65 protein-coding genes and 1 pseudogene (1 of these 66 running past the window's edge) are annotated in these 55,901 nt (G+C 50.7%); 62 read left to right on the top strand and 4 right to left on the bottom strand.

Annotated features, from left to right (window positions below):
* The 25 genes from QZQ08_RS01990 to QZQ08_RS01870 form a co-directional block, all read left to right on the top strand.
* Positions 1 to 1,010: the 3' portion of an ABC-three component system protein gene (locus QZQ08_RS01990; RefSeq protein WP_296327078.1), read on the top strand. It extends 4 nt beyond the left edge of the window; 1,010 of the gene's 1,014 nt are visible here — the last part of the coding sequence; the start codon falls outside the window, past its left edge; it ends in the stop codon at positions 1,008 to 1,010.
* Positions 1,003 to 1,506 (top strand): ABC-three component system middle component 2, encoded by a 504-nt coding sequence (locus QZQ08_RS01985; protein ID WP_081464560.1) that lies wholly within the window; start codon positions 1,003 to 1,005, stop codon positions 1,504 to 1,506. The genes QZQ08_RS01990 and QZQ08_RS01985 overlap by 8 nt, the downstream gene beginning before the upstream one ends.
* A gap of 14 nt (positions 1,507 to 1,520) precedes the next feature.
* Positions 1,521 to 3,317 (top strand): hypothetical protein, encoded by a 1,797-nt coding sequence (locus tag QZQ08_RS01980; protein WP_296327075.1) that lies wholly within the window; start codon positions 1,521 to 1,523, stop codon positions 3,315 to 3,317.
* A gap of 357 nt (positions 3,318 to 3,674) precedes the next feature.
* Positions 3,675 to 4,175, top strand: a complete 501-nt coding sequence (locus QZQ08_RS01975; protein ID WP_296327073.1) for a hypothetical protein — start codon at positions 3,675 to 3,677, stop codon at positions 4,173 to 4,175.
* Between the two features lie 127 nt (positions 4,176 to 4,302).
* Positions 4,303 to 4,473 (top strand): hypothetical protein, encoded by a 171-nt coding sequence (locus QZQ08_RS01970; RefSeq protein WP_247239649.1) that lies wholly within the window; start codon positions 4,303 to 4,305, stop codon positions 4,471 to 4,473.
* Complete coding sequence (locus QZQ08_RS01965; protein WP_296327069.1) at positions 4,460 to 4,771, top strand: rRNA biogenesis protein rrp5; 312 nt, start codon at positions 4,460 to 4,462, stop codon at positions 4,769 to 4,771. The genes QZQ08_RS01970 and QZQ08_RS01965 overlap by 14 nt, the downstream gene beginning before the upstream one ends.
* The gene (locus QZQ08_RS01960; RefSeq protein WP_296327066.1) at positions 4,761 to 5,888 is read left to right on the top strand and encodes a DUF2800 domain-containing protein; all 1,128 of its coding nucleotides are present in this window, start codon (positions 4,761 to 4,763) and stop codon (positions 5,886 to 5,888) included. The genes QZQ08_RS01965 and QZQ08_RS01960 overlap by 11 nt, the downstream gene beginning before the upstream one ends.
* A 13-nt stretch (positions 5,889 to 5,901) precedes the next feature.
* Positions 5,902 to 6,468 (top strand): DUF2815 family protein, encoded by a 567-nt coding sequence (locus QZQ08_RS01955; protein ID WP_014128598.1) that lies wholly within the window; start codon positions 5,902 to 5,904, stop codon positions 6,466 to 6,468.
* Positions 6,469 to 6,480: 12 nt separating this feature from the next.
* On the top strand, positions 6,481 to 6,669 hold the full coding sequence (locus QZQ08_RS01950; protein WP_021840390.1) for a hypothetical protein: 189 nt from the start codon (positions 6,481 to 6,483) through the stop codon (positions 6,667 to 6,669).
* A gap of 56 nt (positions 6,670 to 6,725) precedes the next feature.
* Positions 6,726 to 8,714: a DNA polymerase gene (locus QZQ08_RS01945; protein ID WP_296327063.1), complete on the top strand. Its 1,989-nt coding sequence runs from the start codon at positions 6,726 to 6,728 to the stop codon at positions 8,712 to 8,714.
* An 89-nt stretch (positions 8,715 to 8,803) separates the two neighbouring features.
* Positions 8,804 to 9,466 (top strand): Rha family transcriptional regulator, encoded by a 663-nt coding sequence (locus QZQ08_RS01940; protein WP_296327062.1) that lies wholly within the window; start codon positions 8,804 to 8,806, stop codon positions 9,464 to 9,466.
* Positions 9,467 to 9,469: 3 nt separating this feature from the next.
* On the top strand, positions 9,470 to 9,691 hold the full coding sequence (locus QZQ08_RS01935; protein WP_021840393.1) for a hypothetical protein: 222 nt from the start codon (positions 9,470 to 9,472) through the stop codon (positions 9,689 to 9,691).
* Complete coding sequence (locus tag QZQ08_RS01930; protein WP_296327060.1) at positions 9,669 to 10,067, top strand: DUF4406 domain-containing protein; 399 nt, start codon at positions 9,669 to 9,671, stop codon at positions 10,065 to 10,067. The genes QZQ08_RS01935 and QZQ08_RS01930 overlap by 23 nt, the downstream gene beginning before the upstream one ends.
* Position 10,068: 1 nt before the next feature.
* On the top strand, positions 10,069 to 12,312 hold the full coding sequence (locus tag QZQ08_RS01925; protein WP_296327058.1) for a phage/plasmid primase, P4 family: 2,244 nt from the start codon (positions 10,069 to 10,071) through the stop codon (positions 12,310 to 12,312).
* Between the two features lie 70 nt (positions 12,313 to 12,382).
* Entirely contained in the window at positions 12,383 to 12,760 is a 378-nt protein-coding gene (locus tag QZQ08_RS01920; RefSeq protein WP_269146155.1) for a VRR-NUC domain-containing protein, read from the top strand.
* A complete protein-coding gene (locus QZQ08_RS01915) occupies positions 12,757 to 14,127 on the top strand; it encodes a DEAD/DEAH box helicase (protein WP_296327057.1) in 1,371 nt (456 codons plus the stop codon). The genes QZQ08_RS01920 and QZQ08_RS01915 overlap by 4 nt, the downstream gene beginning before the upstream one ends.
* Positions 14,124 to 14,573: a hypothetical protein gene (locus tag QZQ08_RS01910; protein WP_296327055.1), complete on the top strand. Its 450-nt coding sequence runs from the start codon at positions 14,124 to 14,126 to the stop codon at positions 14,571 to 14,573. The genes QZQ08_RS01915 and QZQ08_RS01910 overlap by 4 nt, the downstream gene beginning before the upstream one ends.
* 123 nt (positions 14,574 to 14,696) lie before the next feature.
* Positions 14,697 to 15,056, top strand: coding sequence for an HNH endonuclease (locus QZQ08_RS01905; protein WP_127007634.1), 360 nt, complete (start codon positions 14,697 to 14,699; stop codon positions 15,054 to 15,056).
* Between the two features lie 367 nt (positions 15,057 to 15,423).
* Complete coding sequence (locus QZQ08_RS01900) at positions 15,424 to 16,659, top strand: site-specific DNA-methyltransferase (RefSeq protein WP_349678353.1); 1,236 nt, start codon at positions 15,424 to 15,426, stop codon at positions 16,657 to 16,659.
* Positions 16,646 to 18,157 carry a DNA cytosine methyltransferase gene (locus QZQ08_RS01895; RefSeq protein WP_366140863.1) on the top strand — a complete coding sequence of 504 codons (1,512 nt, stop codon included), beginning with the start codon at positions 16,646 to 16,648 and terminating at the stop codon, positions 18,155 to 18,157. The genes QZQ08_RS01900 and QZQ08_RS01895 overlap by 14 nt, the downstream gene beginning before the upstream one ends.
* Before the next feature lie 61 nt (positions 18,158 to 18,218).
* Positions 18,219 to 19,070 carry a hypothetical protein gene (locus tag QZQ08_RS01890; protein WP_296327050.1) on the top strand — a complete coding sequence of 284 codons (852 nt, stop codon included), beginning with the start codon at positions 18,219 to 18,221 and terminating at the stop codon, positions 19,068 to 19,070.
* A 113-nt stretch (positions 19,071 to 19,183) separates the two neighbouring features.
* Complete coding sequence (locus QZQ08_RS01885; RefSeq protein WP_296327048.1) at positions 19,184 to 20,080, top strand: amidoligase family protein; 897 nt, start codon at positions 19,184 to 19,186, stop codon at positions 20,078 to 20,080.
* Positions 20,081 to 20,156: 76 nt separating this feature from the next.
* Entirely contained in the window at positions 20,157 to 20,768 is a 612-nt protein-coding gene (locus QZQ08_RS01880) for a DUF4314 domain-containing protein (protein WP_296327046.1), read from the top strand.
* Positions 20,769 to 20,935: 167 nt separating this feature from the next.
* Positions 20,936 to 21,406 (top strand): phage terminase small subunit P27 family, encoded by a 471-nt coding sequence (locus QZQ08_RS01875; protein ID WP_296327045.1) that lies wholly within the window; start codon positions 20,936 to 20,938, stop codon positions 21,404 to 21,406.
* A gap of 35 nt (positions 21,407 to 21,441) precedes the next feature.
* Positions 21,442 to 24,015, top strand: coding sequence for a terminase TerL endonuclease subunit (locus QZQ08_RS01870; protein WP_296327140.1), 2,574 nt, complete (start codon positions 21,442 to 21,444; stop codon positions 24,013 to 24,015).
* Here QZQ08_RS01870 and QZQ08_RS01865 read toward each other — a convergent pair whose 3' ends face one another.
* Entirely contained in the window at positions 24,016 to 24,390 is a 375-nt protein-coding gene (locus QZQ08_RS01865; RefSeq protein WP_296327043.1) for a hypothetical protein, read from the bottom strand.
* Positions 24,391 to 24,456: 66 nt separating this feature from the next.
* Between QZQ08_RS01865 and QZQ08_RS01860 the strand changes: the two genes are divergently transcribed.
* The 11 genes from QZQ08_RS01860 to QZQ08_RS01810 are packed head-to-tail and all read left to right on the top strand — an operon-like array spanning position 24,457 to position 31,228.
* The gene (locus QZQ08_RS01860; RefSeq protein WP_127007616.1) at positions 24,457 to 25,713 is read left to right on the top strand and encodes a phage portal protein; all 1,257 of its coding nucleotides are present in this window, start codon (positions 24,457 to 24,459) and stop codon (positions 25,711 to 25,713) included.
* Positions 25,703 to 26,410 (top strand): head maturation protease, ClpP-related, encoded by a 708-nt coding sequence (locus tag QZQ08_RS01855; RefSeq protein ID WP_127007614.1) that lies wholly within the window; start codon positions 25,703 to 25,705, stop codon positions 26,408 to 26,410. The genes QZQ08_RS01860 and QZQ08_RS01855 overlap by 11 nt, the downstream gene beginning before the upstream one ends.
* Before the next feature lie 11 nt (positions 26,411 to 26,421).
* On the top strand, positions 26,422 to 27,612 hold the full coding sequence (locus QZQ08_RS01850) for a phage major capsid protein (protein ID WP_247239667.1): 1,191 nt from the start codon (positions 26,422 to 26,424) through the stop codon (positions 27,610 to 27,612).
* A 3-nt stretch (positions 27,613 to 27,615) separates the two neighbouring features.
* Positions 27,616 to 27,897: a head-tail connector protein gene (locus QZQ08_RS01845; protein WP_288310056.1), complete on the top strand. Its 282-nt coding sequence runs from the start codon at positions 27,616 to 27,618 to the stop codon at positions 27,895 to 27,897.
* A 17-nt stretch (positions 27,898 to 27,914) separates the two neighbouring features.
* A complete protein-coding gene (locus tag QZQ08_RS01840; protein WP_225723666.1) occupies positions 27,915 to 28,256 on the top strand; it encodes a phage head closure protein in 342 nt (113 codons plus the stop codon).
* Positions 28,243 to 28,662 carry an HK97 gp10 family phage protein gene (locus QZQ08_RS01835; RefSeq protein WP_296327037.1) on the top strand — a complete coding sequence of 140 codons (420 nt, stop codon included), beginning with the start codon at positions 28,243 to 28,245 and terminating at the stop codon, positions 28,660 to 28,662. Before QZQ08_RS01840 ends, QZQ08_RS01835 begins: the two co-directional genes overlap by 14 nt.
* On the top strand, positions 28,659 to 29,099 hold the full coding sequence (locus QZQ08_RS01830) for a DUF6838 family protein (protein ID WP_075581380.1): 441 nt from the start codon (positions 28,659 to 28,661) through the stop codon (positions 29,097 to 29,099). The genes QZQ08_RS01835 and QZQ08_RS01830 overlap by 4 nt, the downstream gene beginning before the upstream one ends.
* 3 nt (positions 29,100 to 29,102) lie before the next feature.
* On the top strand, positions 29,103 to 30,185 hold the full coding sequence (locus QZQ08_RS01825; protein WP_247239670.1) for a phage tail sheath subtilisin-like domain-containing protein: 1,083 nt from the start codon (positions 29,103 to 29,105) through the stop codon (positions 30,183 to 30,185).
* 23 nt (positions 30,186 to 30,208) lie between these two features.
* A complete protein-coding gene (locus QZQ08_RS01820) occupies positions 30,209 to 30,628 on the top strand; it encodes a phage tail tube protein (protein ID WP_014128573.1) in 420 nt (139 codons plus the stop codon).
* 13 nt (positions 30,629 to 30,641) lie between these two features.
* Positions 30,642 to 31,058 carry a phage tail assembly chaperone gene (locus QZQ08_RS01815; RefSeq protein WP_296327034.1) on the top strand — a complete coding sequence of 139 codons (417 nt, stop codon included), beginning with the start codon at positions 30,642 to 30,644 and terminating at the stop codon, positions 31,056 to 31,058.
* 26 nt (positions 31,059 to 31,084) lie between these two features.
* A complete protein-coding gene (locus QZQ08_RS01810; protein ID WP_014128571.1) occupies positions 31,085 to 31,228 on the top strand; it encodes a hypothetical protein in 144 nt (47 codons plus the stop codon).
* Between the two features lie 30 nt (positions 31,229 to 31,258).
* On the opposite strand, the gene QZQ08_RS01805 is transcribed toward QZQ08_RS01810, so the two are convergent.
* Positions 31,259 to 31,903, bottom strand: coding sequence for a hypothetical protein (locus QZQ08_RS01805; protein WP_296327031.1), 645 nt, complete (start codon positions 31,901 to 31,903; stop codon positions 31,259 to 31,261).
* 131 nt (positions 31,904 to 32,034) lie between these two features.
* Between QZQ08_RS01805 and QZQ08_RS01800 the strand changes: the two genes are divergently transcribed.
* The 18 genes from QZQ08_RS01800 (at position 32,035) to QZQ08_RS01715 (ending at position 45,630) form a co-directional block, all read left to right on the top strand.
* Positions 32,035 to 34,155, top strand: a complete 2,121-nt coding sequence (locus QZQ08_RS01800; RefSeq protein WP_296327029.1) for a phage tail tape measure protein — start codon at positions 32,035 to 32,037, stop codon at positions 34,153 to 34,155.
* On the top strand, positions 34,155 to 34,889 hold the full coding sequence (locus QZQ08_RS01795; RefSeq protein WP_296327026.1) for a hypothetical protein: 735 nt from the start codon (positions 34,155 to 34,157) through the stop codon (positions 34,887 to 34,889). The genes QZQ08_RS01800 and QZQ08_RS01795 overlap by 1 nt, the downstream gene beginning before the upstream one ends.
* Entirely contained in the window at positions 34,864 to 36,384 is a 1,521-nt protein-coding gene (locus QZQ08_RS01790) for a hypothetical protein (RefSeq protein ID WP_296327136.1), read from the top strand. Before QZQ08_RS01795 ends, QZQ08_RS01790 begins: the two co-directional genes overlap by 26 nt.
* 4 nt (positions 36,385 to 36,388) lie before the next feature.
* Positions 36,389 to 36,808: a DUF2577 domain-containing protein gene (locus tag QZQ08_RS01785; RefSeq protein ID WP_075581374.1), complete on the top strand. Its 420-nt coding sequence runs from the start codon at positions 36,389 to 36,391 to the stop codon at positions 36,806 to 36,808.
* Positions 36,801 to 37,250, top strand: coding sequence for a DUF2634 domain-containing protein (locus tag QZQ08_RS01780; RefSeq protein WP_292018489.1), 450 nt, complete (start codon positions 36,801 to 36,803; stop codon positions 37,248 to 37,250). The genes QZQ08_RS01785 and QZQ08_RS01780 overlap by 8 nt, the downstream gene beginning before the upstream one ends.
* Positions 37,247 to 38,314, top strand: a complete 1,068-nt coding sequence (locus tag QZQ08_RS01775; protein WP_296327023.1) for a baseplate J/gp47 family protein — start codon at positions 37,247 to 37,249, stop codon at positions 38,312 to 38,314. The genes QZQ08_RS01780 and QZQ08_RS01775 overlap by 4 nt, the downstream gene beginning before the upstream one ends.
* Positions 38,301 to 38,867: a putative phage tail protein gene (locus tag QZQ08_RS01770; RefSeq protein ID WP_296327022.1), complete on the top strand. Its 567-nt coding sequence runs from the start codon at positions 38,301 to 38,303 to the stop codon at positions 38,865 to 38,867. Before QZQ08_RS01775 ends, QZQ08_RS01770 begins: the two co-directional genes overlap by 14 nt.
* Complete coding sequence (locus tag QZQ08_RS01765; protein ID WP_296327021.1) at positions 38,860 to 39,918, top strand: phage baseplate protein; 1,059 nt, start codon at positions 38,860 to 38,862, stop codon at positions 39,916 to 39,918. Before QZQ08_RS01770 ends, QZQ08_RS01765 begins: the two co-directional genes overlap by 8 nt.
* A gap of 12 nt (positions 39,919 to 39,930) precedes the next feature.
* Positions 39,931 to 40,194 (top strand): hypothetical protein, encoded by a 264-nt coding sequence (locus QZQ08_RS01760; RefSeq protein ID WP_296327019.1) that lies wholly within the window; start codon positions 39,931 to 39,933, stop codon positions 40,192 to 40,194.
* Positions 40,195 to 40,199: 5 nt separating this feature from the next.
* The gene (locus QZQ08_RS01755; protein WP_296327016.1) at positions 40,200 to 40,565 is read left to right on the top strand and encodes a hypothetical protein; all 366 of its coding nucleotides are present in this window, start codon (positions 40,200 to 40,202) and stop codon (positions 40,563 to 40,565) included.
* Positions 40,555 to 40,767 carry a hypothetical protein gene (locus QZQ08_RS01750; protein ID WP_296327014.1) on the top strand — a complete coding sequence of 71 codons (213 nt, stop codon included), beginning with the start codon at positions 40,555 to 40,557 and terminating at the stop codon, positions 40,765 to 40,767. The genes QZQ08_RS01755 and QZQ08_RS01750 overlap by 11 nt, the downstream gene beginning before the upstream one ends.
* A 13-nt stretch (positions 40,768 to 40,780) precedes the next feature.
* Positions 40,781 to 41,287 carry a hypothetical protein gene (locus QZQ08_RS01745; RefSeq protein WP_296327012.1) on the top strand — a complete coding sequence of 169 codons (507 nt, stop codon included), beginning with the start codon at positions 40,781 to 40,783 and terminating at the stop codon, positions 41,285 to 41,287.
* A 12-nt stretch (positions 41,288 to 41,299) separates the two neighbouring features.
* The gene (locus QZQ08_RS01740) at positions 41,300 to 42,469 is read left to right on the top strand and encodes a hypothetical protein (protein ID WP_296327010.1); all 1,170 of its coding nucleotides are present in this window, start codon (positions 41,300 to 41,302) and stop codon (positions 42,467 to 42,469) included.
* Between the two features lie 4 nt (positions 42,470 to 42,473).
* A complete protein-coding gene (locus QZQ08_RS01735; RefSeq protein ID WP_296327008.1) occupies positions 42,474 to 42,653 on the top strand; it encodes a hypothetical protein in 180 nt (59 codons plus the stop codon).
* Positions 42,653 to 43,210, top strand: coding sequence for an N-acetylmuramoyl-L-alanine amidase (locus QZQ08_RS01730; RefSeq protein WP_296327006.1), 558 nt, complete (start codon positions 42,653 to 42,655; stop codon positions 43,208 to 43,210). The genes QZQ08_RS01735 and QZQ08_RS01730 overlap by 1 nt, the downstream gene beginning before the upstream one ends.
* Position 43,211: 1 nt before the next feature.
* Complete coding sequence (locus tag QZQ08_RS01725) at positions 43,212 to 43,478, top strand: hypothetical protein (RefSeq protein WP_296327005.1); 267 nt, start codon at positions 43,212 to 43,214, stop codon at positions 43,476 to 43,478.
* A 127-nt stretch (positions 43,479 to 43,605) separates the two neighbouring features.
* Complete coding sequence (locus QZQ08_RS01720) at positions 43,606 to 43,791, top strand: hypothetical protein (RefSeq protein WP_296327003.1); 186 nt, start codon at positions 43,606 to 43,608, stop codon at positions 43,789 to 43,791.
* Positions 43,792 to 43,845: 54 nt separating this feature from the next.
* On the top strand, positions 43,846 to 45,630 hold the full coding sequence (locus QZQ08_RS01715; RefSeq protein WP_296327001.1) for a DNA cytosine methyltransferase: 1,785 nt from the start codon (positions 43,846 to 43,848) through the stop codon (positions 45,628 to 45,630).
* A 15-nt stretch (positions 45,631 to 45,645) separates the two neighbouring features.
* On the opposite strand, the gene QZQ08_RS01710 is transcribed toward QZQ08_RS01715, so the two are convergent.
* The gene (locus QZQ08_RS01710) at positions 45,646 to 46,749 is read right to left on the bottom strand and encodes a restriction endonuclease, SacI family (protein WP_296326999.1); all 1,104 of its coding nucleotides are present in this window, start codon (positions 46,747 to 46,749) and stop codon (positions 45,646 to 45,648) included.
* Positions 46,750 to 46,762: 13 nt separating this feature from the next.
* The gene (locus QZQ08_RS01705; RefSeq protein WP_296326996.1) at positions 46,763 to 47,413 is read right to left on the bottom strand and encodes a DNA-3-methyladenine glycosylase; all 651 of its coding nucleotides are present in this window, start codon (positions 47,411 to 47,413) and stop codon (positions 46,763 to 46,765) included.
* Between the two features lie 248 nt (positions 47,414 to 47,661).
* On the opposite strand from QZQ08_RS01705, the gene QZQ08_RS01700 reads away from it, so the two are divergent.
* The 8 genes and pseudogenes from QZQ08_RS01700 (at position 47,662) to QZQ08_RS01665 (ending at position 55,794) form a co-directional block, all read left to right on the top strand.
* Positions 47,662 to 48,090 carry an RNA polymerase subunit sigma-70 gene (locus tag QZQ08_RS01700; protein WP_296326994.1) on the top strand — a complete coding sequence of 143 codons (429 nt, stop codon included), beginning with the start codon at positions 47,662 to 47,664 and terminating at the stop codon, positions 48,088 to 48,090.
* Positions 48,091 to 48,092: 2 nt separating this feature from the next.
* Positions 48,093 to 48,212, top strand: coding sequence for an SHOCT domain-containing protein (locus QZQ08_RS01695; protein WP_307977376.1), 120 nt, complete (start codon positions 48,093 to 48,095; stop codon positions 48,210 to 48,212).
* Positions 48,213 to 48,257: 45 nt separating this feature from the next.
* Positions 48,258 to 50,030 carry a recombinase family protein gene (locus QZQ08_RS01690; RefSeq protein WP_296326990.1) on the top strand — a complete coding sequence of 591 codons (1,773 nt, stop codon included), beginning with the start codon at positions 48,258 to 48,260 and terminating at the stop codon, positions 50,028 to 50,030.
* Complete coding sequence (locus tag QZQ08_RS01685) at positions 50,015 to 51,583, top strand: recombinase family protein (RefSeq protein WP_296326987.1); 1,569 nt, start codon at positions 50,015 to 50,017, stop codon at positions 51,581 to 51,583. Before QZQ08_RS01690 ends, QZQ08_RS01685 begins: the two co-directional genes overlap by 16 nt.
* A gap of 116 nt (positions 51,584 to 51,699) precedes the next feature.
* Positions 51,700 to 52,413 (top strand): hypothetical protein, encoded by a 714-nt coding sequence (locus tag QZQ08_RS01680; protein WP_296326985.1) that lies wholly within the window; start codon positions 51,700 to 51,702, stop codon positions 52,411 to 52,413.
* Positions 52,414 to 52,680: 267 nt separating this feature from the next.
* Positions 52,681 to 53,619 (top strand): annotated as a pseudogene (locus QZQ08_RS01675) (OPT/YSL family transporter); the annotation flags it as partial.
* Positions 53,620 to 53,683: 64 nt separating this feature from the next.
* Entirely contained in the window at positions 53,684 to 54,025 is a 342-nt protein-coding gene (locus QZQ08_RS01670; protein ID WP_296326983.1) for a PqqD family protein, read from the top strand.
* A gap of 461 nt (positions 54,026 to 54,486) precedes the next feature.
* Complete coding sequence (locus QZQ08_RS01665) at positions 54,487 to 55,794, top strand: 2-hydroxycarboxylate transporter family protein (protein ID WP_296326981.1); 1,308 nt, start codon at positions 54,487 to 54,489, stop codon at positions 55,792 to 55,794.
* The last annotated feature ends 107 nt before the right edge of the window (positions 55,795 to 55,901 follow it).

Here is a 55,901-nt window from a genome sequence, read left to right as displayed (position 1 = left end):
GGGTTTACAATTATGCATCTTTTGCTAAGGTGTTTTCGAAGGGCATCATCAAGCCTAATATGACTAAAATTGCTAAGATTTTATTTGAGCCAGTCATTAGTCTTGGAGACTGTGTCAATAGACATGGGGAACCATATACTATCGATAATAAGTCGGCAAGCCTTTGGTATAAACAAGAAGCAGACATTCCAGGCAATTTGAAAAAAGCAGCGAATGATGGCCGTGTATATAAGGGAATAGGGAAATATTTTACTGATGAAGTTTTGGACAAAGTCCTTAGTGGGGTTAAGGCCGATGATATGGTGGCTGAGTTGCTAAATCTCATCAAGGAATCAGATTTGTCTGAAATGGAAAAAGGTGATTTAAATAAACTGTATGAGGATGGTGATTTGGGAGGATTTTTAGGTAGAGCGTTCTTGTATGCCATATTGCCAAACAATATGAAAAAGGATGCATCTTATGAGGACTATTCGAAAACAGCCCAGGCAACAGCCGCAGATATTAACCATGAAATAGAAGCTTTCAGGCAGTTTGTTGGGCAATTCAAAAAGCCTGCTCCGCTGTCTCCACCTTTGACTATTGCAACAGAAGAAATGAAATATGTAACAGAGCTATTCCGCGTTTATCAGGAAAAAACAGGAGTGGAATGTAATTGTGTAAAGGATCTCGATTCATGCCCTAATATGAAAAAGAATTTTAACAGACAAAGAAAAGATTACTATTTAGCAGAAACTATTAGGAGGGGACTTCGAGATACCGTAGCACCACAGGAGGAGGAAAACTTTGAGGCAGTAAAAGAAGAAATGTATGAAGGTGTCGTAACGACGGAAGAAAAAGATTATGCTTGTGGCTATGACAGAATGAACGCTGTAATGGAGCATGCGACATTGGTTGAGCTTTCTTCTAATTTACAAACAGTGACTCTGAATTGGATCGGACCAGGGGAAAAGAAAGGAATTTGTCATATGTTGGTCAATGATGAGAAACTCAGTTGGATAGAGGGTGATTAAGCTGCAAAAGGATATTTTCAATACATTCAGTATCTGTAACCAGGGTGAAACAGCAAGAAAAAATAAAGAAGTATTCAATACGGTTTTCGAAATGGAATTAAGAATAATGCTACTGATGAGTTCCGTACCAGAACTGTTTTTTTCGAGTACTCGTATATTGGCATTTGACTTCATCAATTGTTATGCAAAGGTTTTTGGTATAGCTCTTGAGAATCTGCATGGCAATAATGATTTTATGTATGCTGAAATGGCAGGAAGACGTTCGTTGATTACAGAAGCAATCAAGAAGTTAGTACGGCATGGAATATTGAAAGTCAAAAATAATCAGGGATATCAGTATAAAATCACAGACTATGGATTGGAGATATCAAACGGCTTTCATAGTACATATGCAGAGGAATACCGCAGGGTATCAAGGCTTTCCGCGAAAAAATATAGTTGCAAAAATGATGAGGAACTGCTTCAAGAAATTCAGTATCGTCCTATTGCAAACTAAAGGGGTAAATGTTTATGTTTTACATAAAGTGGATTAAGATTACTGCAAATCAAAAAGAATCAAGAATAGACTTTGCTCCGGGTCTGAATATAATTTATGGTCCATCCAATACCGGGAAAAGTATGGTGTTGGATTGTATAGATTATATGATGGGAGCCGGTACTCATCGATTCGATGTCAATTTAAAAGTGGAGAAGATTCAAATAGGAATAGATGTTAATGGGGAAGGCATTTCTATCAGCCGGGATGTTAACACTCAATCTTTCGAAGTAATTAGTCATGTAGACGGTATAGAAACATCTACTTACAAACTAAAGGGCGGGAAAAAGAATCCACCTATTAATGATGTCTGGATGAAGCTTTTTGACATTCCTCTTGATACTAAGATTCTTAAAACGCAGGAAGGAAAACCGCAGGCTTTGACGGTTAGAACGTTTTATCATACTTTCATCATAGATGAGGACCGAATTCATGATAAAGCCAGTGTTCTTAAAGGAAAGCACGGATTAGGAGGAAAGGTAGGAACCCCGACTTTAACAGCATTATTGTACCTAGGAACAGGTAATAACTATCTTCCCAATTTGGCTTTTATTGATCCCAAAATAAAGAATGCAAAAGATGAAGGGGTGCTGAAAATTGTCAATAGAGGTATGGGCTTTTTAGAAAGGCAAAAGTCATCTTTTGATGATGCATTACCTTTACTTCAACCCGTTGAATTGCAGAACAAAATCAATCAAACGATCGATGAAATCGGAGCTGCTAAAGGCATCCTTAAAGAAGCCCTGAACTTATGCCGTGAAATTGGAGAGGAAATCAATAAAGTAATGCGGCAGATTTCGGAAGATGAGGTTTTGATGAATCGGAATCAACTCCTTTTATCACAATATAAGGCGGATATTAAGCGCCTGACCTTTATTGCGGAAGGGAATATGGTTTCGCAAAAAATCAAAACAATAGAAAGGTGCCCTTTCTGCAATGGAGAACTTCCTCATGAACATGAAGATGATTGTATAGGTTCTGCGATAGCAGAAGAGCAAAAAATTGAAATGCAGGTCAGGGATTTGCAATCAGTCCAGGAATCTATACAGGAAGAATATGCTGCTTTGTCAAAGAAAAGAGATATGCTTATTAATCAGAGAAATGAGCAGGAAGAAAAAATACGAGGAGAACTTGAACCTAAAATCCAGCAGTTGAAAAAACAACTTGATGATTTTAAAATTTCATTGAGATTTGCTGAAATGAATACCATGATTGACCAATTTTCAACATTTCTTAAGCAAGAACGTGATGCTATTGAGAATGAAGAAACTGCTGAAATTCATTTGAATGTAAAAGAGAAATTCAAGGAGGTCTTTAAAGAACTCCTTGATACGGAAGTAGACGAACTTTTAAAATACTGTAATTATCAGAACTATTTGGATTCGTATTTTGATATCGATAGCTATGATATTGTCGTTAATGGTCATGAAAAAAAGAGCCAAGGAAAGGGATTCCGAGCTTTTTTGAACACGATACTAGCTGTTGCAATGGAAAATTGTCTGGAAAAGATGGGGCATTATCATCCTACGCTTTTCGTTATAGATTCCCCGATTCTTTCATTAAAAGAAAAAGATTCAAAGAGAGATTCGTATGTTACGGAGCCCATGAAAGAGCATTTATTTAGATATTTTTTGACAAGGGCGGATTCTCCACAAACGATTGTTATTGAAAATGAAATTCCATCTATCGATTATGAAGGTGCAAACCTTATTCACTTTACAAAAAACAAGGGGATAGGGAGATATGGCTTGATTGACGGATATCAAGAATAAACTATTTGTAATAGGCTTCTCACTAAGGTGAGAAGCCTATTTTTTTTTGCCTTTTTTCAGCAAACCATTTTATTCCATTTTATGCCACTTCATGTCAATTACACGATTTTGATTTTGGCATAGACTATAGGCAGGCAAGGGAGAGAGCCCCTGGCCACAAATAAATCGTAGTCCGAATAGCGCTATAAGGGCGGCGGTTGCATAAAGCAGAAAGTACAGCCGATGATTGTACTTTGCTGATCATGCATCCACCGTGTTTTTCTATGCCTATTTGGGCTGTCAGAAAACTGGCGCTGATGCTGTATCAGTGCCAGCTTTTTGTCTCCGCCGTTCTTCTCGGACGGAATGGAGACAAAAATGTACAAAAAACAGACAAGCAATGAGAAACGTTTTTACATTCCTCTGGAACTCACGCCAGAAACCGTCATCACCGAGGCGTACAAGGACTGTGAAGTCCGCTGGTCAAAAATCGGCTGCCGTAAGGTACGTACTGTCCTGATTCCGGCAACTGAAGAACAGTATCGTGAATACATGCGTCCGCTCTGGCGGGAAGATAAGCGCCAGCAGCGGCATGGTGCCGATGAAGTATCGGCGGACAAAGTGCGGGATGACTACGAGGTGGAGGTGCCTGATGACTTCAACCTAGAGGAAGAAGTCGTGAAGGAAGAGTTGCTGGCAGCACTGCGCCATGAACTGGCAGCTCTGCAGGATATCGACCGGACCATCCTGCTGATGATTGCCGATGGTTCTAGCGAAGCGGCGACCGGGAAGGCCGTCGGCTTGAGCCAGAAAGCGGTGAACAAGCGCAAACACAAGCTGTATGCACTCCTGAAGGAACATCTCAAAGACTTCCGTTAAGAAGAAAAAAGACCCGGTCACAAAAAATGTGGCCGGATTTTTTCGGAATCGGTACTTAACGATAACGCGGTTGTCCTATTACTGGTGAAGGGCGAACGAAGAAGCTCTTCAGGAAGGAGGCAGACAGATGATTCACACACAGACACCTGAAAAACTGGCACAGCGGCAAAAGCTGGACCGGGAACTGGCGGCGGTGCTGATGGCCATCAGCGTCACGACCCGCAGTATTGCCAGGAACATCCATCTCTTATCAATGCAAAGACATGTGAAAGGAGTCAATCCGTATGACAAACGATGAACTGCAGAAACTGGCAGCGGCCCTGACCGATTGCGGCAAGGCGCTGCTGAAGATTTCCGAGGCCATGGCGGTGAAAGAAGATAATCCGCCAGATTCAGAAGCAAAATCAAAAAAAGCGGAAAAGCCGCTGGCACTGGAAGATGTCCGCAAAGTCGCTGCCGACAAGGCCCGCAAGGGATTCACGGAAGAAGTCCGCAGCCTTATTCAGAAGTACGGGGCGGACAAGCTCTCCGGCATTGATGCGGCGCAGTACGAAGCCTTCCTGAAGGAACTGGAGGTGATTGGACATGCCGGATAAACACGCGGTGCTGTCCGCATCTTCCTGCTACCGCTGGCTGGCCTGCCCACCATCTGCAAAGGAATGTGCCAAGCTGCCGGATACCTCCAGTGAATTCGCCCGGCAGGGGACGGATGCCCATACGCTCTGTGAATTCAAGGTGAAGACGGCCTTGGGCCAGAAACTGGAAGACCCGACGAAGGGACTCACGTTCTTTGATGAGGAGATGGCGGAATGCACTGATGAATACGCGCAGTTTGTCATGGAATGCCTGGCCACAGCCAAAGCATCCTGCAAGGACCCGCTGATCATGATCGAACAGCGGCTGGACTTTTCCCAGTGGGTGCCAGGCGGGTTTGGAACAGGCGACTGCCTCATCGTAGCCGACGATACCCTGACAGTTATCGATTACAAGCATGGCTTGGGAGTCCTGGTGGATTCCGAGAAGAATCCGCAGATGATGTGCTATGCCCTCGGTGCGCTGAACCTGTTTGATGGCATCTATGATATCCGCCAGGTGTCCATGACGATCTTCCAGCCCCGCCGGGACAACGTCAGCACCTGCACCATGAGCAAGGAAGAACTGCTCCAGTGGGCCGAAACGGTGCTGAAGCCTGCGGCAGAACTGGCGGCGAAAGGTGAGGGCGAATATAAAGCCGGTGACCACTGCCGCTTTTGCAAGATCAAGGCAACCTGCCGCAAGCGGGCCGAGTACAATCTGGAACTGGCCCGGTATGATTTTGCCGTCCCGTCCACGCTGCAGGATGAAGAAATCGAAGCCGTCCTGGAGAGGGCCGATGAACTGGTGAACTGGGCCGGGGATGTCAAGGAATACGCATTGCAGCAAGCCCTTTCCGGCAAGCAGTGGGACGGATGGAAACTGGTCGAAGGCCGGTCGAACCGCCGCTACGTAAGTGAAGAAGCAGTCGCCGCCAAAGTGGAAGAAGCGGGCTTCGACCCATATGAAAAGAAGCTGCTCGGCATCACGGCAATGACAAAACAGCTCGGCAAGAAGCGGTTCGAAGAACTGCTGTCAAATTTAGTCGAAAAGCCGCAGGGAAAACCGGTCCTGGTACCGGAATCGGACAAGCGTCCGGCGATGCATACGGCGGCTGATGATTTTTACGCTGCAAATTAAGGAGGAAACTACTATGTCTAACAACTACGTCAATCCGTGCAAGGTAATCACCGGAGTCAATACGCGCTGGTCTTACGCCAACGTCTGGGAACCGAAGTCCATCAACGGCGGTACGCCGAAATACAGCGTCAGCCTGATCATCCCTAAGTCGGATACAAAGACCGTAGAAAAAATCCGCGCTGCCATCAAGGCTGCTTACGAAGAAGGCGAAAGCAAGCTCAAGGGCAATGGCCGCACTGTACCGGCTCTCGAAGCCATCAAAACGCCGCTCCGTGACGGCGACCTGGAACGCCCGGGCGATGATGCCTATAAAGACAGCTTCTTCGTCAATGCCAACTCGGCGACCAAGCCGGGCATCGTTGATGCTGACTGCCAGCATATCCTGGAACGCTCTGAAGTCTACTCCGGCGTCTATGGCCGTGCGTCCATCAACTTCTATGCCTTCAACAGCAATGGCAACAAGGGCATCGCCTGCGGCCTGAACAACCTGCAGAAAATCCGTGATGGTGAACCCCTTGGCGGCAAGCCGCGTGCAGAAGATGACTTCGCTACGGCTGACGATGATGATTTCCTGGCATAAGGAGGCGTGATTATGGAAACTATGATGAGACTGATTCTGGATGGCCTGTACTGCCTGGTTGCACTGTGCGCCGGAGGATTCTTCGTGGCTATGATCTATACGGATATCAAAAAAGACCAGCGGGATGAAGAAATGGCTCGGCACCGGGATGAACGGGAAGAAGAGTACCACCGCAAGCAGATGGAATCCTTCCGGAAATAAGTAGTAGTGAATAGCGGCGGGGCCTTGTGCCTCGCCGTTTTTTCGAGGTGAAGCGTATGAAAACCATCAGTATCGATATTGAAACATTCAGCGATATCAATCTGGCAAAATGCGGCGTGTACAAATATGCCGAATCGCCAGCCTTTGAAATCCTTCTTTTTGGATATTCGGTGGACGGCGGCAAAGTGCAGGTCGTTGACCTGGCGCAGGGAGAGCGTATCCCTAACGCTATCCTGGATGCCCTGACCGATGAATCCGTTACCAAGTGGGCGTTCAATGCCAGCTTTGAACGGGTCTGCCTGTCGCGCTACCTGTGTGACCTGGGGATGAGCCTGACCCCGTTCCGTGACCATCATCCGCTTTCCCAGGACTGTGCCAGGTTCCTCAATCCGGCAGGATGGAAATGCTCCATGATCTGGTCGGCCTATATGGGCCTGCCCCTTTCCCTGGAAGGCGCAGGAGCCGTGCTGAAGCTGGACAGCCAGAAGATGAAGGAAGGCAAAGACCTGATCCGCTATTTCTGCGTTCCCTGCAAGGAAACCAAATCGAATGGCGGCAGGACAAGAAACCTTCCTCAGCATGCGCTGGACAAATGGACACTGTTCAAGTCCTACAACAAACGGGATGTGGAAGTGGAAATGGCCATCCAGGAGCGGCTGAAGAAGTATCCCGTCCCGGAACCGATATGGGATGAATATCATCTCGACCAGGAAATCAATGACCGGGGCATCGCCATCGACCGGACGCTGGCTGAAAATGCCATCGTCATCGATGCCCGCAGCCGGGACAGCCTGATGGCTATGCTGAAGGAAAAGACGGGCCTGGAGAACCCGAACTCCGTCATCCAGATGATCGGCTGGCTGGAACAGCATGGGATGAAGACGGATTCCTTGGGCAAGAAGCAGGTACAGAAACTGCTGAAGACGGCAGAAGAACCGCTTCGCAGTGTGCTGCTGCTCCGGCAGAAGCTGGCCAAATCATCGGTCCGAAAATACCAGGCCATGGGGATGACGGCTTGTGAGGATGGCCGGGCCAAAGGGATGTTTCAGTTCTATGGGGCCAACCGGACCGGGCGGTTTGCCGGCCGGCACATCCAGCTGCAGAATCTGCCCCAGAATCATCTGCCGGACCTCTCGGAAGCCAGGGAACTGGTACGCCAGGGAAATTATGAAGCCCTGGAACTCCTGTATGATTCCATCCCCGATGTCCTTTCCCAGCTCATTCGCACCGCCTTTGTACCACGGCAGGGGCTGAAGTTTGTGGTATCTGACTTTTCGGCCATTGAAGCCAGGGTGCTTTCGTGGCTGGCAGGAGAAACATGGCGTTCGGATGTCTTTGCCAGGAATGGTGACATTTACTGCGCCTCGGCCAGCTCCATGTTCGGCGTTCCCGTAGAAAAGCATGGCGTCAACGGGCATCTCCGGCAGAAAGGGAAAATCGCAGAACTGGCCCTTGGCTATGGCGGCTCCGTAGGAGCGCTGAAGGCCATGGGCGCCCTGGACATGGGACTTACGGAAAATGAGCTGTATCCTCTGGTGCAGTCCTGGCGGTCGGCCAATCCGCACATCGTCGATTTCTGGTGGCAGGTGGACGCCGCCGTGAAGACAGCCATCAAGGAACGTATCCCCATGCGGACTGGCTGCATCCGCTTTCTGTATCAGAGCGGCATGCTGTTCATACAGCTCCCCAGCGGACGGCGGCTTTCCTACGTAAAGCCCCGGATAGGCGAGAACCGCTTCGGTGGGGAATCCGTCACCTATGAAGGCATCGGCGCAACGAAGAAGTGGAAACGGCTCGAAAGCTATGGCCCGAAGTTCGTGGAGAACATCGTCCAGGGCATCAGCCGTGACATCCTCTGCTACGCTATGCAGACGCTGCGCTGCTGTGCCATTGTGGGCCATGTCCACGATGAACTGATCATCGAGTGCCCAAAAGACACCAGTGTAGCAGCTATCTGTGAGCAGATGGGGCGGACACCTCCCTGGGCAGAGGAGCTTTTGTTACGGGCTGATGGCTACGAATGTGATTTTTATAAAAAAGATTGATTTCCCGGTACTTAACATAGTGATTTCTGTCCTTTCACTATCAGAGGGAATTTCCTCGGATATTTATTTTAAGAAAGGCGGGATTCGCTATGAAGTTTTTGATTCCAGAAGATGAATTTGGCGTGTTTGCTGATCAGAGAGGTGTACCAAGGGTCGACAGCCTGTTTGTTGCAGCGACTTTTGAAAAACAGCATTATAACGTTCTGCGTGATATCGGACGAATCACTGCATCCAATTCTGGATTAAGCCCGGAATTCATTGCACTCAATTTTGAGGGCAATACATATCGTGATGCCAGGGGAAGAAAACTGCCACGTTACCTGCTGACCCGCGATGGGTTCACGATGCTGGTCATGGGCTACACAGGCTCGAAGGCGATGCACTTCAAGGAACTCTATATCCAGCGTTTCAACGAGATGGAGCAGTGCATCCGGTCGCTCCTGTCTGCCCGGCAGGAATTCCCGATGCTGACGGACATGATCTGCCGCCTGCATGAAAGTCCGAAGCCGTACCACTTCAGCAATGAATGTGACATGTTGAACCGCATCGTGCTGGGGATGTCTGCCAAGCAGTTCCGGCTGGCCAACGGCATCGAAAAAGGGCAGAGCATCCGGCCTTATCTGACTGCACAGCAGATTCATGCTCTGGATCGGCTGCAGCACCTGGATTACGGTCTGCTGTATTCCTGCCCGGATTTCCAGCAGCGCAAGCAGATGCTCATGACCTATTACAAAACGGAACTGGAGGGATGAATCATGTTTTACGTAAAAGAACCACTTAAAGATGGTGTCGATGTGACGGTCGAAATCAATGACGAAAACGTTTTCTGCCGCTGCCCGGTCTGTGGCAGGGAAGTACCTGTCAATCTGAAGGATGTCCTGTCAGACAGTGACGCTGACCTGGTGGGAACGGCAGTATTGTGCGATGAATGTGCGGAGGGGTGGATGGAACTGCATGGAAAACAATCCGAAACGTAATGCAGAGTATTATCCGGACCCGACAGCGTATCAGGCAATCAGGAACGTGGAACCCCAAAGGTTACCGTTCATGCCTGTTGTGTACGTGTGTTCGCCCTATGCCGGGGATGTAGAAGAAAATATCCGGAAAGCCTGTGCCTACTGCCGCTATACGGTAGACCAGGGATGTATCCCTCTGGCACCGCATCTGTATCTACCGCAGTTCCTCGATGAAGAATCGGAACGGGAACTGGCACTCTTTATGGATATCGCACTATTGTCCCGCTGCGTCGAACTCTGGGTCTTTGGCGATGTGATTTCGGCGGGAATGGAAAAAGAAATCCAGTACGCCCAAAGAAAAGGAAAAACAATTCGGTATATTAACGAGGTGAAATAAGATGGATTTTACACTTTATAGGTCAGACTTTGCTGGCGTGGAAGCGAATTGCCGCTATCCCAGGCAGCAGAAAATCAGCTGTGCCGAGGACCTGAAGGCGGCAGCCGCCTTCGATCATGTCTGCGTAGCCTTCAAAGATTGTTATCGGAAGCGGGAGAATTTTCTCTCCGCCGACGTCCTGGTCATGGATTGTGACAACACTCACTCGGAGAATCCTGCTGATTGGATTATCATGGAAAAGCTCCTGGCCATGCTGCCAAAAGTCTCGGTGGCCATCGTGCCGTCAAGGAATCACATGAAACCCAAGGACGGCAAGTGTGCCAGACCACGCTTCCATGCCTATTTCGGGATTCCGGATATCATGGATGAACAGCACTATGCAGAACTGAAACGGGCAATCCACCGTGCCTATCCCTTCTTTGATGAAGCGGCTCTCGATGCGGCCCGGTTCATCTATGGCTGCCCTGTCGAGAAAGTATTGTGGCAGGACGGGGAAACGACAATCGACCAGGTACTCAAAGTGGGAGATACCGAGTCACGCAGTATCCCGGCCGGACGCCGGAACAGCACCATGAGCCGTTTTGCCGGCCGCGTCATCAAACGTTACGGGGCGACGGAAAAGGCGTACCAGATTTTCCTCGACGAAGCGGAAAAGTGCGACCCGCCGCTTCCCGACACCGAGCTGAACACTATCTGGGGCAGTGCCGTACGGTTCGGCAAGCGCATCGCAAAGCAGGAAGGTTACGTCAGCCCGGATGAATACAACAACGATTTCGGCACCCGGGACTCCTTGCGGCCGGAGGATTATTCGGATATCGGCCAGGCCAAGGTCATCGCCAGAGAATACGGCGACGAGCTGCGCTACACCGACAGCACGGATTTCATCCGCTACGATGGCATCTGCTGGGAAGAATCGCGGCAGGCAGCGGTCGGTGCAGCGGAAGAATTCCTGGATTTGCAACTGGCTGATGCTAATGAACAGTCCGAGCAGGCACTCAAGGAATTAGCAGGGACAGGGATTTCGGAAGATATCATCCGTAAGGGCGGACGGAACCTGGAGAAGATGATCGAGGAAAAGCAAACCAAAGCCTACGCCGCCTACCTTGCCGCAGAAGCGTACCGGAAGTTTGTCCTGAAACGCCGCGATATGCGCTATATCCTGTCGGCCTTGCAGGCATTGAAACCCATGGTCCAGATGCCTATCCAGGCACTGGATGCAGATGAATTCCTGCTGAACACCCCGTCTTATACATATGATTTGCGGAAAGGGATGCGGGGACGGCAGGAACACCGAGCGACGGACTTCATCACGAAATGTACCTCTGTAGACCCGGGCATCGAAGGGAAAGCTATTTGGGAACAGGCCGTCCGGCAGTTCTTTACCGGCGATACGGCGCTCATCGACTACGCCCAGGAAATCAGCGGTCTCATGGCTATCGGCAAAGTCTATGTAGAAGCCCTGGTCATCGCGTACGGCGACGGCCGCAACGGCAAGTCGACCTACTGGAATTCCCTGGCCCGCGTCCTTGGCAGCTACTGCGGCGGCATCTCTGCCGATGCCCTGACGGCAGGCTGCAAGCGGAACGTCCGTCCGGAAATGGCGGAGCTGAAGGGGAAGCGCATGATCATTGCCGCCGAAATGGAAGAAGGCGTCCGGCTTTCTACGTCCATCCTGAAACAGCTCTGCTCAACGGATGAAGTGAGCGGCGAAAAGAAGTATAAGGATCCTTTTAAGTTCGTACCGACACACACGCTGGTTCTCTACACGAACCACCTGCCCAGGGTGGGTGCCAATGACGAAGGGACATGGCGGCGTCTTATCGTCATGCCCTTCAAGGCCCAGTTCGAAGGGAAGAGCGACATCAAGAACTACGCAGACTACCTGGTGGAGAAAGCCGGTCCTGCCATCCTGCAGTGGATTATCGAAGGGGCGGAGAGGGTCATTGCCAAGAACTATCACCTGGATACGCCTGATTGCGTCGCATCTGCCATCAATGAATACCGCGGGCAGAATGACTGGCTTCGGCATTTCCTGGATGACTGCTGTGAAGAAGATGTCTCTTTCAGCGAGAAGTCCGGGGAACTTTATACGGCCTATCGGCTGTACTGCCAGCAGATGAACGAGTATACCCGCAGTACGACGGATTTTTACGGAGCATTAGAGAAAACTGGGTTTGACAGGCGTAAGCGGAAAGCTGGGTATTTCATTTATGGGCTGAAGCTGAAAGTCACAGATTTCCTGTAAGAAAAAGGGAAGGGTGCAGGTCGGTGCAGGTCAATATATAAACCCCCTTTAGGGCTGAAAAATAGAAAAAATGTCTTTAAGGGAAGTTTATGAAACGACCTTCACCGACCTGCACCCCTATAAAAAAGAGGTGAGTAATATGCGAGAAAAAGTAATCGAACACCACCTGGTGATGGAAACGGAGAAGGCTGGCGGTAAGGCAGTGAAGCTTGTTTCGCCATCATTTGCAGGTATGCCGGACCGCTTGATTCTATTGGCTGATGGGAAGATGGGCTTTGTGGAAGTAAAGGCGCCGGGGCAGAAGCCAAGGCCGCTGCAGCTGAAGCGCCATGCCATGTTGCGACGGCTGGGCTACCAGGTATTCGTCCTGGATGCCATGGAGGATATTCCCGCAGTCCTGAAGGCTATCGCCCACATGCCTGATGGGAAAGGGGGCGGAGGTGCATGAAGTTCATGCCGCATGATTATCAGAAATACGCCATCGAATACATCAAGTCCCATCCCATTACAGCCCTGTTCCTAGACATGGGCCTTGGCAAGACGGTGACAACGCTGACGGCCATCCGTGACCTCATGTATGATGCCTTTGAAGTTAAGCGGGTGCTGGTGATAGCTCCGCTGCGGGTGGCGAGAGACACCTGGCCGGATGAACTCAGGAAGTGGGATCACCTGAAAGAGCTGACCTGCAGTGTGGTCGTGGGAACCGTGGCAGAACGGCGGCGGGCTTTGCAGCAGGATGCGGATATCTATATCGTGAACCGCGAGAACCTGGCCTGGCTCTATGAGAACAGCCGCCTGGATTTCGATATGGTCGTCCTGGACGAGCTGTCGAGTTTCAAGAACCACCAGTCGAAGCGGTTCCGTGCCATGAAGGCCATGCGGCCGAAGGTGAAACGCATCGTAGGGCTGACGGGGACACCAACCGGGAACGGCTTGATGGATCTCTGGGCCGAGTTCCGTATCCTGGATATGGGGGAGCGGCTGGGAAGATATATCAGCCAGTACCGTAACTTATACTTCAAGCCGGATAAGCGCAACGGCATGGTGGTGTATTCCTACAAGCCCCTGCCGGGAGCGGAAGAAGCCATCTATCACCAGATTTCCGACATCACCGTGTCCATGAAGGCAACAGATTATCTGGAGATGCCGGAACTGGTGAGCGTAGCGAAAGAGGTCTGCTTGAGTGAAACGGAAAAGAAACGGTACGATGAGCTGAAGAAGTCCCTGGTACTGGAGCTTCCAGGCGGCGAGGTCACCTCTGCTAATGCCGCATCGCTTACCCTGAAGCTTTCGCAGATGGCGAATGGCGCGATTTATACCGATGGTAAGGATGTGGCGGCCATCCATGACCAGAAGCTGGATGCCCTGGACGACCTGGTGGAAAGTGCCAACGGCAAGCCAGTCCTGGTGGCGTACTGGTTCAAGCACGATAAGGACCGCATCCGAGAGCGGATGGAAGCCAGGGAACTGAGAGGGCCGCAGGATTTCGCCGACTGGAACGCGGGAAAGATACCTGTGGCCCTCATCCATCCAGCTTCTGCCGGACACGGCCTGAACCTGCAGCAGGGCGGTTCCATCCTGATCTGGTTTGGCCTGACCTGGAGCCTGGAGCTGTACCAGCAGACCAACGCCCGGCTCTGGCGGCAGGGGCAGGCGGATAAGACTGTCATCATACAGCACATCGTAGCCAAGGACACGATTGATGAACGCATCCTGAACGTCTTGAAACACAAAGACGGAACCCAGGCCGCACTGATTGAAGCCGTAAAGGCTGACCTGGGCATGACGGAAACAGAAAATGGGGGTATACTATGAAACAGGAAACAGAAGGAGAAGAAAAGCGTATGGAAGCCAAGGCGTACCTGGAACAGGCACGGAACATCAACATACAGATAGACAGCAAGCTGGAGCAGGTATCGTCTTTGCGGCAGCTGGCTATCAAGGCGTCATCGACACTCAGCCCGGTGCCGCCAAGCGGGACACCCAATCCGCACCGTCTGGAAGAAACCATCGCCCGTATGATGGATATGGAACAGGAAGTGGATGAAGCTATCGACGTCCTGGTCGAACTCAAGGCAGACATCATGAAGGCTGTCAGCCGAGTGCCAGATGCCCGGGAACGGGTCGTCTTGGAACTCCGCTACTTGGCCTTTAAAGACTGGGCATCCATTGCCGATACTCTCGGACTTCATATCCGCCAGGTGTACCGGCTGCATGACGAAGCCCTGAAACACATCGAGATTTATGGCGAATGTCACTGAATGTCACTAAAGCAGCACTTGATGTCACAGGCTTCTGTAAGATATACTATAATCAGCAAGAAAAGAATGAAGGATCGAGGTTTGAATGCCATCGGTCCTTTTTTGATGCCGGAGATGATGTAAATGCCCAGAAGACCGAATACGCCTTGCAAATATCCGGGCTGCCCCAGGCTGGTGCCGTATGGAAGAAAATATTGTGAGGAACATGAACGGCAGTGCCAGGGCGACCGGGCCAGTGCAGAGACACGTGGTTACGGATGGGAGTGGCAGAAGGCTAGGAAGTTTTTCCTGAAACGTCATCCCTGGTGCATCCGCTGCAAAGCAAAAGGCCGTCTCGTCCCGGCAACGGTCGTTGACCATATCAAACCGCATCGCGGTGATGAGAAACTGTTCTGGGACGAAACGAACTGGCAGCCCCTTTGCAAGAGCTGTCATGACCATAAGACGATGACCGAAGACCGGAACATCGAGTACAAGTACTGAATCCGTCCGTAGGGCGGGGGGATGCAAATCTCTGTGACCCTTCCGTCCATGACCGCCGCCCCCTCAAACGTGAAAAAACGCGAAATTCGTAAGGGGGGATACCCGGCATCTAAAATCGAATCATCTGCTCCAGGCTATTTGGCCCGGGGCTTTTTTGTTGTGTGAAAGGAGCCTGTCATGAACGACTGCCAGCGCCGGCAGATAGAAGACATGCGGAAGCAGGGGATGGGCTACAAGGCCATCGCCAGAAAGACCAAGCTGTCACGGGACAGCGTACGGAATTATTGCAGGTGGCACCACCTTGCCGGTTACGGCAGAGCAGTAGCGGCCACCTTCAGAGAGGAGCGAGCGTGTGAAGACATCGGATATGGAATGGAAGATGCTGCCCATCGGCCAGCTGAAGCCTGCGGCATATAACCCCAGGAAGCAGTTGAAGCCTGGCGACAAGGAATACGAGAAAATCAAGAAGTCCATTCAGGAGTTTGGCTATGTGGAACCCATCATCGTCAATTACGACATGACGGTCATCGGCGGGCATCAGCGTCTGACCGTACTGAAGAATCTGGGCTACGAAGAAGTCCAGTGTGTCGTTGTCCATATCGAGGATGAGCATAAGGTCAAGGCGCTCAACATCGCCCTCAACAAGATCACAGGTGCCTGGAACGAACAGCTCCTGGCCGACCTCATCGTCGATTTGCAGAGCGTCGACTTCAACGTCGACCTGACGGGCTTTGAAGCACCGGAAGTCGAGCAGCTCTTCTCGAAAGTGTACAACAAGAAAATCAAGGAAGATGACTTTGATGTCGACGGTGAACTGGCAAAGCCGACCGTCGCCCGGGCGGGAGATATCTGGTTCCTGGGTGACCACCGCGTCATCTGTGGCGATGCGACGCTGCCGGAAACCTATGAACGGCTGATGGCGGGGAAGAAGGCCAACATGGTGCTGACGGATCCGCCGTATAACGTCGATGTGGAAGAAACAGCCGGCAAGATCAAGAACGATAACATGCCGGATGATAAGTTCTACCAGTTCCTTTTCGCGGCCTTCGTCAATATGGAACAGAACATGGAGCAGGATGCTTCCATCTATGTGTTCCACGCAGATACTCAGGGGCTGAACTTCCGCAAGGCATTCAAGGACGCGGGCTTCTACCTGTCTGGCTGCTGCATCTGGAAGAAGAACGCCCTGGTACTGGGCCGAAGCCCGTACCAATGGCAGCATGAACCGTGTCTTTTTGGCTGGAAGCTGAATGGCAGGCATCAATGGTATTCTGATCGCAAGCAGACGACCATCTGGGAATACGACCGGCCGAAAGCCAGCAAGGAACATCCGACTATGAAGCCTGTAGCTCTCATGGCCTATCCTATACAGAATTCCTCTATGAGCCACTGCATCATCCTGGACCCGTTCCTCGGTTCCGGTTCTACGCTCATGGCCTGCCAGCAGACGGGCCGCATCTGTTACGGCATCGAGTTGGACGAGAAGTTCGTCGACGTCATCGTCAGGCGCTACATCAGTGAATATGGGGACGCGGGTGTGTTTATCCTGCGCGGGGATGAGAAAATCCCGTATGCGGAGGTGGCAGATGATGGAACAGATTAAGCTGGGCAGCCTGTTCTCCGGGAGCGGTGGCTTTGAACTGGGCGCCATCCTGGCGGGCATCCGTCCTGTATGGAACTCGGAAATCGAGCCGTTCCCCATCCGCGTGACGACGAGACGGCTGCCATCTGTGAAGCATTACGGTGATGTGAGTGCTGTAAACGGCGCACAAATCGAGCCGGTAGACATCATTACCTTCGGCAGTCCCTGCCAGGATATGTCGATTGCCGGAAAAAGGGACGGCCTTGGCGGTTCGCAGTCCTCGCTGTTCTATCAGGCAGTGCGCATCGTGAAGGAAATGAGGGAAGCAACGAATGGACAATATCCAAGATATATCGTATGGGAGAATGTCCCTGGGGCTTTCTCCAGTAACAAGGGAGAGGACTTCCGGACGGTCCTTGAAGGAATCTGCCGCATCAAAGACTCTGCGGTTTCAGTGGCTGGCTGTGCCAGATGGCAGCCTGCGGGATGCATCCTGGGAAACGGGTACTCTGTGGCCTGGCGCGTCCTCGATGCCCAATACTGGGGCGTCCCCCAGCGAAGAAAGCGCATCTACCTTGTCGCAGATTTTGATGGACAAAGTGCCGGAAAGGTTCTATTTGAGTCCGAGGGCCTGTCAGGGTATTCTGCGCAAGGCTTCCGAGCATGGCAGGGTGCTGCCGGACGTCTTGCGCCTGGCCCTGGAACGGCAGGCACAATCTGCCTGAATGACCAGGGCGGCATCCGAATGGATGTGACGGAAGAGCGGACGAACACCTTGCGGGCAGAAGCCCATCATCCTCCGGTCATCGTCAATCTGCCGGGTCCGGTGTTTGAGAACCATGGAGCCGATGCCCGGTACAAGGGGCCGCTCTCTGTGAACCCATCACTCACGGCGCGGTACGGGACGGGCGGCAACAACCAGCCGCTGGTCCTGCAGGGCGGGGGCAACAGGGAAAAGAAAACCTATGATGTACGGCAGACCTCGGACGGCACCCGCAATATGCGGAACCATATCTATGAGAGCGATACCTGCCGGACCGTCGACCGTTCGGGAAATGTACCGGGGAGCAACCAGGGCGGCATCGCTGTGGTGGAGCTGACCTATAGTGCCAGCAAGAATTCCCACTTCACACGGGCGGCGAAGGAAATGGCCAGTTCCCTGGTAGCTACGGATTATAAAGATCCGCCGCTCATCAACAGCCATGCTCGTGTCCGCCGCCTGATGCCGGCAGAATGTGCAAGGCTCCAGGGATTCCCGGACTGGTGGTGCAGCCATCTGGAAACAGGGAACCCGTCTGAAGAAGACATCCGCTTCTGGAGCGATGTCTTTGAGACCCATCGGAAAGCCCTGGGGAAAAAGACAAAGCCCAAGACCCGGAACCAGATTATCAAATGGCTGAAGGAACCGTACCGGGATTCTGCGGAATACAAGATGTGGGGCAACGGTGTCGCCCTTCCCTGCGTGTATTTCGTCTTGGCCGGCATTGCCTGCTTCTTTGAGAAAAAGATGCAAAAATGATTTGCTATTATCGGCGTTCAGAGTGATATATGTACTAGCAAAACAAGGAGGTACATAGACCATGACAATCCAGACGAACCTGAACGACCGAAAGGAACTGGCCAGACAGCTGATCCCCTTCAACCATAACGAAAAGCTCCGCTATACGGGGACGCCGGCCTTTGCCTACGAAGGGCGGGGGTTCCGCATCCTTCGCAGCGGCGATATCGAATGCGATGATGAAAAGACAGAAGCCGCCATCACGGCTTTCCTGCAGGAAGCAGGCATCCTTCCGCAGCCGGAACCGGCAGAAGGAACGGAACCCGAAATGCCGCAAGAGCCGCTGGAGCAGGATGAAACGCCAGGATCGGACGCACTGCCGCATCCGGACAGGATGGAAATCAAGGTTCCCATTGATGGCATGGACGGTGCGCAGCTCCGCAACCTGGTCTTCATGCTCCACGCCCAGCAGTATCTGCTGAACCGGGCGGCAGGACATGAAAACATCCATGTGCCGGACAGGTTGGTGGAAGACTTGAAAGAAGAACCTGGTACCGACCAGACTTCCTTCTTTGCCATCTATCAGAACTATCGCAAGGAAGGGCGGGGCTTCTGGATTGCGGCAGATACGGTGACATTCTGCATTGCCGTAACCGGCAATGCCGTGAAGAACCGCGCCCTGATTGAACTGGCGGCCTTCATGGTCAGCGCAGCGAAAAAAGCGAAACGGGTTCAGGCTGACACACGGAAGCCTGAAAACGAGAAATACTACCTGCGGATGTGGCTCCTGCGCATCGGCATGGGGACCAAGGCCAGCCACGAATCGCGCATGGCCCTGCTGAAAGGCCTGAAGGGATGGAGTGCCTTCCGCACGGAAGAAGAAGCCAAGGCTCATGCCAGAAAGCAGAAAGAACGCCGGCATCAGAACCCATAAATTCTCAATTTAATTCATAATTATTCTCAAAATGACTTGCTATTGTGTGCCTTTAGAGTGATATATAGTGTACCAAAAGAACACACGCACACATAGAAAGGACAGAGAGAATTATGAAAACACTGCACTTTGGCATCGAAATGGAAATGACAGGGATTACGAGAAGCCGGGCCGCCAGCCTCATGGCCCGCTTCTTCGGGGCGGAAAGTCGGCACGAAGGCGGAGCCTACGATACCTACACCGCAAGGGATGAACAGGGACGGAAATGGAAAGCCATGAACGACTCCAGCCTGGTTCCACAGAAGAAGGTGAACGGAAACATTACAGATGCTTCCAGCTTCTACCGCACGGAAGTGGTCAGTCCCATTCTTTCCTACGAAGACATCCCGAAGCTGCAGGAACTGGTGCGGATGCTACGCAAGGCCGGGGCCTTTGCCAATAAGTCCTGCGGCATCCACATCCATGTCGGGGCCGAACGCTTCACGGCAAAGACCCTACGGAACCTGGTGAACATTATGGCGAGCAAGGAAGACATGATTTACCGCGCCCTCCAGATCAACCCCTCGCGGGAAAGCCGATACTGCCGGAAAACGAACACCACCTTCCTGAAGAACCTCAACCGGAAAAAGCCGGACACGATGGACGGCATCGCCGACCTCTGGTATCAGGAAGCCCCTTACGGACGGAACCATCATTACAACAGCACCCGCTACCACGGGCTGAACCTGCATGCCACCTTCACCAAAGGGACCGTCGAGTTCCGGCTTTTCAACGGGACACTCCACGCTGGGGAAATCAAGGCATACATTCAGTTCTGCCTGGCCGTCGCTCATCAGGCCCTGGCCCAGAAGAAAGCCTCGGCCCGGAAGACCGAAACGGACAATGAGAAATACGCTTTCCGGTGCTGGATGCTCCGGCTCGGACTCATCGGTGACGAGTTCAAGACCTGCCGGCTCCACTTCCTGAAACACCTCACGGGCAATTCCGCATGGCGCAATGCCGCCGCTTGAAGGGGATAGCCTTACGGGCAGCTTCGGCTGCCCTTGGGGTGGTAGAAGGGCAATCCCTTCAGAAAGGATGAGAGCGATGAAACAAAGAATCTACATTGCCTACGGCAGCAACATGAGTGAAGTACAGATGGCAAGACGGTGTCCTGACGCCGTTCTTTCAGGGACGGGCCGAATCCGGGGCTATGAACTCCTCTTCAAAGGTTCTCTGACAGGATGTTACGCCACCATCGAGAAGAAGGCGGATGCTTTCGTGCCGGTTGTTTTCTGGCGCATTTCTCCGGCGGATGAACGGCGGCTCGATGCCTATGAAGGCTTCCCGCGGTTCTATTATAAAAAAGAAGTGGATGTGGAAACAGATGATGGCATCATCAGCGGTCTTGTGTACATCATGCACGAAGACCGGCGGTTCGGTATTCCGGAGAACTGGTATTATCAGAACATGGAGCGGGATTACCGCAGGTTCGGTTTCGACCTGTCTATCCTGCGGGCCGGCCTGCGGCACAGCCGGGAACGGATGGAAGGAACGCGGCTCCGGCTTATCGCCATGGATGACAGGCAGGCTCCGCCCAAGGGAACTGAAGGCACCGTCCAGTTCGTCGATGATGCCGGGACCATCCATGTACAGTGGGATACGGGCAGCAGTCTCGGGCTGATACCCGGAGCTGATGAATGGGAAGTCATCGAATAAGATGCATAAATATCGGATAGGCAGTCAGCGTCGAACTGTTCGAAGACAATGGCCACGCCATCGAATGGGTCATGAAGAATTAAAAAAGAGAACCCGAGGGGACCGCAGATGCGGCCCTCTCTGGCGTACAGCCCGCAAGGGCTTTTTTTATTGGGAGGTGAGCGCCATTGGCTGTACGAGGAAGAAAACCGAAGCCGACGGCGCTCAAGGTGCTGGAAGGCAATCCCGGCCATCGTCCCCTCAACAAGAAAGAACCCCTGCCCAAAGGCAGGCTGCCGCGCTGTCCGGAATGGTTGGAGGATGATGCCAAGAAAGAATGGAAGCGTCTGGGGAAAGTCCTTGCTGAGATGGGGATGCTGACCAACATGGACATGATGGCGTTTGCTGGCTACTGCCAGGCCTACGCCCGGTGGAAAGGGGCCGAGGAGTTCATCACCCAGCATGGGGATATGGTACGGACGCCGAACGGCTACCTACAGCAGGTGCCGCAGGTGTCCATCGCGCAGACGAATCTCAAGATTATGCTGAAATTCTGCGAGCAGTTCGGCCTGACGCCGTCCGCCCGGAGCCGCATGGTCGGAGAGGAAAATGGGGCGGAAAAAGAAACGGATGAAATGGAATTGCTGTTAAGAGGGTGACAAATTTGGCATTTGTATATAAGCCGTCAGCGTTCATGCTGCCGACATCCCATTACGACAAGGACAAGGCCGACCGGGCAGTCGCCTTCATCGAGAATCTCTGTCATACCAAAGGAAAATGGGCCGGGAAACCATTCCTGCTCCTTCCCTGGCAGGAACAGATAGTCCGTGACCTGTTCGGCATCGTAAAGGAAGATGGGAACAGACAGTTTCTGACGGCCTATATCGAGATAGGCAAGAAAAATGGAAAACAAATTGCTATAAATACGCCTATCCCTACGCCGGACGGGTGGAAGACCATGGGCAGTCTTTCCGTTGGTGACTTCGTTTTCGATGAACAGGGTAAGCCATGCCATGTGGTGGCGAAAAGCCTGGTGGATGATACGGAACAGGCCTACGAGCTGATTTTCCGGGATGGCGGCCGGATTGTGGCGGGCGAACGGCATCTGTGGGATGTGGACTACATCTACGGCAAACCGAAACCGAGACTCTGGACAACAGGCGAGATTTACCGCCGCACACAAAGTTATCGAGAAAAATTTGATGATAACAGTTCCATCATACGGATTCCCGTGAATGCTGCTTTGGAACTTCCCAAGGTAGACCTTCCAGTGGATCCGTATTTATATGGCTACTGGCTGGGGAATGGCAACGCCACGAAGCCGGAAATTACTGTGCGTGACTGCGATGTGGATGACCTCATTTCCTTTATCCCGTATCACTTGCACAACCGATATCCGCAGACCTGCGGCGGGAGCGAGATTCTCGTCTATAAGGAACTGAAGAAAATTCTGGTCAAAAGTTTCAGGGATAAGGTCATCCGTCATGATTACCTGCGGGCATCGGAAAAGCAGCGGTGGGAACTGTTGCAGGGGTTGATGGATTCGGACGGATGCATAGGGACACGAAAAGCGCAGAGCGTGTACGTCAGTACCATAAAGCAGCTGGCTGAATCCGTCCGGGAATTGCTCTGGTCGCTGGGTATTAAGAACGCTATGACAACCTGTCCGTCCACCCGTTACGGAAAACCGACAGGGGAAACCTTGTACACCATACGGTTCACCACTTTCGATGACCAGCCGACATCAAAACTGCACAGGAAAATTTCACGGAGCCGGGAACGCGTCAAACAGACACGTTCCTGTTTTCATTATCTGGAAGAAATCCGGCCGCTTGACTACAAAGTCCCCATGCAGTGTATCCAGGTGGACAGCCCGTCCCATTGCTACCTTGCCGGACGGAATATGGTGAAGACGCACAACAGTGAACTGGCGGCAGCCGTAGCGCTTTATTTGCTTTATGCCGATAACGAACCGAGCGCGGAAGTCTATGGCGCGGCCTGTGACCGCAATCAGGCGTCCATCGTGTTCGATGTGGCAAAGCAGATGGTGGAGATGAGTCCGGCTCTTCTGCGCCGTTCCAAGATACGGTCGGCAGGCAAGCGGATCATTAACTACCGCAATGCTGGGTTCTATCAGGTGCTTTCAGCGGAGACTGGCACGAAACACGGATTGAATGTATCCGGCCTGATTTTTGATGAAATCCACGCCCAGCCGAACCGGAAACTCTACGATGTCCTGACCAAAGGCTCTGGTGACGCCCGTGAACAGCCGCTCTTTTTCATCATCACCACGGCCGGCAACGACAAAAACAGTATCTGCTATGAACTGCATACCAAGGCTCTCGACCTTATGCACGGCAGGAAGAAGGACTATACCTTTTATCCTGTTGTGTATGGCCTGGAAGAGGGTGAAGACTGGACGGACGAAGCTAACTGGTACAAGGCGAACCCGTCCCTTGGTTACACCATCAACATCGAGCGTGTCCGGGAAGCATATCGGAACGCCATCGAGAACCCGGCCGAGGAGAATGTGTTCAAGCAGCTGCGCCTGAATATCTGGACTTCGGCCAGTATCCGCTGGATTCCTGAGCAGGTCTACGACAAAGGTAATCTTCCCATTAACTTGGATTCCCTCAAAGGCCGGATGTGCTATGGCGGATTGGATTTGTCCAGTACCTCGGATATTACGGCCCTGGTTCTGGCTTTCCCGCCACGGACGGAAGATGAGAAATATATACTTCTGCCGTTCTTCTGGCTGCCGGAAGACACACTAGAACTACGTTGCCGGCGCGACCATGTGCTTTACGATATCTGGCAGAAACAGGGATTCATCCAGACAACGGAAGGAAACGTCATCCATTACGGCTTTATCGAGAAGTTCATCGAACGCCTGGGGGAAACGTACCACATCCGGGAAATCGCCTATGACCGCTGGAACGCCACCCAGATGGTGCAGAACCTGGAAGATATGGGCTTCACCATGGTGCCGTTCGGCCAGGGGTTCAAGGATATGTCGCCGCCGTCGAAGGAGCTGTTCAAGCTCCTGATGGAAGGGAACATCATCCATGGCGGCAATCCCGTCCTCAGATGGATGGCCGGCAACGTGGTCATGCGGCAGGACCCGGCGGGGAACATCAAGCCGGACAAAGAAAAATCCGTCGAAAAGATCGACGGAATCGTGGCGTCCATCATGGCACTGGACCGCTGCATCCGCAACGGGACTGGCAGCGGCAGCGTCTATGATGAACGGGGCGTTATTGCATTTTGATTAACGTAAATAATCTATGCAGATTTTAAGGATATAGGCTCCCCAGCTATTAGGATATACACGATTGGTATGACCGGATGAATTGGGCTTTTGCATTGTAGAGGTTTGATATCGCCATTCATCAGATAGCCTGTCAAAAGTCCAGAACACTACTTTTTGGACAGAACCATCTTTTACTTGTTTTACAGCACAAGTTATTTTTGAATAGTCGTTGTTCCATTGAATTGATTCACTGACAACATAGGCTTGGTAGTTACCATCCTGAGGAGCGGCAGTATATGCCCAGATGTCAGTGGCTTCGGCAGATTGTGGGAAAAGCCAAAGTGAAAAGCAAAAGATAAAAAATACGGCAAGATGAGATAGATATTTTTTCATTGGGCATCATTCCTTTCGTAATTTGAAAATATCATAAATTTGTCGATAGAGCAATAGGAGGTTTCCATGCACATCCCTTTTTTATCCAGCCTGTTCCGTACCCGGGACAAGCCTCAGAACTATTATATCGGCACGGATTTCCGTTATCTGTTCGGCCCCTCTGCCAGTGGCAAGACGGTGAACGAGTTCACGGCTATGCAGACGACGGCAGTGTATGCCTGCGTCCGCATCCTGGCGGAAACTCTGGCTGCCTTGCCGCTCCAGCTGTACCGTTACACGCCCGGCGGCAAGGAACGGGTCTATGACCATCCGCTGTACCATCTGCTCCATGATGAACCGAACCCGGAGATGACTTCGTTCATCTTCCGGGAAACGCTCATGAGCCACCTGCTCATCTGGGGCAATGCTTACGCCCAGATCATCCGCGACCGATTAGGGCGGGTACAGGGACTATACCCGCTCAGGCCGGACAAGATGACCGTCTGCCGGGATGACCGGGGAAAGATTTTTTATCTGTATACCAAGACGGGAGATGAGAATCCGAACATCAAGCCGTATGGTCAGGTGGCCCTGCAGAAGGAAGAAGTGCTGCATATCCCCGGCCTTGGGTTTGACGGCCTGGTCGGTTATTCGCCGATTGCCATGGCCCGCAATGCCGTGGGCATGACCATGGCCTGCGAGGAATACGGTGCCTCTTTCTTTGCGAACGGGGCCAGCCCCAGCGGGGTGCTGGAACATCCAGGCGTTCTGAAGGATCCGGCCAAAGTCCGGGATTCGTGGAATGCCGTCTACCGGGGGACGGGCAATGCCCACAAGGTGGCTGTGCTGGAAGAAGGCATGAAGTACCAGCAGATCGGCATCCCGCCGGAAGAAGCACAGTTCCTGGAAACACGGAAGTTCCAGCTCGATGAGATTGCCCGGCTCTACCGCATCCCGCCACACATGATTGGCGACCTGGAGAAAAGTTCCTTCAATAACATCGAGCAGCAGTCCATGGAATTCGTGAAATACACGTTAGACCCATGGGTCATCCGCTGGGAGCAGGCCATGCAGAAAGCCCTGTTCCTGCCGGAAGAGAAGAAGCAGTATTTCCTGAAGTTCAACGTGAACGGCCTCATGCGCGGCGACTACGAGAGCCGCATGACCGGGTACAGCATCGGCCGGCAGAACGGCTGGCTGTCCGCCAACGATATCCGGGAGATGGAAGACATGAATCCCGTCCCCGATGAGGAAGGCGGTAATCTGTACCTGGTGAACGGCAGCATGACCAAGCTCAAAGATGCCGGGGCCTTTGCCCGGAAGGGAGAAACGAATGAAACATAAATTTTGGAAGTGGGTGACCAATGCGGCCCCCGATGCCTTCGGCAGTGAACGGACGCTGTACCTGGACGGCCAGATCTCGGACGAGACCTGGTGGGGCGATGAGGTAACGCCGAAGGCGTTCAAGGAAGAACTGAATGCGGGCAGCGGCGATATCACCCTCTGGATCAACAGTCCGGGCGGTGACTGCTTTGCCGCTGCCCAGATTTATAACATGCTCATGGAATATCCGGGGAACGTCACCGTTAAGATTGACGGACTGGCTGCTTCGGCGGCCTCTGTCATCGCCATGGCCGGGACCAAGGTCTGCATGTCGCCAGTGGCCATGCTGATGATCCATAATCCGGCGACCCTGGCCTATGGTGACCAGTCAGAGATGGAAAAGACCATCGGCATGCTGAGCGAAGTCAAGGAAAGCATCATCAACGCCTACGAAATCAAGAGCGGCCTGGCCCGCACGAAGATTTCTCACATGATGGATGACGAAACCTGGCTCAATGCAAAGAAGGCGGTAGAACTTGGCTTTGCCGATGAAATCCTGTTCGACCAGAAGAAGGACAATGGAGAGCAGCCGGAAGCCATGATTTATACGCCAGTAACTGTTACCAATTCGTTGGTACAAAAACTGAAGCCCCATGAACCGATTCATAAAGTGCCAGCCGCATCCTTAGAAAAACGGCTGGCATTGCTCATTCATTAAGGAGGACAACAATGGATACGATTTTAGCACTGCGTGAGAAACGCAAGAACCTCTGGGATGCCGCCAAGAATTTTCTGGATACCGTCCGTGATGAAAATGGCATGGTCTCTGCAGAAGATGCGGCTCGCTACGACAAGATGGAAGCGGATGTAGTAAATCTCGGCAAAGAAATCGACCGCCTGGAACGCCAGCAGCAGCTCGACGCCCAGCTTGCCCAGCCCACTACTACACCGATTACTGAACTCCCTGGCGCAGGCCAGAATGGAGCAGAAAAGAAAGGCCGTGCGTCTGATGCCTATCGTAAGGCTTTCTGGGACAGCATCCGCCATAAGAACTTCATTGATGTACAGAACGCCCTGAGTGCAGGCACCGATGCTGATGGCGGCTATCTGGTACCGGACGAATTCGAACACCAGCTCATCGACAAGCTCCAGGAAGAGAATTTCTTCCGCAGCCTGGCTACGGTCATCCACACCAGCGGCGACCGCAAGATTCCCATCGTGACGGGTCATGGCGAAGCGTCCTGGATGGAAGAGAACGGTCTCTACCCGGACAGCCAGGATACCTTCGGCCAGCAGTCCATCGGGGCGTACAAGCTGGGGACGGCTATCCGTGTGTCGGAAGAACTGCTGAACGACAGCGCTTTTGACCTAGAAAGCTATATCGCCGGTGAATTTGCCCGCCGTATCGGTACGAAGGAAGAAGAAGCCTTCCTGGTAGGCGACGGAAAGAACAAGCCGACCGGCGTTTTCCCGTCTGCCGAAGTGGGGGTGACGGTCACGACGGCTTCTATTACCTTCGATGATGTCATCGACCTATATCATTCCCTGCGCATCCCGTACCGCCGCAAGGCTGTCTGGCTCCTGAATGATGCAACCATCAAGGCCCTGCGCAAGGTGAAGGACAACAACGGCAACTACATCTGGCAGCCGTCTGTCACGGCAGGCACACCGGATACCATCCTGAACCGTCCCTGCTACTGCACTTCCTTTGCACCGGAACTGGCCGCGGGCAACCGTCCCATGCTCTTCGGGGACTTCAGCTACTACTGGATTGCCGACCGGGAATACCGCTCCTTCAAGCGGCTCAACGAACTGTATGCCGCCAACGGCCAGATCGGCTTCCTTGCCAGCCAGCGCGTCGATGGCATGCTGATGCTCAAGGAAGCGGTCAAGGCCCTGGAGATGAAAGCGAAGGGATAAGCCATGATCGTGACGCTGGAAGAAGCCAGGGAATACCTGCGGATTGATGAAGATGACACGAGTAATGATGACGTCATCCAGTCTTCCCTGGAAACAGCCCAGGCCCTCTGCCTGGATATATCCCGCTGTGAGGAAGCCGATGCCGAAGAGAATCCCGTCGTGTTCCATGAAGCCATCCTCTATGCTGCGGCTTTTTTGTATGAACACCGTGAGGAAGCGGACTACGCAGGCCTTTTGAAACGTCTGCGCTGGCTGCTGTTCGGGGTCCGGCGGAGCTGTTTTTGAAAAAGGGGGGGATGCCCATGAAGACGGGGCTTTTGAACAAACGGATTGAGATTCTGGGAAAGCAGGCCGTGACGGATGAATATGGTTTCGATACCCAGGCCGACGTCGTAGTATATCGCTGTTGGGCATCCATTGAGCCTGCCCGGGGCAAAGTGTTCTATGAGATGGAACGCAAAGCGGACACGGAGTACAGCAAGATCACTATCCGCTGGCGTCCCCATATCACCCATGATATGAAGGTGAAGTATCAGGACCACTTCTACGACATCGACACCATCGTCGACCCGTACATGCGCCATGAAGCACTGGAACTGTACTGCACTGAAGAAGTGAGGGGGACGGGCAATGAGCGGAAGTGACTTTGAGGTCAAAGGATTGGATGACCTTTCAGAAAAACTGCTTTCTGCTATTGAAGAGTTTCCCGGTACTGCCGAGAAAGGCCTGATCACTATCGGCAACAAGCTCAAAAAGGAGTGCGTAAAAAACACGCCGGAAGGCAGCACGGGCAAGCTGAAGAAAGGCTGGAAGCATAAGGTGGAAGGGTGTAACGGCTCGGAGCTGACCTATGAACTGGTCAACAGGCATCCGGTCCATCACCTCTTGAATAACGGCCATGTCAAGAAAACGCCGGGCGGCAGGACCGTTGGCTATTATGAAGGCCAGCACTATACGGAGAAATCCGTCAAGCAGTTCGAAGCCAGCGACTTGCAGTCGGGGCTGGAGAGACTCACGAAGAAGCTCCTCAAGAAAGCAGGCGGCACATGATCCATGACCTCGATATCCTGCAGGCGGTGCAGCAGAAACTCAAAGAGCGGTTCCCGTATCCCGTCTACCTGCAGGAAGTCAAGGAAGGCTTTGCGCCGCCGGCCTTCTTCCTGAAGACGATGACGGTAGCGACGCCGCAGAAAGAAAATGAGGTCTACCGGGATACGGACCTCTACATTACGTATCTGCCGAAGAAGCAGGAAAAAAGCACGGCTATCTACGCCGTGCTTTTTGCTGCGGAAAATTTATTCCGGGACGGACTGAAAGTCGGCAACCGTTATCTCCCTGTCGTGTCTATGAGTGAGGAGCTGATGGGGACGGACAATGACGGCGGGCGTCTGACGCTGACCTTCCAGTACTATGACGCCCGGGAAAAAGAAGAAACGGCAGAAATCATGAAGGTACTGCATCAGCGGTATCAGGGAAAGGAGACGTAACCCATGAAAATGCCATCCATTAATATCGCGTTCAAAGAAAAAGGCATCAGTGCCGTCGAACGCAGCGAACGCGGTATTGTCCTTCTGATTCTGAAAGAAGAGACACTGCCGTCCCAGACGGAAGTGAACCTGTATACGGCAGATGACATCCCCAAAGAACTCTCGGACAGCAACCGTGAGCAGCTGGAACTGACCCTTCGCGGCTACGTGAACAGCCCGAAGAAAGTCATCGCCGAAATCATCAGCAAGGATGCAGAAGATTATACCGATGTCCTCAAGGCCATCGAGAACAAGCGCTTCGATTACCTGGTCATCCCGGATATCGAAGAAAACCACATCGACACCATCGCGACCTGGATCAAGGGGATGCGGACGAATAAGAACAAACGCATCAAGGCCGTCCTGCCGGACTGCACGGCGGATACGGAAGGAGTCATCAACTTCGTCAATCAAGTCATCCGTACGAAAACGAAGACCTACACGACGGCCCAGTACTGCGGGCGCATCGCGGGCATCATCGCAGGAACGCCGATGACCATTGCCTGTACGTATGCGCCGCTGCCGGAAGTCATCGGCTGTGACGTCTGGACGAAGGAAGAAATGGATACCATGACGGATGCCGGCAAGCTGTTCTTTTTCTTTGACGGGGAAAAGGTCAAGCTGGGCCGCGGAATCAACTCCCTGGTTACGACAGTCCAGGGCAAAGGGGTATCGTTCCAGAAAATCAAGCTCGTCGATTTGATGGACATGATGTATGACGATATCCGCACCACCGCCCAGGACCATTACCTTGGCAAGTACGCGAACAGCTATGCCAACCGATGCCTCCTGGTGACGGCTATCCAGGGCTATCTGGACCAGCTGGCCCAGGAGGGCCTGCTGGAACAGGGGCAGAACACGGCTTATATCGATGTGGAATCCACCAAGATCTGGCTGGCATCCAATGGCAAATATACGAAAGAGGAACTGGCAGACATGTCAGAAATGGACATCAAGCTGGCCAACATCGGCAGCAATGTCTTCATCGCCGTAGATGCTTCGCTCCTGGATGCCATGGAAGATGTCACGATTGCCGTCAATATCTGAGGAGGTGAGGTACAGTGAACAGCATGGAAGCCAAACGGGTGATGAACGGCAAGTATGCCGACCTCTATATCGACGGCGACCTCATGGCCGAAGCCACGGCTTTCAAGGCCGAGGTCACGCTGACCAAGGAAGAAGTGAAGATGCTCCGTCATGTCGGCAAGGGCTACAAGGTCACAGGCTATGACTGCAAAGGGCAGCTGAAGCTCCATAAAGTCTCGAGCTACATGATTAAGAAGATGAACGACAACATTAAGGCGGGCAAGCAGACCGTCGTGACCATCGTCTCCGTCCTTGACGATAAGGACGCCATCGGCAGCGAACGTATCGTCATCAAGGATGCGACCTTTGACAGCCTGATCCTGGCGGATTGGGAAGTGGACAAGATGGGCGAAGAAAGCTACAGCTTCACCTTCTCGGATTGGGACCTCTTGGATTTAGCATAAGGAGAACAAGCACATGAATATGGTAGACCGACTGCTGAAAGCAGATGGAGTGAACAAGCTGGCCGAACGGCCTGAAAAGAAAGTGAAGATGGAACGGCTCTCGAAGCTGTTCGGATTCGATTTTATCATCACGCTCCGGGCTATCGACCCGGAACGCTACGCCGATATCCAGAAGATGGCCGTGGACTTCACCAACGGCAGCGCCGATAACATCGACATTTATCAGATGCAGACCCAGACGCTCCTGGCGGGGATTGCCGACCCGGACCTCAAGAACAAGGATCTGCTGGAAAAATTCGGGGCCGTACTTCCTGGTGACATCATCCGCAAGCTCTTCCTGGCAGGTGAGATTGCTGATCTCACAGCGCAGATCACAGAACTTAACGGCTATACGACCCAGGAAAAGGCGGATAAAGCCGTAAAAAACTGATCCGGACCGATGGCGAAGTGCAGGCGATGTATCTCCTGTTCCGGGAGCATCACCTGCTGCCGTCAGCGGTCATGAAGCTGGGATACGGCGAACGGCAGGTGCTGTATGCTTTCATCCGCTATGAGATGGAAGAACGCGATAAAAAAGTATCTTCAGCATTATCGGATTAACTGCTGAAAATACGGCTATCTGCCATAAAGTCATAAGGCAGGCTCAAGCCACTTAGATATTTCATAGACGAAGTCGCTTTTTTTCTTGCATTGTGGGTGGCCGACACGTAGTACATGAAAGGTTTGATTGCCCAGAGTGGAAATGGCTTCCTGCCAGGACATTTTTCTTTTCCCAATGTCTTTAGAACCGTTGTAATGAATATTATAACGGTCAAAAACGTTAGGGATGTAATCGTCATAATACCAAGATGTATAAAAAATGATATGAGTAGGATGTATTACCTTTAATTCCTGCTGAAGGACTTTTAGGTTTAGGATACAGTTGGATTTTACAAAATCTGAGGTAGTATCCTTTCCTCCGGAATTGTTGCATTTGACAATATTGGTAAATGCGATGTGTTCTATAGAATCGTCACCGAATATTCTCTGAGTGATAGCACGAGTATAGCTCCAATATGGCCAGCTTTTGTTCCACAGAGATTCACGGGTATATTGAAAGGGATTGCGAAAGCCGTCTTCAATCGTGCCGGGATTGTTTCTGGCATTTTTACCGACAAATAGAATTCTCTTGGAAGTTTTATTAAAATCGGAACCTACGCACCAGCAGCCAATCGGTAAGGATAAATGTTCTTTCTTGTGACATTCTTCACAGATTTTGCAAGTACCAAGCTCCATATGGTGATATCGTTCAGCTAATCTTTTTTCTGTTTCATTGAAATAGCGTATTGGAATTCCTCCGTAACGATAGACTTCTTTTATCTTACTATATTTTTAATATCTGTAACAACATTGAGAGGTGAAACAGCATGGCCAATAATGTCATCGATGCCGCCATCCGGCTGCGGGATTTGTTCACGCCGACCGTGCGTAGCGTCAATGCCAGCCTGGGGACCATGAAGACCCAGATGGCGGCGGCGAAACAATCGGTCAGCGGACTGTCGGACAAGCTGACGGAGCATGAGCGCATCCAGAAACGGACGGCGAAGAGCATCGAGCAGACGGGAAGCAAGATTTCCGGCTTATCAGACAAGATGGCCCTGCTGTCAGCCCCCATCCTGGCAGCCGCAACGGCAGGCTTCAAGCTGCACAGCGACTTTGCCAACGGTATCGCCAAGATTTCGACTTTGGTCGACACGACGGTCGTTTCCATGCAGAAGGTCAGTGATGAGATTCGTGCTGTCAGCGATGAAACGGGCGCAGGTGTCGCTGATCTTTCGGAATCGGTCTACCAGGCCATTTCCGCTGGTGTCGATGCGGCCCATGCCGTGGGCTTTGTCAAAGACATGACAATTGCTGCGAAAGCCGGCTTCACCGACACGACGACTGCCGTTAACGGTGTGACCACGGTCCTCAATGCCTATGGAAAATCGGCAGAAGAAGCCACGGCGGTGACGGACCAGATGCTCCTGGCACAGAACTTCGGCAAGACATCCTTTGGCGAGATGGCCCAGTCCATGGGCAATGTCATCCCCATTGCGGCACAGCTCAATGTCAGTACCCAGGAACTGTTCGGTTCCATCGCCGTCCTGACCAAGAACGGTATCCGGACCAGCGAGGCCATTACGGGACTCAAGGCGGCTTACAGCAACATCCTGAAGCCGTCTGCCGAAGCGGCGAAACTGGCTCAGTCCCTTGGCCTTGAGTTCAATGCGGCTCATCTGCAGAGCGTGGGCTGGGTGAAGTTCCTGGACGAAGTGAAGCGGTCGACAGGCGGCGATGCCGAACAGATGGCCCAGCTCTTTGGCTCTGTCGAGGGCCTGAACAGCATCCTGGTCCTGACGGGCAAGGGAGCCGGGGACTTCGATAAGGTCATGGACCAGATGGCCCAGTCTGCCGGTATGACCCGGGAAGCTTATGAGAAGATGCTGACCCCGTCGGAGCAGATGCAGATTGCCATGAACCAGCTGAAGAATGCCGGCATGGATTTAGCAGTGTCGTTTACGCCGTACTTCAAGGCCATGTCGATGCGCGTCAAGGAACTGGCTGCCTGGTTTCGTGCGCTTACACCGGAACAGAAAACGCTGATCGGCCAGGTGGCTTTTGGCATCGTGACCTTCCAGCTCTTCGGTTCCACCCTGGGGCGGGTGCTGACGATAGGCGGACAGGCCTTCGGGACGTTCAGCTCCATCGCCGCGGGCATCAGCAAGGCCGGGAGTGTATCGAAGTATCTGGCTGCCCAGTTCAAGGGCCTTATCACGGTGGCAAGGGGTATCGCCATCGTTGCCAAAGGCATGGGCAGTACCTTCCTGACCGTGGGCAGGATGATGATTACGGTCATCCGGGCAGTCGGTGCAGCAGCGATGGCCAATCCTATCCTTCTTGTCATCGCTGCCGTCATTGCAGGGCTGTATCTCCTCTGGAGAAACTGGGATACGGTTTCACAGTATATCGAACAGGCCATCCAGGCGGTGTCGGATGCCGTAGATGCCGGAATGCAATGGATTGCTTCGGCCTGGGATGGGGCTATGAACGGCATCAACGAGACAGCTTCCAGCATCTGGGAGAGCATCAAGGATACCTTCCGGAGCGGCGTGAACTGGGTCATCGACCAGGTGAACGGACTCATTGCCAGCGTCAACGGCCTGTCCATCGACATCCCGTCTCTGACAGGCGGGGCGCCGACTCATGTGGGATTCAATATTGAACCCATCAGCCATTTTGCCGGAGGCGTCGAGAACTTTGGCGGCGGCTTTGCGGTCATCAACGAGGACCGCCGGGGCGAGCTGGTCCACCTGCCAAACGGCAGTACGGTGGTCCCGCATGACGAAAGCATCCGGCAGGCCATGAACGCAGGCAGCCACTCCATCACCATCCGCATCGATACGATGAACGTCCGCAGCGAGCAGGACATCGATGCCATAGCCGACAAGCTGGTGGAAAAGATCCGGCTGTACGGCATGAACCGCATGAAAGGAGCGACCATCTGATGAGTTCTTTCTTAGCATCCCTGTTGAACGCCATCGGCCAGGCTGCATCTTCCCTCACGATTTCTCTCTCTTCTGAATCGGCAGCGGTGGTCTTTCCCGTCCTGCCTTCGGAGCTGATGGTATCCGTCAATACGAATCATGGTACGGTGAACATCAATAACTTCGGCGACTACCTTATGATGGGAAAGACGGGACTCAAGACACTGACCCTTTCCGGCTTTTTTCCGGCCCAGGATTATCCCTTTGCCATGATGGGCCTTGCGCCTTATACATACATCGCCCAACTGGAAACGATGCGTACCGGTGACAGCGTCTGTCAACTGACGGTGTCGGATACGCTGCTTTCCATGCCCTGCCTGATTTCGTCCTTCAAGTTTGGTGAAAAGGACGGCAGCGGCGATGTCTATTACGAGCTGGGCTTGACAGAGTACCGCTACGTCACAGCACCGGAGACGGGAAAGACCGATGCTGCGACAGGGCTGAAGAAGCGGCCGGAGTCGTTCTGGTCGAAGATGAAGAAGAACATCACCTATTATCCCGGTGACAGTATCGGGAACGTCATCGGCCGGGCCGTGGGGAAATCGGTGACGCTCAACAATGAGCAGTTCTCGAAGTTCCAGATCTATCGCAGCATCGTCCGTAACGGCGGTCTTTTGCCCGGGGATATCATCCGCCTGACGACGATGAACCTCAAAAGGAATGATGAAAATGTTTCAGTTGCAAAGAATCAATAAGAAAACCAATACCGAGGATGCTCAGACGGAAGGCCAGAAAAAGCCCGAGAACGCAGACCTTACGGGCTGGCTGATTTGTGCAACTTGGTCCGGGGACGTCGAGCAGGCCGGACGCAGGCTGGAATTCGACCTGGCCTATACGACGCGGGATAAATCTTGGCAGAATCCGGAACTGGAACTGGGGGACGAGGTGCTGTTTATCCACATTGACGATAAGACGCAGCAGACTGTCCACCTGTTCCAGGGACGTATTTTTGGCCGCAGCCGGGAGAGCGGCTCTTCCGTGATGCATTTTACAGCCTTTGACAATATCGTCTATCTGGCCAAGTCCCGCATAACCAAGAAGTACACGAACGTCACAGTGGCCGACGCCATCCGCCAGACCATCAATGACTTTTCTATTCCGGCCGGGACTATTCCTGACCTGTCCGTCACCTGCAATTTCATTGCCGATGATATCTCGGCTACGGAGGCTATCAAGCAGGCATTATCCTATCAATCCGCACAAGATGGCAAGGGATACCATATCTACATGACCGAAGGGAAGCTCAACGTGGTCTGCATGAACGACCAGGTGGTGGAAGATTTCCTGATCAGCGATGTGACAAACCTGACCGGCGCTTCCGTGTCGGAGTCGGTCGAAGACATGGTTTCTAAGGTCATCGTCGTCGACAGTGCCGGGCAGACGAAAGGCGAACTGCCCAATCAGACGGATATCGACCGATTCGGTCTCATCCAGGCCATTTGCAAGGCCGACCCCAAGCAGGACGATGCCTCGCAGGCAAGGGCCATGCTGAAGACCGTCGCCCATGACATGTCCATTCGGGCCATCGGTCATATCCAGTGTATCGCCGGGTTTTCTGTCTCAGTCCAGGAAGAACAGCTCAAGGGCCAGTTCTTCATCAAGTCAGACAGCCATAAAATCGAAGGCAACAAGCACCTGATGGAGCTGCATCTGGTATTCAACAAACTGCTGGATGAGCAGAAACAGGAACTGGACAGTACATCGTACAATGCCAACCCGGATTATGTGCCGCCAGCGGAAACGGAATCGACATCTTCTGTTTCTACAGGTGGCGCTGTGGCTGGCAGCAGTGTGGTCGATGCGTGCATGGCCAATTTCGAGGGTACCGTTTCTCCCTATGGCTCAGAAGGCTGTGTCGACCGGGCGACCATCGCCGCGGCGGGCTATTCCCCTTTTGCAGCGCAGGAATATAACAATGGCGTGAAAGGCTGCGACCAGCTCCGGGCCGATGCCGAAGCGCAGGGTCTGGCTATCCCTTATGACCCGTCGCAGCTCGAAAAGGGCGACATCATCATGTACAACCGCTACAGCAAGCCGGATCCGAACTGGCATGTCGTCGTCTATGACGGGAGCGGCGGCTGCTGGGGCAACAGCTCCAATGTCTATGGCTGTTTTCATCACTACGAAGGCAGCATCGATATGGGAAGCGACTATTATCCGGCAACGATTATCAAGACCTCAAGGGGGTGAACGTGTGCAGAAAAATCCGTATATCAGCCTGCTGAATCTGATGGAGCAGGTCAGCCGCAGCAGCAACAGCCCGGACATTCAAATCGGGCAGATCCTGGCTTCGCCGCCAGATATCAAGGTCCGCTACAATGGCATCATTTTGACCAAAGAGGAGCTGTGGATTTCCCATTATCTCCTGGCAGGTTATGGCCGCACAGCTAAAGGGCATCTGGTATCGGCGACACAGAATCGTGCCGGCGGCAGCGGTGATGCGGCTTACCAGTCCCATAATCATGATATCGATAATGACTACACCGATTCCGTCATCTATACGGATACACTAAAGCCCGGTATGTACGTGGCCATCATGCCCATGCTCATCAACGACCGGATTCAGCAGTACATTATTTTGGATGAGATTGTGAGGATTGATGGCCATGGCTGATCCTTTTGTAGCAATGAACAGCATCCAGGCAGCGAACCGGAATGAGTCGCTGCCTCTTTTCGTAGAATACGGCTATGACTTTGATAAGCAGTGCTTCCGCTACGATGAAAAAGGCCAGAACCTGATGGTGACAGAAAATGAAGCCCTCAAGGTCTGGATTTATAAGGCAATCCTCACCGAGCGGTATCGCTACTTGGCCTATGATGACAGCTATGGCATTACCATCGAGCCGTATCAGGGGAGAGCGCCAAACAGCCAGTATACGGCAGACAGGATTTGCCAGAATATCCGTGAGGGATTGATGGTGAATCCGTACATTGCTCGCATTAACCATATCGAGGTGAAGAAGCGGGAACGGGATGATTTGGCCATTACGGTTGACGTCACTTCCATTTACAGTGACGAATCATTGACCGTGACGGCAGGAAGGAGCGAGGCATGAGCAATTTATTTGATGCACAGACCAAAGATGAGATTGAGAGCCGCATGGCCCAGACCCTGCACACCATTACGGAAAAAGAGCAAAGTACCATGGAAGGCACCTTTGCCCGCGACCTGATCGACGCCAATGCTGTGGAATTTGAGAGCAGCTATGCCGAGATGGCCATGTTGCGCGACGCGGCCTTTGCCGAAACGTCCTGGGGCGACTACCTGACGCTGCGGGCAGCGGAATTTGGCGTCGATCGCAAGAAAGCCGTCAAGGCCAAAGGAGAAGTTACGGTGACGGGGATGGCAGGAGCCTACATCATTCGCAGCAGTCTCTTCCAGACAAAAGACGGCCAGCGATTTTATACCCTGGAGTCGGCCACCATTCCTGCCGATGCCGCTGAGGTTACGATTCCCGTGGAAGCTGCCGATGCCGGGGCGAGTGGCAATGTGGCCGAAGGAACGATTACAGAAATCCCCTATTCCATCCCGAATATCTCGGCAGTCGTTAACCATAAGAAATGCACCGATGGGGCGGATGAAGAAACGGATGACGCACTCCTTGCCCGGCTCCTGTTCCGGGTGCGCCAGCCTATCACCTCGGGCAATGCCAATCATTATCGTGACTGGGCCATGTCTGTCGATGGCGTCGGGAACTGCAAAGTCATCCCGCTCTGGCAGGGCAATGGCACGGTGAAGGTCATCATCGTCACGGCAGAGAACGAATCAGCATCGGCGGAACTTATACAGGAAGTCTACGACTACATCGAAAGCCAGCGGCCTATTGGAGCGACTGTGACCGTCGTTTCACCGGCACCTTTAACCATTGATTTAACGGCAGATGTCTATGGCACAGCCAGCCCCGATGCCGTAAAGGCAGCCATGACAGCCTATCTCAAGCAGACGGGCTTCACGCTTTCTTATGTCAGCCTGGCCCAGATGGGGAAACTCCTCCTTTCCATCAGCGGCATTACGGATTATAAGGATTTGAAGCTTAATGGAAAAGCGGCCAACGTGGAACTGACGAACGAGCAGATCCCCGTGGCAGGGAAGGTGGTGCTGAACCTTGTCAGCCAATGACTGGATGCGGCAGAGCCGGATGGATATCCTGAAGTATTTGCCGCATTTCTTATCCAAAGACCCGATGTTCCACTGCGCGGCAGAAACCTGCAATGAGGAGCATGACCGTCTGCGCCTGGCTCTGCAGAACCTGGCGGACAACTTCTTCGTGAACACCGCCACCTGGGCGCTGCCGCTTTATGAATCGTTCCTGGGCATCAAGCCCGGTGATGGAGATAGTGACGAGTTCCGCAGGCAGCGGATCCTCTTCAAGCTGCAGCACGTGGATGTATCCACGAAGGATTTCATGAACTCTATCATCAATCTCTACAGTGCCGGCCATATCGAGGAAGTCAATGAGGAGTATTACTTCAAGGTGTACTGCATCATGAACGACAAAGATACCACGACCTTGCAGAAGCTCATCACGCAGCTCAACATCTACAAGCCGGCCCATCTGGGATACGCCATCTATCTGGGTTATTCCTGGAATGGCAGGATTCACTGGAACGGGGAAGCTACCTTCTCGACGGCGACCATCGTATCCAAGAAAGGAGTGATGACAAATGGATGATTACAGCAAAGAGAAATGGTCGGCTGATTTTCCGGACCGTGCAGGGCAGGAAGTCCGGCCCACAGAAGCTGTGGAGAATACGCTGGATTATGATGTGCTTTTCCCACAGTATCTTTCGGAAGACCCGGTCGTCTTCAATCAGCAGAACAAGACCGTGTCCCAGCTGGTCAGCAATGATGCCCGGCTCTATGAGCGGATTTCCGCTACGGCAGCTGACATCAATGCCCATCTGACCGATGCCAATGCCCACGCAACTGGCATCAGCGGCAATGCGGCCAGTGCGTCGAAGCTGCAGACAGGACGCAAGATTCACCGAACCCTCTTTGACGGCACGAAGGATATCACACTGCCAGATTTCAGCGGCTGTGGCGAAAAGACAGCAGGCCAGAGCGGCATGGTCCCGTCACCTTCAGCAGGGAAACTGAATACCGTCCTGCACAGCAACGGCAGCTGGGGCAAGGTCACCTATGCCGATATGGACGAGGAAGCCGTGGCCAAAATCCAGGCATGCCCGTTTCCCGTCAATGCCATCTATATTTCCGCAGATGGGAAGAATCCCGCCACGTACTGGCCGGGTACGACCTGGGTGGCTTTCGCCATGGGGCGGTGCCTGATTGGGGCCGGGGCAGCAGACAGCGGCACCATGTATAAGGCCGGGGACAAGCTGGGCGAGGAGAAGCACACCAATACCCTGGCGGAAATCCCTATTCATGGCCATACGGGGAAAACCGGCGATGCCGGGAACCATAACCATGACCGGGGCAGTATGAATATCACCGGCGCTTTCTGGGGCCGTGATGTGCAGAGCGGATACAACGGCAATGGGGCGTTCTTCATCAGCGGCCGCGGGAACTGGAATGATGAAGGCGGCAGCTATCATGACAACTACCCGTCTGTCATGTCCTTTGAAGCGGCCAGGTCCTGGTCTGGCAGGACTTCTACGAACGGCAGTCATGCCCATGGTTTTACGACGGAGAATGCTGGTGGTGGCCAGCCGCACAACAACATGCAGCCATCTATCGTCGTGTACATGTTCCAGCGGACAGGCTAGGAGGTGAGGAATATGGCTGAATGGTTACAGATGGCCGCGTCCCTGGTATCGATCCTGATGCTCTGCGGCGTCATCTTCAATTTCAGCGTCATCAAGCCGCTCAATGAATCGGTACGGGGTCTTCGGGACTGCATCGTTGAACTGCGCCGGCAGCTGACGGATACGGAAGCGAAGCGGCAGAAGATGGCCGAACGGCTGTCCCGGGTCGAAGAATCGGCAGAGCATGCCCATCACCGCCTGGATGTGATGGAGCAGCGCCAACATGAACAGGGGTGAGGGCGATGAGCTTTTTTGTACTAAAGAACCGGATTCATTTAACAAGAGGTGATTCGGCAGAAATCGACCTGACCATCCGGGACCGGGTGACGGGCAGTGTCTTTATCTTAGGTGACGGTGACCGCCTGATCTTTACGCTGAAACGCTTCATCACGGATAAAGAACCTGTCCTCACGAAATCCCTGGGACAGGGCATCCGGCAGGAACAGGAACGATATGTACTCCATTTCCGGCCGGAGGATACACAGTCGCTGGCCTGCGGCCGTTACGTTTATGAGATGAAGCTCATGCGGAAGAACGGTTATACCGATACCTTCATCCCGGCCAGAGACTTTTTCCTGGAAAGGAGCGTGATGGGGCATGGCACATGAACGGAATACCCTGGTCGGCATCCTTTCCATGCCGCAGGCACCCTCTGCTGCCTTTCAGGAAAAATGTATCATTCCAGAAGCTCAGGAACAGGTCATCATGGCAGACGGCGGGTATACCGCCCTTTCCAAAGTGACGGTGGCTGCCATTCCGTCGAATTATGGCAGAATCAGTTTCAACGGCTATGAGTTAAAAGTCGAGTAAAGGAGCAATCAACATGGCGAAGAACGTAAAAATCAATTCCGTTATCTATGCAGAAGTGCCGCAGGTTTCGATTCCTCTGGCAGAAGGGGAAGGTACCGCTGTCTTTTATGATACGTCTGGTGCTACTGCCTCTTCCGGCGATATTCTGAACGGCAAGTCGGCCTTCCTTGGAAATGGGGTTGTTACCGGGACAATGAGCAATAACGGTGCTGTCAGCGGCAGCATTGCAAAAGCCGATGGTGCGTACACCATTCCGGACGGCTTCCATAATGGCAGCGGCTCCGTGCGTATCAGCAAGGAGGAACAGGCCAAACTCGTCAGCGGCAACATCAAGTCCGGGGTGACTGTCCTTGGCATTAGCGGCAAGTCCAGTGTTGTCGATACCAGTGATGCCACTGCTGCTGCGGGGACGATTGTCAGCGGTAAGACGGCCTACGTCAACGGCACCAAGGTGACGGGCAGCCTGACGACCGTTTCCGTTTCCCAGGACAGCCTGACGAAAGTCCTGACGGTCGTGTAGGGAGGAGAAAATATGAAAGTAGATGTGAAGATTGCCGGTGCCAGTTACAGTGAAGTGCCGGCAGTCCTGATTCCTTTAAAAAGTGGCGGTAAGGCACGTTTCTGCGAAGTATCTGATACGACAGCAAAAGCGGCTGATGTAGCCAAAGGCAAGACTTTCTATGACGCAGATGGCAATTATACAGCAGGGACGAATACGGGAAGCGGCGGCACCAGCACTGTTACTGCCACACCCTATAAGGTGACCATCCAGCAAGTACCGCATCAGACCATCTCTGCTTCTTTTACACCGAAAGTAGCGGAAACGATAAATACCCTGGCAAGGTCTGGAAATGAAACACTGAATCTGGAATCTGAAGCTACGCTTAGCATTTCGTATGCTTTCAAGACGAAGATAACTCCCGACGCGGGGTGGGTTGGCGGCAAGGCGATTGTGTCAGGAAAGATGGAAGATGGCCTTATTTGCGGCGACGTTACCATTACGGCTTCTGAGGCAGTTCAAATCCCGACCGATGTCACGGTTCCGGAAGGGTATACCACCGTTTACTTAGGGCAAAACAAGCTCTATCAGGATCCGGGCCTGACGGTAGAGCTGGCTTCAAAAAGCCAGATCGAAGCCAACAGCAAAATTTACGTCATGGATGTTACCCGCAATTCGTATACACTTCTTAACCTGTTCTGCCCATCAAAAGGTAATAATGTAGGGACAGGTTTTGATGAAAAATATGTCGATTTGAGTGGTATCTCTAAAAGCCTCATCACAAGCCTGGGTTCGCTGTTCCTGGGCAACAGCAATCTGGAATCAGCGGATATGAGCGGTTTTGGGGACATTGATGCCATCTACAGTCTGTTTGCATACTGCACGAATCTCAAATGCGTCTACTTCGATACGTTAAGAAATGTCGGCAGTACGACCATCAATACGTACCATACCTTTTCTACTTGTACCGCATTGGAATATCTCATCCTGGATAATGAGAACGTTGATTTTGTTGTCGAGAGTGGAACAAATTATGAGCGTGGTATTCCGTCGCAGACGAAAGTCTTGGTTCCCAGGGTTGCACTGGAAGCCTATAAGGCAGACAGTCACTGGAGCTCTGTGGCCGACCGCATCCTGGCAATGGAAGACTTCGACATCGTCCGTAATGACGGCACTGTAAGTGTTACCCCGAAGGGAGCGTGAGCGTTTGTCCATCGATAAAATCAATATCCCCGATTGCTTGGTCATCATCGGGCTGGTCACAGCCCTGATCATGGCCATTTTTTATAACCTCAATGAGCTGGCCATGTCCATCGCATCCGGCTTGCTCGGCTATATCGGCGGTACGGTCAAGTCCGCTGTCCATCAGAAAGGAGAAGAAAAATAATGAAAGTATTCCTGAATCCCGGCCATGCGCCGAACGGAAATCCTGACCCCGGGGCCGTAAATGAAGAAACGGGGCTGCGTGAGTGTGATGTCGCCCTGGCGGTCGCTAAGTCCGCCGAAAGCTACCTGAACGCCGCGGGTGTCGCAACAGAGCTGCTCCAGTCCGACAGCCTGTACGATATTTGCGAAGCGGTGAATAACAGTGATGCCAACATCTTCGTTTCCATCCACTGTAACGCCGCAGAAGCGGAAGCGGCAAATGGCACTGAGACTTGGGCCTGCGCTGGCAGTTATCGCGGCAGCATGCTGGCCAACTGCATTCAGAGTCAGCTCGTTAATGCCCTGGACACGACGGACCGTGGTGTGAAGATTGCTACTCCTGGCGTCAACGGACTCTATGTCCTGACCAATACAGCGATGCCAGCTGTCCTCGTCGAACTGGCTTTTATCACCAATCCTGGTGATGAAGAAATCTTGGCAAACGCCCAGGACGCCATGGCCAGAGCCGTAGCTCGTGGCATTACTGATTATGAACAAACCCTTGAAGGAGGCAATTAATATGAACCGTGATGAAATCGAGAAAGCCGTAGCTGAAACCGTTGTATCCTTTGCCAGGGAAGAAGCGGAAGCCGCCATCAAAGCCATCGACCTTGATGACCTGCAACAGCTCGTCGAAGCGCAGATGAAGAACCTCACCGACCCATTGGAAACCGAAATCCAGACCACCACCAGCTGGTGGATAAAAATTCGCAACCGTCTCTACATCGTTTTGCTGCAACAGGCTGTCAAGGCTATTGTAGCAGATATCAAACAGAAGATTGCATGAGAAAAGCCGGTATAGAACAATGAATATATGTTCTATACCGGCTTTTTTAGTTTGCTATTATAAAAGAAATATGGTACAATTTAGATGTTTTTACCATGATTAAAACCATATGGAAAGTGTGGGGTAAATGGAAAAAAAGAATGTTGGAGGACGTCCTCGAGGAAGAAAGAAAATTTCTAAAATAGAAGTAGTCATTGAACCTGAAGTAAAAGCAACGTTCATGTCCATTCTAAACCGAGAAGGGAAAAAAGCTTCAATCGAAATTGGAAACTGGATTAGAAAATACATAGATGAACATAGCAAAACGAAATAGTTAGTTAACCTATTGGATTCGTTAATTTGTCAAGAAAGGGACTGTAAGATAAAAATGAAAAATTCTTTACCGAAAGTAAAGGCTTTAAGCTTATTTGCCGGCATTGGCGGTTTTGAAGTTGGAATGGCCTCTTGTGGGTTTGACTTTTTAAAAACATTGGAATGGGACGCTAAATGCTGTCAAACTTTACAGGCGAATAAAGCTATTCTTGGAATAGAAGAAGATGAAGTTTTGCCGATTGATATAACAAAGATGGACCCACAAGATTTTTATCAAGGAGATGTTGATTATATTGTCGGAGGACCACCTTGTCAAAGCTTTTCAGCAGCTGGCCGTAGAGCAGGAGGCGTTAAAGGGACAAAAGATGCACGAGGTGAGCTGTTCAATTATTATTGCAAATATGTTGACTATTTTAAACCTAAAGCGTTTGTTTTTGAAAATGTTAGGGGAATTTTGTCCGCTAACAAAGGAGAAGATTTTAAACTCATACTAAGTTCTTTTAAGGCTGTAGGGTACAATTTATTTTGGAGGGTATTAAATGCAGCAGATTTTGGTGTCCCTCAGTTAAGAGAACGTGTTTTCCTTGTAGGTATTAGAAACGACTTAAACATCAATTTCAAATTCCCATTACCAACATTTGGCCCAGATTCTCCCGATAAAAAGAAATATCGGACTGTGGGTGAAGTGATAGCTCCGTTACAAGATGACAATGAAGTTGTTCCTCCTTATGGTGGGAAGTATGGTCATTTATTACCGGATATTCCACCTGGAGAAAATTATAGTTTTTATACTGAAGAAATGGGACATCCGCATCCGTTATTCGCTTGGCGTTCTAAATTCTCTAACTTTCTGTATAAAATGGATCCAGATGACGTTTGCAAAACTATTATTGCATATCAAGGGCGATATGATGGCCCATTCCATTGGAAAAATAGAAAATGTACGCCTGATGAACTGAAGTTAATGCAAGGATTTCCTATGGATTTTAAAATTCCACAAAGTTATACGGAATCAGTCAAACAAATAGGAAATTCTGTTTGCCCACCAATTGCACATCAGATTGGCATGGCATTGCGGTATGAAATAGAGAAAATAGAGGAATGTAAAGTTCCACTGATTGAAGATGGTCAAAAATTATCATTTGACAAAAGAAAAGGCCTCAAAGCTAGAAAAACGCGAAAAAAGATTACTCACCACTATAGTGATTTAGTCCAGGGAAATCTCTTTGATACAGAAGCAAAATCTGAAGAAGTGAAATATCAAGACTTTACGAAACAACGAATTACCGCAGATGGTAAAATCAACTGGCGCTTCTATAAGGGGAATTTAACTATCACAATAAAAGAAAATAAAAAAGATAAACCTTTAAATGAAGCAAAGTTTCTCATTGACTTTTTTGGCAACGTTACTTCCCTCATAAAGAAAATTACAGTAAAAGCATATAGCAGTTCTGATGATTTTTCTATTTTAAAGTGTATGTGGGATGAAGTGCATCTAGCAGTTAAAGATATCACCTCGTTTGATTCTTTGATGCCTCTGTATGGGCATTTTACTGAACCGTATCCGAAGTTCAAACTGAAAATTACCCACGAATTGAATACACCAATCTTTCAATTCCAAGACTTGGCCATAAGCGATGACTTGGGTAAAAATTTGCCCTATGACAAATTATCAATGTTCAATCAGGACGCCGAACTTACGATAAAAAATTTGAGAGAGTATGGGTACGATGTTAGATCACATAATACTAATGTTACCATTCCAGAAGGCTTTTTTAAGATATGTTACCCTTTTACAATCCCAGATAATTTCAAACAAAATATAACATGGCATGAGTAAAAGTTTTTGGTTAGCTCATTGTTTTTGTTGAGCTAACCATTTTTTTATAGTTTCAGGTTTAATTGCAGGGGCAATAGCAATATATTTACTAGTTAAATTTGCAATAGTAGCATCTGTTGATAAGGATAAAGCCATTTTGTACAATCCATGTACAGAAATAAAATCGATTTTGGATGCGTAAATATTATCTACCATTTTTTCAGACGATACGATGTCATTTAAAATCGGTGTTGTTAAAGCGGACCTCTTTTCCAACACAAATAAGAATAACTGGAGGCTAGGAAAATTTTTAATTATGGAGCATGCTCGTGTAATATTGTTCCAGTCAATTTCCTGTGTTTTGTCTTTTACTTCAATTGCCACAACTGGTACATTATTATAGAGAACGCATAAATCACCAGGCTTTTTGGCGCGAGCATCTGCTGCTGTTTTGGCATCGGAAACCCCATCCAATGAAAAACCCTTTTGAGAATAAATAATGCTTAAGCAAGCAGCTGCTACACATTTTGTTAATTCCGGATCATGTATATCCGAAAGAAAATGCAAAGCACTCGTAGTATACTGTGCAGAGGACTCAAGAGCTTTTAAACTTCTAACCCGTTCATTTTGGATGCCTTTGGCAATTAATATGAAGTATCGGCAAAATTCAAGACATTGAGGCTGACTCAATTCATTGATTTGATTTAAAATTATAGCAAATAACTTTAAATCAAATACTGTTCGTTGAGCCTTATCGAAGTCTACATTCATTCGCTTAAAAGACCTCATCTTTTCAATGGCCCTACTTCCTTGCATACCTGAATTTGCTGAACAAAAACCCTGACATAAGTCGTATTTTGCTAACAATGGGACGACAATACCTTCATCTTCGCTTCGAATGCTATAACTTCCTGGAATTGGGTTGCTTTGTTCATCTCTAGCCCAAATTTTACAGCAATCTTCTTTAGGATTATTGTATTTATGCCAAGCAGCCGTTAAAAATAAACTGACAGGAGAAGTCCATCCATATTTACCCCATTCCCATTTATTTATATTGTTTAATAATTTAGTTGGAATGATATTTTTATTGCATTTATCTGTAGTAGCTATTAATTTATCAAGTTGTTCACGATTGTCCATATGTGGCCTCCGATTATTTGAATAGATGAAACTCTTTTTTCGTATAGCCCATATCCAAAGCCCGGTAAAGAAACCGGGCGGCAATAGAGGAGTAGGGTTTCCACTTTTTACTTTTCTTTTCTATAGATGCTTTCGACACATCTTCTGTTTTGTAAAGCCATTTGTAGCTTTGTAAAAAAGCAACGTCTTCGAATGGCAAGATGTCCTGTCTGTCCAGAACGAAAATCAAATACATTTTTGCAGTCCAAGTACCAATGCCATGAAGGCTGACTAATTCTTTGAGCGCAGCTTCATCTGTCATATCAGGAAACTTCGTAAAATCGAGTTCTCCTGTCAAGACAGCTGAAGCTGCGCCTTTTATGTAGTTAGCCTTGGCAGTAGAAGTACCAATTGCCTTGATTTCCTCAACGGAGAGCTTTGAGATAGCCTCCGGGGTTATCTGACCATCACACAATTCTTCAAATCGCCCGTAAATTTTGGCTCCAGCTTTTACCGACAGCATCTGTTCGATGATTTCATGGATCAGAAAAGGAAAGGGATTATCAGTGTGTGGTTCATAGGTAATCGGACCCACCATGCTGATGACTTTTGCAAGCCGTTTATCTTTTTTGCATAAATATTGGACAGAAGGACTGTCTTGATTCAAGGTGACGATAGCGGCCATAGGAACTCCTTGTACACACCGTCTGTAAATTTTCTAAGCCGCGGTGTGTTTATATCGAATTTCCTTAATTATAACACACTGCAACGAAGGCTACTATAGGTACAGCATAGCCGTACTTATTATTTAGTACATGTAATGAAAAATCGGATGCTCACACGGGCATCCGCAATTTTTTGCTTTTGAAGTACTTAACGATAGCCGTTCTGTCCTATTACTCCTGAAAGCTAAATTTTCAGGAGGTGTCCTTAATGACGGATGAACAGAAGCAAAAGATTATCGCCCTGCGCCGGGATGGGGCAGGGTACGGGCAGATTGCGGCAGCAGTTGGTATTTCCATCAATACGGTGAAATCGTTCTGTAGGCGGCACAGCTTGGTTACGAAAAAGGCGGCATCGGTCTGTGAACAGTGCGGCAGGCCGATTGAACAGAATCCTGGACGAAAGCGGAAACGGTTCTGCTCGGATTCCTGCCGGAACAAGTGGTGGAATACCCATCTGGAGCTGGTGAAGCGGATGGCAGTCTATACTTTCACCTGCCCGAACTGCGGCAAAAAGTTCAGTGTCTACGGCAACAGCCATCGGAAGTTCTGCTCCCATGCCTGTTATATCGAATACCGATTTGGGGGGTGGTCACCACGGATAAAAGGACGTTTCATAATGAAGCAACCTTCCAGGTGACGATGCATCTGGCAAGGAAGATGCTGGCGGAGAAACTCATCACCGAGAAGGAGTACTGGGCTTTCGAGCAGGAGATGCTCAACAAATATCAGCCGTTTTCAGGCGACTTATATACTTGCTAATTGTATCAAACAGAGTGATATATAGTGTCGAAAGGAGCTGATTTTATGCGGACTATCCGTAAAATCGAACAAAGCATACCAATAATCAAGAAGCGCAAGAAAGTCGCAGCCTATGCCCGTGTCTCCATGGAATCGGAGCGGATGCAGCATTCCCTTTCGGCGCAGGTCAGCTATTATAGCAACCTGATTCAGAAGAACCCGGACTGGGAATATGCCGGCGTCTATGCGGACTACGGCATCTCTGGGACGGGTATCAAGAAGCGGCAGGATTTCCAGCGCATGCTGGAGGATGCGGAAGCGGGCAAAATCGACATCATCCTCACCAAATCCATCCAGCGGTTTGCCCGGAATACGGTCGACCTTCTCCAGACAGTACGACGCCTGAAAGAGCAGGGCGTCGAGGTCTGGTTCGAGAAAGAAAATATCCATACCATGAGCGGGGATGGAGAACTGATGATGACCATCCTCGCATCCTTTGCCCAGGAAGAAAGCCGTTCCATCAGCGAAAATGTCAGATGGAGAGTAAAGAAACGATTCGAGAAGGGCATCCCCAATGGACATTTCCGGATTTATGGTTATCGCTGGAAGGGTGACCAGTTAGTTATCATCCCTTCGGAAGCAGCTATTGTCAAACGCATCTTCCAGAATTTCCTTGATGGAAAGTCCAGGCTGGAGACAGAGCGGGAATTTGCTGCGGAGGGAATCAAGACGCGGAACGGCTGCCAATGGCTGGATTCGAATATTAAAAAGATTCTTACCAACATTACCTACACAGGAAACTTGCTGTTACAAAAGGAGTACATTACAGACCCCATCACCAAGCATCGGAAGAAGAATCGTGGGGAGCTGATGATGTATTACGTCGAAAATACCCATGAAGCCATTATCGATAAAGCAACGTTCGACTACGTGCAGCAGGAAATAGCACGGCGGCGTGAGCTGGGTCCATTGGCCAATAAAGCGTTGAATACCTCCTGCTTCACGGGGAAAATCAAGTGCGGTATCTGCGGCAAAAGTTTCGTCCACAGTATTCGTCATGACAGAAGCAGGGCAGAAGTATGGGTGTGCCAGTCACATAAGGTGCGGAACTGCAAGTGCAGTATGAAAGGCGCTATTCCTGCCAAAGTGCTGCATGAAGAATGTGCTGCGGTCCTCGGCCTAAAAGAATTCGATGAACAAGTGTTTCTGGACAGGGTAGAAAAAATTCTGGTACCGGAACACCATACAATGATTTTCTATTTGAAAGATGGCCGGACAGTCACCCGGCACTGGGTATCGACGGCAAAGAAAGACTGCTGGACCGATGAGTACAAGGACCGTCAGCGGGATTGGATGAGAAACTATATGGCCAATGGAAAAGGTACCCGGTTCTCGCCTTTTACGACCCGGGTGCGCTGTGCCGTATGCGGCCACGCCTTCCGGCGATGCAAGCAAAGAAAGAAACACGGCATCACCGTACACTGGCGCTGTGGCCAGGGTGGCAAGTGCAGTTCTCTCAGCGTCCGCGAGGAAGACCTGATGAAGATTGCCGCTGATGCCATGGGGCTGGAAGCTTTTGATGGCGACCGTTTCCGGAAAGAAATCGACTTTATGGAAGCCGGGGCAAAAGACAGGATTACCATCCATTTCAAGGATGGCAGGATACAGATTGCGCCATGGATGAAACCGAAGAAGCAGGGAACCCGCCATACGGAAGCTTATAAGAAATACATGAGCCAGCTGGGGAAGAAACGATGGACTCCAGAGAGGAAGCAACGGATGAGTGAACAGATGAAAGCCCTACGAAAGGAGCGTGGTGGAAATTGGCAAAAACAGTAAGAGCGATACCAGCAACCATCAGCCGCTTCACAGCAGCTCCCATCAACAGCCGGAAGAAGCGGAAAGTGGCTGGCTATGCCCGTGTTTCCACGGATCATGATGACCAGATCAGCAGCTATGAAGCGCAGGTCGATTATTATACGAACTATATTAGGGGACGGGATGATTGGGAATTCGTCGGCATCTATACGGACGAAGGCATCTCGGCCACCAATACCCGTCACCGGGATGGATTCAAGCGGATGGTCAGAGATGCCATGGATGGGAAGATTGACCTCATCGTTACGAAATCGGTCAGCCGCTTCGCCAGAAACACCGTCGACAGCCTGACCACAGTGCGGAAGCTCAAGGACAAAGGCATCGAGATTTATTTCGAGAAGGAGAACATCTGGACGCTCGATGCCAAGGGCGAACTCCTTATCACCATCATGAGCAGCCTGGCACAGGAAGAAAGCCGGAGCATCTCGGAAAACGTCACCTGGGGTCATCGGAAGCGGTTCGCTGATGGCAAGGTGAGTGTTCCCTACAGGCATTTTCTGGGCTATGACAAAGGGCCGGATGGCAATCTGGTAGTCAATAAGGAACAGGCCAAAACGGTGAAGCTGATATATCGTCTTTTTCTGGACGGCTATACGTTCCACTCTATCGCAGGCGAGCTGACCTCTCAAGGGCTGAAGACACCGGCTGGCAAGAGCAAATGGTACCCCAAAACGGTGGAGAGCATCCTGACCAATGAGAAATATAAGGGCGATGCCTTGCTGCAGAAGCGGTTCACCGTCAATTTCCTGACGAAGGAAACCAAGGATAATGAGGGCGAAGTGCCGCAGTACTATGTGGAACACAACCACGAAGCCATCATCAGCCCTCAGGTATTCGACTGGGTGCAGGAAGAAATCAAGCGACGCCGGGAAGGGAAGAAACGCTATAGCGGGGTATCCATCTTTTCCAGCAAAATCAAATGTGGAGACTGCGGCGGCTGGTACGGCGCTAAGGTCTGGCATTCGAAAGATAAGTACCGCAGGACCATCTACCGCTGCAACGATAAATTCAGGAACCATTGTAAGACGCCACATCTGACGGAGAACGAAATCAAAGATGCCTTCGTCCAAGCCGTTAACCAGCTTATTGGCAACAAGGAAGAAATCCTCAGCAATATCGTCGTGTTGAAGCAACGGCTCACGGATACCGGTTCTCTGGAAAAAGAACGTGATGCGTTGGAATTGGACCTGAATATGCTGGCTGACCAGGTGCAGCAGCTCATTGCCGAGAACGCCCGGGTGGCGCAGAACCAGGAAGAATATAGCAGGAAGTACAATGAGCTGGTCAGCCGTTATGAAGAAACGAAGAAGAAGTATGATCAGGCTTGTGCTGCCATGAAACGGCGCATCGCCAGTAGCCGGCAGCTGGAGAGCTTCATCAAAGACCTTCAGGAGCAGGAACTCATCAAGACTTTTGACGAAAGGCTATGGTGCAGTCTGGTAGACTTCATCACCGTTTACAGCAAAGAAGACATTCGGGTAACCTTCAAAGACGGGACAGAAATCAAAGCATAAAGGAACTATCGGTCATAATCAGTAGATTTAACTTGATTATGGCCGATTTTTCGTGTTATTTTCTAGCCTATGATATAATAATTGGAAGAACAGCCGATAAATGGAGGACGCGGAAAATGGACTTATACGAAGAAGCAGTGGCAAAAAAATACATGACGTTGGTAGAGGCATTGAAATGTTTACCAGGGGTTATGCCCAACAAATCAAAAAAATTAATTGACGATGCCTTGGAAATAAGCTATGTACCTGGTTCTATGGAGATATCAGATTTCGGTTATCGTGTTGGTGAAACGAAATTATCACAAGAGGAATACGAATCTATTCATATAGAGGTGCTGTCTTTTTACGGAACTACGATAAGAATAAGCCCCCAAGGAGCTAAAGTCCTTATGAAACTGTATCGAAACGGAGATTTAGTCATGCATAAGGGAAAAAGTATAGCTGAATCAACAACGTTGCAGGCGTACATTGATAAAGAAAGTGCCTTTAAAAAAGAAGCTGACAGAATTAGACGGGAAGATGAACGAAAAAAATATCTTATTGAAAATCCTGATAAAATCAAAGAAGACGATTTTTCATATTCTTTGTTAGACAGTGTGTTTTATCGTAAATTCGGTGCATTTCGTGGATGTAAAACGATGATTCTGGATGGTATTGAAGTTAAAAAGTCTGTCTCTGTTTATCAGAGTAATTCGGGGAAAACACATGATTCAGAAGTAACATTTAGCTGGATTGACTCGAAAGGAGAACGTCAAAGATTATGTAAACCTAGCCTTTATAGTGAGAATAGAAGAAACGATGCTAACCGGAATTGGGGCCTACCGGAATAGCTTAAAAAGGTCATTAAACATAGGCAGGAAAAATTCTGTTGTAACAGCCTAGTCAAAGAATGTCTAATGATGAACTGAATGATATCTGTCTGGTAGCATAGCGATTTTGCAAAGAATAGGAATAATTAAAAGCCGTGAACTTATGAGTAAATATTATCATGAGTTCACGTTTTTTTATGTGCCGATTTAAATAATATTTTCTTTGCACACGGGGGTGTTCAAAATCCCCGCTATCGTTCCATTGTATCAATTACATGACCTGTTGAGACCCTGCGTACGGAACAGGACCTGTCCATGAAGACCTTGATTGGAGGAATTCTCTTCATCATTGCTGCCCTGTGGGCCCTTCCCATGATTCCGCTCAATGCTTTTGGGGCCCTGCTTGTTGCTATTTTTGGCTTTTTCTTTGCGACCGTCTCTTCCCGCATGGTCGGACTGATCGGATCATCCAACAATCCTGTTTCCGGAATGGCCATTGCTACCCTCCTGGTTTCCACCTTACTGCTCAAGAATACGGGCAATGACGGAGCCATGGGAATGGTCACGGCCATTTCCATCGGCGGCATCATCTGTGTCGTGGCTGCCATTGCCGGGGATATTTCCCAGGACCTTAAAACGGGGTTCCTTGTGGGTGCAACGCCTAAGAAGCAGCAGATTGGGGAAATCCTTGGGGTCATTTGTTCAGCCATTGCCATTGGCAGCATCATGTATCTGTTGAATTCTGCCTGGGGCTATGGTTCTGCTGAGCTGCCCGCCCCGCAGGCCATGCTCATGAAAATGGTGGTTGAAGGGGTCATGCTGGGGAACCTGCCTTGGAATCTCGTCCTTATCGGTGTATTCCTTTCCCTTGCCATGTGGATCCTTGGTATCCCTGTTCTGGCAGTGGCCATTGGAGTTTATCTTCCCATCCATCTGTCGGCTCCCATTATGGTGGGCGGGCTGCTGCGTCGGTATGTGGAATCCCGTAACTTTGCTGATGCCGCGGAAAGAACAAATTGTGTTCAGTCCGGCGTACTCTATAGTTCCGGTCTGATTGCCGGGGAAGGGCTTGTCGGTATTTTACTTGCCATCCTTGCCGTCATGGATTTGGACCTTGATATGTCCAAAACCATCAATCTGGGGAATGTGGGCGGCCTTGTCGTGTTTGCCCTGCTTGTAGCGACCATCTACGCGGCTTGCCAGAAGGGCCGGAAATCCCGTTCCTAACCCCATTTATATGGTGCCAGACTGCAGATAACGGAGATCCAGCCTTTGATTTTGGAGAAAGCATATGGAAAAGGAAAAAGAAAACTACTTGGACCGGATCCCTTGCCATGCCAGCGGGTATCGATGGACCCGGGATGAAATGGGCCTTGTTACGATTCATGTGGTGCATCGTGGTTTTTTTGCCCGCTTGGCACAGGATTTTTTCAACCGGCCTTCTGTCAGCCATATTGACCTTGATGCCTTTGGCAGTGCCCTTTGGCTAAGCATGGATGAAAAAAAGAATGTGGGGGACCTTGCCCAGATGATGGAAAGCCGCTTTGGGAAGCAGGTCCACCCCCTTTATGAACGCTTGATTGTTTTTTTGCAGATGCTGGTCCAGCAGCAATTTATTACCTGGAAAAAATGATTGGCTCTTGCTTTGCCTGCGCCCTAGGTCTAGGAAAAGACCTAGGGCGCTCTTTACAAGGCGGCTTTCTGCACTCAAATGGGAAATCTTGTTGTTTCGGAAAGGGATGCGGGCTTTTCTTCGTTTCCTTCCATCAGGCAGGAAAGCTGTTTTTGGATAGAAGCTAGGCATAGCGCTTTCCTGTTGCAGCCGTTATATGAAATGACTCCATGGCGTCTTAAAAACAGCCCTTCTATCTTCTGCCGGATAGGGGACTGGGACGACAGGGGGTCTTTCTTTTGTTATCGGCACACAGCGCCTGACTGCGATGGAAAAACATCAGGTAGATTCTGAATTGTAAATGATTTGACATTCCGCCCTTATATGACTATGATAGAAAACGCTCTTGAATTAATCATAATTTAAGGTAAAGTCTATTCAAAATAGGCGAAAAGAAGAAATGTAAAGGAGAATGAGGGTTTATGTCAAATGAGAATGTCAAGTCATTTCGCCCCTTTGGGCTCACCTGGCCCCTTTGTTTAGGGTTTATTGTCATCATTTTTGCTGGGGTATGGACTGGAGCCTTGACAACTGACCTTGCCGGCGGTTTTGCCTTGACGCTTGCCATGGGTATCGTCTTTAATGAAATCGGGGAACGGATCCCCTTCTGGAATTCTTACGTAGGAGGCGGGCTTGTCCTGTCTTTTCTGGCATCGGCCTATTTATTTACCAATCATCTGATTCCGGAACAATATGCGAAATCCGTTTCCTACTTGATGAATGAATCGGATTTTCTGAGCTTTTTTATCGTCTTTTTGATCTGCGGTTCCATTTTGGGACTGGAAAAGAAACTGCTCATCAAATCTTTTGCCGGGTATCTTCCCGCCATCTTCGGCGGTCTTATCGGCGCCGCTTGTTTGGGCATTGTAGGAGGCTTTTTCTTTGGCATCTCTCCTTCCATGATTGTTCTTAACTACGTGCTTCCCATCATGGGCGGCGGCAATGGCGCAGGGGCTGTACCGCTTTCCCAGATCTATGAAAGCGTGACAGGCCATAAGGCTTCTGATTATTATGCCTTTGCCATTACGGTCCTCACCATTGCCAATATCTTTGCCATCCTTTCAGCGGCCGTATTGGATCAAATCGGCCGCAAACATCCTTCCTGGACGGGTGACGGGTCAACCTTGATTCGGAAGGGCCTTGATATCGAAGCGGAAAAAAATGATGCCGTACCTTCCATCAAGGAAATCGGCGGGGCTTTCTTTATGGCCATCAGCCTGTATGCAGCTGGCACCCTCCTTGGTAAATCCCTTTTGCCAACGGTCTTTGGGGTGGCCATCCATCCTTTTGCTTGGATGATTGTCGTTGTGACAATCCTGGCCATGCTTGGCTGGGTTCCCCAAGAGACCAAGGCCGCTGCAAAACGCCTGCAGTCTTTCATGAGCTCCTGCCTTGTCCTTACCATCATGGTCGGCGTTGGGGCGGATACGGACCTCAACCAATTGATGGCGACCATTACGCTGAGTAACGTCGTCATTTCTTTCCTTATCGTTGTTGGCGCCATTTTGGGTTCTGCCATCGTCGGGCAGTGGGTTGGTTTCTACCCGATTGATTCGGCCATCACGGCTGGCCTTTGCATGGCAAACCGCGGCGGATCAGGAGACCTTGCCGTATTGGGGGCCTCCCACCGGATGGGACTGATTGCTTATTCCCAGCTTTCTTCCCGTCTTGGCGGCGGGATTGTCCTCATCTTGGGATCCGTCCTGTTTGGTTCCATGATTGGAAAATAACTTGTTTTGCTGAGTCCTAGGCACCCGGCTTTTGCCGGGTGCCTTTTCATATTCCTAAGCGTAAAATGTTTCTCGGTAGGGAAAAATAGTCCTTGCAAAATAAAGGG

Source organism: uncultured Acidaminococcus sp., from assembly GCA_900538365.1.
Lineage (GTDB): Bacteria > Bacillota > Negativicutes > Acidaminococcales > Acidaminococcaceae > Acidaminococcus.
The sequence above is the reverse complement of the archived record's forward strand: the minus strand, read 5'-3'. Positions and strand labels throughout refer to the sequence as shown.

Bases quoted from the DNA above. Each gene is read 5' to 3' on its own strand.
- QZQ08_RS01745 (WP_296327012.1), top strand. From the start codon at position 40,781: ATGGCGAAGAACGTAAAAATCAATTCCGTTATCTATGCAGAAGTGCCG.
- QZQ08_RS01840 (WP_225723666.1), top strand. From the start codon at position 27,915: ATGAAGACGGGGCTTTTGAACAAACGGATTGAGATTCTGGGAAAGCAG.
- QZQ08_RS01965 (WP_296327069.1), top strand. From the start codon at position 4,460: ATGACAAACGATGAACTGCAGAAACTGGCAGCGGCCCTGACCGATTGC.
- QZQ08_RS01940 (WP_296327062.1), top strand. From the start codon at position 8,804: ATGAAGTTTTTGATTCCAGAAGATGAATTTGGCGTGTTTGCTGATCAG.
- QZQ08_RS01885 (WP_296327048.1), top strand. From the start codon at position 19,184: ATGAAAACACTGCACTTTGGCATCGAAATGGAAATGACAGGGATTACG.
- QZQ08_RS01960 (WP_296327066.1), top strand. From the start codon at position 4,761: ATGCCGGATAAACACGCGGTGCTGTCCGCATCTTCCTGCTACCGCTGG.
- QZQ08_RS01795 (WP_296327026.1), top strand. From the start codon at position 34,155: ATGAGTTCTTTCTTAGCATCCCTGTTGAACGCCATCGGCCAGGCTGCA.
- QZQ08_RS01710 (WP_296326999.1), bottom strand. From the start codon at position 46,749: ATGGACAATCGTGAACAACTTGATAAATTAATAGCTACTACAGATAAA.
- QZQ08_RS01665 (WP_296326981.1), top strand. From the start codon at position 54,487: ATGTCAAATGAGAATGTCAAGTCATTTCGCCCCTTTGGGCTCACCTGG.
- QZQ08_RS01890 (WP_296327050.1), top strand. From the start codon at position 18,219: ATGACAATCCAGACGAACCTGAACGACCGAAAGGAACTGGCCAGACAG.
- QZQ08_RS01780 (WP_292018489.1), top strand. From the start codon at position 36,801: ATGGCTGATCCTTTTGTAGCAATGAACAGCATCCAGGCAGCGAACCGG.
- QZQ08_RS01720 (WP_296327003.1), top strand. From the start codon at position 43,606: ATGGAAAAAAAGAATGTTGGAGGACGTCCTCGAGGAAGAAAGAAAATT.
- QZQ08_RS01790 (WP_296327136.1), top strand. From the start codon at position 34,864: ATGTTTCAGTTGCAAAGAATCAATAAGAAAACCAATACCGAGGATGCT.
- QZQ08_RS01755 (WP_296327016.1), top strand. From the start codon at position 40,200: ATGAGCTTTTTTGTACTAAAGAACCGGATTCATTTAACAAGAGGTGAT.
- QZQ08_RS01825 (WP_247239670.1), top strand. From the start codon at position 29,103: ATGAAAATGCCATCCATTAATATCGCGTTCAAAGAAAAAGGCATCAGT.
- QZQ08_RS01765 (WP_296327021.1), top strand. From the start codon at position 38,860: ATGGATGATTACAGCAAAGAGAAATGGTCGGCTGATTTTCCGGACCGT.
- QZQ08_RS01775 (WP_296327023.1), top strand. From the start codon at position 37,247: ATGAGCAATTTATTTGATGCACAGACCAAAGATGAGATTGAGAGCCGC.
- QZQ08_RS01980 (WP_296327075.1), top strand. From the start codon at position 1,521: ATGTTTTACATAAAGTGGATTAAGATTACTGCAAATCAAAAAGAATCA.
- QZQ08_RS01915 (WP_296327057.1), top strand. From the start codon at position 12,757: ATGAAGTTCATGCCGCATGATTATCAGAAATACGCCATCGAATACATC.
- QZQ08_RS01810 (WP_014128571.1), top strand. From the start codon at position 31,085: ATGTATCTCCTGTTCCGGGAGCATCACCTGCTGCCGTCAGCGGTCATG.
- QZQ08_RS01750 (WP_296327014.1), top strand. From the start codon at position 40,555: ATGGCACATGAACGGAATACCCTGGTCGGCATCCTTTCCATGCCGCAG.
- QZQ08_RS01830 (WP_075581380.1), top strand. From the start codon at position 28,659: ATGATCCATGACCTCGATATCCTGCAGGCGGTGCAGCAGAAACTCAAA.
- QZQ08_RS01855 (WP_127007614.1), top strand. From the start codon at position 25,703: ATGAAACATAAATTTTGGAAGTGGGTGACCAATGCGGCCCCCGATGCC.
- QZQ08_RS01945 (WP_296327063.1), top strand. From the start codon at position 6,726: ATGAAAACCATCAGTATCGATATTGAAACATTCAGCGATATCAATCTG.
- QZQ08_RS01895 (WP_366140863.1), top strand. From the start codon at position 16,646: ATGGAACAGATTAAGCTGGGCAGCCTGTTCTCCGGGAGCGGTGGCTTT.
- QZQ08_RS01970 (WP_247239649.1), top strand. From the start codon at position 4,303: ATGATTCACACACAGACACCTGAAAAACTGGCACAGCGGCAAAAGCTG.
- QZQ08_RS01865 (WP_296327043.1), bottom strand. From the start codon at position 24,390: ATGAAAAAATATCTATCTCATCTTGCCGTATTTTTTATCTTTTGCTTT.
- QZQ08_RS01935 (WP_021840393.1), top strand. From the start codon at position 9,470: ATGTTTTACGTAAAAGAACCACTTAAAGATGGTGTCGATGTGACGGTC.
- QZQ08_RS01700 (WP_296326994.1), top strand. From the start codon at position 47,662: ATGACGGATGAACAGAAGCAAAAGATTATCGCCCTGCGCCGGGATGGG.
- QZQ08_RS01740 (WP_296327010.1), top strand. From the start codon at position 41,300: ATGAAAGTAGATGTGAAGATTGCCGGTGCCAGTTACAGTGAAGTGCCG.
- QZQ08_RS01760 (WP_296327019.1), top strand. From the start codon at position 39,931: ATGGCTGAATGGTTACAGATGGCCGCGTCCCTGGTATCGATCCTGATG.
- QZQ08_RS01695 (WP_307977376.1), top strand. From the start codon at position 48,093: ATGCATCTGGCAAGGAAGATGCTGGCGGAGAAACTCATCACCGAGAAG.
- QZQ08_RS01705 (WP_296326996.1), bottom strand. From the start codon at position 47,413: ATGGCCGCTATCGTCACCTTGAATCAAGACAGTCCTTCTGTCCAATAT.
- QZQ08_RS01670 (WP_296326983.1), top strand. From the start codon at position 53,684: ATGGAAAAGGAAAAAGAAAACTACTTGGACCGGATCCCTTGCCATGCC.
- QZQ08_RS01900 (WP_349678353.1), top strand. From the start codon at position 15,424: ATGGAATGGAAGATGCTGCCCATCGGCCAGCTGAAGCCTGCGGCATAT.
- QZQ08_RS01835 (WP_296327037.1), top strand. From the start codon at position 28,243: ATGAGCGGAAGTGACTTTGAGGTCAAAGGATTGGATGACCTTTCAGAA.
- QZQ08_RS01950 (WP_021840390.1), top strand. From the start codon at position 6,481: ATGGAAACTATGATGAGACTGATTCTGGATGGCCTGTACTGCCTGGTT.
- QZQ08_RS01715 (WP_296327001.1), top strand. From the start codon at position 43,846: ATGAAAAATTCTTTACCGAAAGTAAAGGCTTTAAGCTTATTTGCCGGC.
- QZQ08_RS01680 (WP_296326985.1), top strand. From the start codon at position 51,700: ATGGACTTATACGAAGAAGCAGTGGCAAAAAAATACATGACGTTGGTA.
- QZQ08_RS01800 (WP_296327029.1), top strand. From the start codon at position 32,035: ATGGCCAATAATGTCATCGATGCCGCCATCCGGCTGCGGGATTTGTTC.
- QZQ08_RS01820 (WP_014128573.1), top strand. From the start codon at position 30,209: ATGGAAGCCAAACGGGTGATGAACGGCAAGTATGCCGACCTCTATATC.
- QZQ08_RS01730 (WP_296327006.1), top strand. From the start codon at position 42,653: ATGAAAGTATTCCTGAATCCCGGCCATGCGCCGAACGGAAATCCTGAC.
- QZQ08_RS01870 (WP_296327140.1), top strand. From the start codon at position 21,442: ATGCTGCCGACATCCCATTACGACAAGGACAAGGCCGACCGGGCAGTC.
- QZQ08_RS01725 (WP_296327005.1), top strand. From the start codon at position 43,212: ATGAACCGTGATGAAATCGAGAAAGCCGTAGCTGAAACCGTTGTATCC.
- QZQ08_RS01910 (WP_296327055.1), top strand. From the start codon at position 14,124: ATGAAACAGGAAACAGAAGGAGAAGAAAAGCGTATGGAAGCCAAGGCG.
- QZQ08_RS01905 (WP_127007634.1), top strand. From the start codon at position 14,697: ATGCCCAGAAGACCGAATACGCCTTGCAAATATCCGGGCTGCCCCAGG.
- QZQ08_RS01920 (WP_269146155.1), top strand. From the start codon at position 12,383: ATGTCTTTAAGGGAAGTTTATGAAACGACCTTCACCGACCTGCACCCC.
- QZQ08_RS01845 (WP_288310056.1), top strand. From the start codon at position 27,616: ATGATCGTGACGCTGGAAGAAGCCAGGGAATACCTGCGGATTGATGAA.
- QZQ08_RS01815 (WP_296327034.1), top strand. From the start codon at position 30,642: ATGAATATGGTAGACCGACTGCTGAAAGCAGATGGAGTGAACAAGCTG.
- QZQ08_RS01860 (WP_127007616.1), top strand. From the start codon at position 24,457: ATGCACATCCCTTTTTTATCCAGCCTGTTCCGTACCCGGGACAAGCCT.
- QZQ08_RS01930 (WP_296327060.1), top strand. From the start codon at position 9,669: ATGGAAAACAATCCGAAACGTAATGCAGAGTATTATCCGGACCCGACA.
- QZQ08_RS01850 (WP_247239667.1), top strand. From the start codon at position 26,422: ATGGATACGATTTTAGCACTGCGTGAGAAACGCAAGAACCTCTGGGAT.
- QZQ08_RS01690 (WP_296326990.1), top strand. From the start codon at position 48,258: ATGCGGACTATCCGTAAAATCGAACAAAGCATACCAATAATCAAGAAG.
- QZQ08_RS01975 (WP_296327073.1), top strand. From the start codon at position 3,675: ATGTACAAAAAACAGACAAGCAATGAGAAACGTTTTTACATTCCTCTG.
- QZQ08_RS01880 (WP_296327046.1), top strand. From the start codon at position 20,157: ATGAAACAAAGAATCTACATTGCCTACGGCAGCAACATGAGTGAAGTA.
- QZQ08_RS01805 (WP_296327031.1), bottom strand. From the start codon at position 31,903: ATGGAGCTTGGTACTTGCAAAATCTGTGAAGAATGTCACAAGAAAGAA.
- QZQ08_RS01925 (WP_296327058.1), top strand. From the start codon at position 10,069: ATGGATTTTACACTTTATAGGTCAGACTTTGCTGGCGTGGAAGCGAAT.
- QZQ08_RS01955 (WP_014128598.1), top strand. From the start codon at position 5,902: ATGTCTAACAACTACGTCAATCCGTGCAAGGTAATCACCGGAGTCAAT.